This is a genomic window from Paenibacillus bouchesdurhonensis (genome assembly GCF_900155685.1).
Taxonomy (GTDB): Bacteria; Bacillota; Bacilli; order Paenibacillales; family Paenibacillaceae; genus Fontibacillus; species Fontibacillus bouchesdurhonensis.
On sequence record NZ_LT732548.1, the window covers coordinates 1,743,492 to 1,801,162 of the forward strand.

General features: G+C 45.3%; 37 protein-coding genes and 1 pseudogene (2 of these 38 cut by a window edge). 30 read left to right on the forward strand and 8 right to left on the reverse strand.

Annotated features, from left to right (window positions below):
• Together CZ379_RS12320 and CZ379_RS12325 are read left to right on the forward strand one after the other, a co-directional pair.
• Positions 1-1,013: the 3' portion of a glycoside hydrolase family 43 protein gene (locus CZ379_RS12320; protein WP_110931889.1), read on the forward strand. 481 nt of this gene lie to the left of the window's left edge; the window shows 1,013 of its 1,494 coding nt (coding positions 482-1,494); the start codon falls outside the window, past its left edge; the stop codon is at positions 1,011-1,013.
• Positions 1,014-1,054: 41 nt separating this feature from the next.
• Positions 1,055-2,785 (forward strand): MGH1-like glycoside hydrolase domain-containing protein, encoded by a 1,731-nt coding sequence (locus CZ379_RS12325; RefSeq protein ID WP_110931890.1) that lies wholly within the window; start codon positions 1,055-1,057, stop codon positions 2,783-2,785.
• A 169-nt stretch (positions 2,786-2,954) separates the two neighbouring features.
• On the opposite strand, the gene CZ379_RS12330 is transcribed toward CZ379_RS12325, so the two are convergent.
• Together CZ379_RS12330 and CZ379_RS12335 are read right to left on the reverse strand one after the other, a co-directional pair.
• The gene (locus CZ379_RS12330) at positions 2,955-3,926 is read right to left on the reverse strand and encodes an NAD-dependent epimerase/dehydratase family protein (protein ID WP_110931891.1); all 972 of its coding nucleotides are present in this window, start codon (positions 3,924-3,926) and stop codon (positions 2,955-2,957) included.
• A gap of 291 nt (positions 3,927-4,217) precedes the next feature.
• Positions 4,218-5,186 (reverse strand): bile acid:sodium symporter family protein, encoded by a 969-nt coding sequence (locus CZ379_RS12335; RefSeq protein WP_110931892.1) that lies wholly within the window; start codon positions 5,184-5,186, stop codon positions 4,218-4,220.
• A gap of 259 nt (positions 5,187-5,445) precedes the next feature.
• On the opposite strand from CZ379_RS12335, the gene CZ379_RS12340 reads away from it, so the two are divergent.
• Positions 5,446-7,221: an acid phosphatase gene (locus tag CZ379_RS12340; RefSeq protein WP_110934348.1), complete on the forward strand. Its 1,776-nt coding sequence runs from the start codon at positions 5,446-5,448 to the stop codon at positions 7,219-7,221.
• A gap of 107 nt (positions 7,222-7,328) precedes the next feature.
• Here the strand turns inward: CZ379_RS12340 and CZ379_RS12345 are convergent, their stop codons facing one another.
• A complete protein-coding gene (locus CZ379_RS12345) occupies positions 7,329-8,489 on the reverse strand; it encodes a serine hydrolase domain-containing protein (protein WP_110931893.1) in 1,161 nt (386 codons plus the stop codon).
• Between the two features lie 270 nt (positions 8,490-8,759).
• Between CZ379_RS12345 and CZ379_RS12350 the strand changes: the two genes are divergently transcribed.
• Together CZ379_RS12350 and CZ379_RS12355 are read left to right on the forward strand one after the other, a co-directional pair.
• Positions 8,760-9,830 (forward strand): Gfo/Idh/MocA family protein, encoded by a 1,071-nt coding sequence (locus tag CZ379_RS12350; RefSeq protein WP_110931894.1) that lies wholly within the window; start codon positions 8,760-8,762, stop codon positions 9,828-9,830.
• A 294-nt stretch (positions 9,831-10,124) separates the two neighbouring features.
• The gene (locus tag CZ379_RS12355; RefSeq protein WP_110934349.1) at positions 10,125-11,312 is read left to right on the forward strand and encodes an MFS transporter; all 1,188 of its coding nucleotides are present in this window, start codon (positions 10,125-10,127) and stop codon (positions 11,310-11,312) included.
• Between the two features lie 86 nt (positions 11,313-11,398).
• Here CZ379_RS12355 and CZ379_RS12360 read toward each other — a convergent pair whose 3' ends face one another.
• The gene (locus tag CZ379_RS12360; protein WP_110931895.1) at positions 11,399-12,022 is read right to left on the reverse strand and encodes an acetate uptake transporter; all 624 of its coding nucleotides are present in this window, start codon (positions 12,020-12,022) and stop codon (positions 11,399-11,401) included.
• A gap of 220 nt (positions 12,023-12,242) precedes the next feature.
• On the opposite strand from CZ379_RS12360, the gene CZ379_RS12365 reads away from it, so the two are divergent.
• From CZ379_RS12365 to sigK (CZ379_RS12380), 4 genes are all read left to right on the forward strand, one after another.
• Positions 12,243-14,162: an AAA family ATPase gene (locus tag CZ379_RS12365; RefSeq protein WP_110931896.1), complete on the forward strand. Its 1,920-nt coding sequence runs from the start codon at positions 12,243-12,245 to the stop codon at positions 14,160-14,162.
• A 10-nt stretch (positions 14,163-14,172) separates the two neighbouring features.
• Positions 14,173-15,516, forward strand: coding sequence for an McrC family protein (locus CZ379_RS12370; protein WP_199925587.1), 1,344 nt, complete (start codon positions 14,173-14,175; stop codon positions 15,514-15,516).
• A 43-nt stretch (positions 15,517-15,559) separates the two neighbouring features.
• Positions 15,560-16,603: a C45 family autoproteolytic acyltransferase/hydrolase gene (locus tag CZ379_RS12375; RefSeq protein WP_110931898.1), complete on the forward strand. Its 1,044-nt coding sequence runs from the start codon at positions 15,560-15,562 to the stop codon at positions 16,601-16,603.
• A gap of 166 nt (positions 16,604-16,769) precedes the next feature.
• Positions 16,770-17,465: an RNA polymerase sporulation sigma factor SigK gene (sigK, locus tag CZ379_RS12380; protein ID WP_110931899.1), complete on the forward strand. Its 696-nt coding sequence runs from the start codon at positions 16,770-16,772 to the stop codon at positions 17,463-17,465.
• Positions 17,466-18,131: 666 nt separating this feature from the next.
• Here sigK (CZ379_RS12380) and CZ379_RS12385 read toward each other — a convergent pair.
• Complete coding sequence (locus CZ379_RS12385) at positions 18,132-18,992, reverse strand: hypothetical protein (RefSeq protein WP_110931900.1); 861 nt, start codon at positions 18,990-18,992, stop codon at positions 18,132-18,134.
• A gap of 1,308 nt (positions 18,993-20,300) precedes the next feature.
• On the opposite strand from CZ379_RS12385, the gene CZ379_RS12395 reads away from it, so the two are divergent.
• The 8 genes from CZ379_RS12395 (at position 20,301) to CZ379_RS26655 (ending at position 36,283) form a co-directional block, all read left to right on the forward strand.
• Positions 20,301-20,729 carry a hypothetical protein gene (locus CZ379_RS12395; protein ID WP_110931902.1) on the forward strand — a complete coding sequence of 143 codons (429 nt, stop codon included), beginning with the start codon at positions 20,301-20,303 and terminating at the stop codon, positions 20,727-20,729.
• 226 nt (positions 20,730-20,955) lie between these two features.
• Positions 20,956-21,924, forward strand: a complete 969-nt coding sequence (locus tag CZ379_RS12400; RefSeq protein ID WP_110931903.1) for a LacI family DNA-binding transcriptional regulator — start codon at positions 20,956-20,958, stop codon at positions 21,922-21,924.
• 241 nt (positions 21,925-22,165) lie between these two features.
• Positions 22,166-23,116 carry an ABC transporter permease gene (locus CZ379_RS12405; protein WP_110931904.1) on the forward strand — a complete coding sequence of 317 codons (951 nt, stop codon included), beginning with the start codon at positions 22,166-22,168 and terminating at the stop codon, positions 23,114-23,116.
• Positions 23,117-23,128: 12 nt separating this feature from the next.
• Positions 23,129-24,025 (forward strand): carbohydrate ABC transporter permease, encoded by an 897-nt coding sequence (locus CZ379_RS12410; RefSeq protein ID WP_110931905.1) that lies wholly within the window; start codon positions 23,129-23,131, stop codon positions 24,023-24,025.
• 87 nt (positions 24,026-24,112) lie between these two features.
• On the forward strand, positions 24,113-25,765 hold the full coding sequence (locus CZ379_RS12415; RefSeq protein ID WP_110934350.1) for an ABC transporter substrate-binding protein: 1,653 nt from the start codon (positions 24,113-24,115) through the stop codon (positions 25,763-25,765).
• Positions 25,766-25,789: 24 nt separating this feature from the next.
• Positions 25,790-28,258 (forward strand): PfkB family carbohydrate kinase, encoded by a 2,469-nt coding sequence (locus tag CZ379_RS12420; RefSeq protein ID WP_110931906.1) that lies wholly within the window; start codon positions 25,790-25,792, stop codon positions 28,256-28,258.
• Positions 28,255-30,528, forward strand: a complete 2,274-nt coding sequence (locus CZ379_RS12425) for a GH32 C-terminal domain-containing protein (protein ID WP_110931907.1) — start codon at positions 28,255-28,257, stop codon at positions 30,526-30,528. The genes CZ379_RS12420 and CZ379_RS12425 overlap by 4 nt, the downstream gene beginning before the upstream one ends.
• 103 nt (positions 30,529-30,631) lie before the next feature.
• The gene (locus CZ379_RS26655) at positions 30,632-36,283 is read left to right on the forward strand and encodes an S-layer homology domain-containing protein (protein WP_110931908.1); all 5,652 of its coding nucleotides are present in this window, start codon (positions 30,632-30,634) and stop codon (positions 36,281-36,283) included.
• A 522-nt stretch (positions 36,284-36,805) separates the two neighbouring features.
• Here CZ379_RS26655 and CZ379_RS12435 read toward each other — a convergent pair.
• Both CZ379_RS12435 and CZ379_RS12440 read right to left on the reverse strand, forming a co-directional pair.
• Positions 36,806-37,067: pseudogene (locus CZ379_RS12435) on the reverse strand (IS66 family transposase); the annotation flags it as partial.
• Positions 37,068-37,149: 82 nt separating this feature from the next.
• Positions 37,150-38,037 carry a helix-turn-helix domain-containing protein gene (locus CZ379_RS12440; RefSeq protein ID WP_110931909.1) on the reverse strand — a complete coding sequence of 296 codons (888 nt, stop codon included), beginning with the start codon at positions 38,035-38,037 and terminating at the stop codon, positions 37,150-37,152.
• A 410-nt stretch (positions 38,038-38,447) separates the two neighbouring features.
• On the opposite strand from CZ379_RS12440, the gene CZ379_RS12445 reads away from it, so the two are divergent.
• The 12 genes from CZ379_RS12445 to CZ379_RS12505 all read left to right on the forward strand — a co-directional run bounded on the left by CZ379_RS12445 (position 38,448) and on the right by CZ379_RS12505 (position 55,827).
• A complete protein-coding gene (locus tag CZ379_RS12445; RefSeq protein WP_234404899.1) occupies positions 38,448-39,728 on the forward strand; it encodes an ABC transporter substrate-binding protein in 1,281 nt (426 codons plus the stop codon).
• Between the two features lie 49 nt (positions 39,729-39,777).
• Positions 39,778-40,704, forward strand: coding sequence for a carbohydrate ABC transporter permease (locus tag CZ379_RS12450; RefSeq protein WP_110931910.1), 927 nt, complete (start codon positions 39,778-39,780; stop codon positions 40,702-40,704).
• Between the two features lie 13 nt (positions 40,705-40,717).
• Positions 40,718-41,572 (forward strand): carbohydrate ABC transporter permease, encoded by an 855-nt coding sequence (locus CZ379_RS12455; RefSeq protein WP_110931911.1) that lies wholly within the window; start codon positions 40,718-40,720, stop codon positions 41,570-41,572.
• 24 nt (positions 41,573-41,596) lie between these two features.
• The gene (locus CZ379_RS12460) at positions 41,597-43,036 is read left to right on the forward strand and encodes a glycoside hydrolase family 32 protein (protein ID WP_110931912.1); all 1,440 of its coding nucleotides are present in this window, start codon (positions 41,597-41,599) and stop codon (positions 43,034-43,036) included.
• A 494-nt stretch (positions 43,037-43,530) separates the two neighbouring features.
• Complete coding sequence (gene scrK, locus CZ379_RS12470; protein ID WP_110931913.1) at positions 43,531-44,403, forward strand: fructokinase ScrK; 873 nt, start codon at positions 43,531-43,533, stop codon at positions 44,401-44,403.
• A 414-nt stretch (positions 44,404-44,817) separates the two neighbouring features.
• Entirely contained in the window at positions 44,818-46,161 is a 1,344-nt protein-coding gene (locus tag CZ379_RS12475; protein WP_110931914.1) for a NosD domain-containing protein, read from the forward strand.
• Between the two features lie 323 nt (positions 46,162-46,484).
• On the forward strand, positions 46,485-47,012 hold the full coding sequence (gene sigK, locus CZ379_RS12480) for an RNA polymerase sporulation sigma factor SigK (protein ID WP_110931915.1): 528 nt from the start codon (positions 46,485-46,487) through the stop codon (positions 47,010-47,012).
• A 216-nt stretch (positions 47,013-47,228) separates the two neighbouring features.
• Positions 47,229-50,387: a non-ribosomal peptide synthetase gene (locus CZ379_RS12485; RefSeq protein ID WP_110931916.1), complete on the forward strand. Its 3,159-nt coding sequence runs from the start codon at positions 47,229-47,231 to the stop codon at positions 50,385-50,387.
• A complete protein-coding gene (locus CZ379_RS12490) occupies positions 50,380-51,435 on the forward strand; it encodes a cysteine peptidase family C39 domain-containing protein (protein WP_110931917.1) in 1,056 nt (351 codons plus the stop codon). The genes CZ379_RS12485 and CZ379_RS12490 overlap by 8 nt, the downstream gene beginning before the upstream one ends.
• 160 nt (positions 51,436-51,595) lie before the next feature.
• Positions 51,596-53,701 (forward strand): MMPL family transporter, encoded by a 2,106-nt coding sequence (locus tag CZ379_RS12495; RefSeq protein ID WP_110931918.1) that lies wholly within the window; start codon positions 51,596-51,598, stop codon positions 53,699-53,701.
• Positions 53,702-53,761: 60 nt separating this feature from the next.
• Entirely contained in the window at positions 53,762-54,436 is a 675-nt protein-coding gene (locus CZ379_RS12500) for a response regulator transcription factor (protein ID WP_110931919.1), read from the forward strand.
• The gene (locus tag CZ379_RS12505; RefSeq protein ID WP_110931920.1) at positions 54,433-55,827 is read left to right on the forward strand and encodes a sensor histidine kinase; all 1,395 of its coding nucleotides are present in this window, start codon (positions 54,433-54,435) and stop codon (positions 55,825-55,827) included. Before CZ379_RS12500 ends, CZ379_RS12505 begins: the two co-directional genes overlap by 4 nt.
• 150 nt (positions 55,828-55,977) lie before the next feature.
• Here CZ379_RS12505 and CZ379_RS12510 read toward each other — a convergent pair whose 3' ends face one another.
• Positions 55,978-57,075 (reverse strand): glycoside hydrolase family 88/105 protein, encoded by a 1,098-nt coding sequence (locus tag CZ379_RS12510; protein ID WP_110931921.1) that lies wholly within the window; start codon positions 57,073-57,075, stop codon positions 55,978-55,980.
• A 144-nt stretch (positions 57,076-57,219) separates the two neighbouring features.
• On the opposite strand from CZ379_RS12510, the gene CZ379_RS12515 reads away from it, so the two are divergent.
• Positions 57,220-57,671, forward strand: partial view of an AraC family transcriptional regulator gene (locus CZ379_RS12515; protein WP_110931922.1) — the 5' portion only. The gene runs 382 nt beyond the window's last position; only the first 452 of its 834 coding nucleotides appear in the window; the start codon lies at positions 57,220-57,222; its stop codon lies beyond the right edge, outside the window.

Below are 57,671 nucleotides of genomic sequence, written 5' to 3' on the forward strand. Positions count from 1 at the left end.
TTATTCATCGCATGAGCGCGGACGGCAAGACGCTGCTGGATGACGGCGTCATTGTCTACGTAGGAAAAATTGCCGAAGGAACGAAAATAAATAAGAGAAACGGGTATTATTATTTGGTTATTCCAGAGGGCGGCGTAGAGACAGGCTGGCAAACCGTGCTTCGCGCGAGGGATATATACGGCCCATATGAACGGCGGGTTGTCCTCCAGAAGGGAGCTACCGATATCAATGGCCCTCACCAGGGGGCAGTGGTGGAGCTGGACAGCGGGGAGTCGTGGTTCATGCATTTTCAAAGCGCGGGGGCAATCGGAAGGGTATGCCACCTTCAGCCGGTGGAATGGGTGGACGACTGGCCTGTCATCGGGGCGGCTGGAGAACCTGTGACTGTATACGCTAAGCCATCTGTCGCAGGTCGTCATCCGGTAGAGCTGCCGCAAACCTCCGATACGTTTGAGGGGCCGAGGCTCGGCCTTCAATGGCAGTGGAACCACAATCCGGTCGATGACGGCTGGTCTTTACGCGAAAGGCCGGGATATTTGCGGCTTAAGGCGATGCAAGCGCCGGAGCTGCTGCAGGCTAGGAATACCTTGACACAGAAGCTGATCGGCAGCAAAGGAACTGTGAGCACTGAGCTCAACATCGTGCATATGAATCCGGGACAGAGGGCGGGACTAGCCTTCCTCTGCGCTCGGGAAGAGAACTGGATCGGCGTCGTGACGGAGGAGGGCGGAAATTTCCTGCAAGCCGTTACGGGCGGAACGGTATTTCATGGCCCGAGGCTTACGGGTGAAGCGGTTTGGTTGAAGGGTCATATCGATTTAGCGGGAGAGACTTGTCTTTCCTTCAGTCTGGATGGAACAGCGTATATGCCGTTAGGCGGCGAGTGCCGCATGAGCGCAGGCTTCTGGAAGGGGGCGAGAGTTGGATTGTTTAGTTATACGACCGGGGAGAAGGGCGGCAGAGCCGACTTTCGAGGCTTCCGCTATGAGCATGACGGCCCTTGGACGAAGTAAATTGATTGATTCTATGATTACATTGCAAGGGGCTGGTTAGATTGAACGAGAGCTTATTGAGCAGGCTGCGCGGCATAGACGCTTTGGCGCTGATCGGAGAGGGAAAGCAAGCCTCCCATGAGCCGGTGCTGGCTGAGTGGCGCCACTCGGGCGTCAAGTTCGCGTCCTCCTCGGAACGATTCGAAGGCGTCTATTATTCCGCTGCCCGCAAACTAATGGACTGCATCGTCGCTACTGGCGGAGGGGCTCCCGTCCTGCGTGAAGGCGGGGCATACCCGGGCACTTGGCTGGAGAGCACGGGGACGATTAACGCCGAGCTGCTGTCGCGGTTCCTGCCTGGCGTGGCGGAAGATACCTTCCGTTTGTTTGCGGATTGCCAAAGGGCTGATGGTCAGATGCCTTATAAAGTGACGGAGCAAGGGCCGGCCTATAGGCAAATTCAGATGGTGTCTCCGCTTGCCAGAAGCGTGTGGAATCATTACATCCTGGATAGGCATGCCGGCAGGAATGGATTAGACGGACGTCAGGCACAGGATGGACGTAATGGAAGCGGTAAGGGGGATAAAAGCGACGATAAAGCCTTCCTTAGGGAAATGTACGGGGCTATGGCCCGGTTTGATGACTGGCTCGTTCGGTATCGGGACACCCGGGGCACTGGCTGCGTGGAAGCATTTTGCACATTCGATACCGGCCATGACTTGTCGCCGCGCTTCTGGCATGTTCCCGATTCCGCCCATGTGGACGATGCCAGGCAATATAATCCGGACTCGCCCATATTGCCGTTCCTGGCGCCTGATCTGACGGCCAACGTATATTGCCAGCGCAAATATTTAGCCAAGATGGCTGAAGAATTAGGAGTGGAAGCGGATGGGCATGTATGGAAGGAGAAGGCCAAGCTGAGCGAGCAGAGTTTGTTCAGGCACTGCTTTGATGAAACGGACGAATTTTTCTATGACGTCGACCGGAACGGAGAGTTCGTCCGGGTTCAGTCTGATGTCTTGCTAAGGGTACTAGCCTGCGAGGCAGGGGATCTTGAGCTGTTTGACAAGGCGCTCAGACGCTATCTGCTGAATACGAGCAAATTTTTTGCTAAATATCCTTTGACATCGGTGGCGATGGATGACCCTCGGTTCGACCCTTCATCCACCTATAACAGCTGGGCGGGTACGACGAACTTCCTGACGTTGATTCGTACACCGCATGCGTTTGAGTATCACGGCAGATATGTGGAACTAACGTGGCTTATACAACCGATCATGTCGGCTATGGCGAGAATGACGCGTTTCCCGCAGACATTAAGTCCATGGACGGGCGCAGAGGGCTACACGGATACTTACTCCCCGTCGATTCTATGCGTGCTTGACTTCGTAGAGCGCATGTGCGGCATTCTGCCGACGCCTGAAGGCGGGCTATGGTTCACAGGACTTGTTCCATATCCGATGGATCATGGGGAAGAAGTTTCAAACGAGACGGCTTATGCACGGGACGTGGATGGCACGAGATTTGAGCTGGTCAATACGCGCCAGGGCTCGGCCATTTACCGGGACGGGGAGCCTTACATTCAGTTTCCTTATGGCATAAGAGTGGTGACGGATCGTCAAGGGAAGCTGAAGAAGATTATTGGAATGCGTGCGGGTTCAGTGAAGGGATCGGTGCAGATCGCAGGAAAGACTTACTCCTTTACGGTTAAAGGGAATGAACAGCAGATATTCTCGGCTGGCGGCTTCGAAACGTTGAGCGACATCGGGCTAGTTATGCCGGCGTATCGATAGCAGGCTTGAGTGTTGTAATTTCCATTAACAAATGAACGTTTAGAACAGTAAACGCAGTTATTGGAGGCAAGCAGGAATACAGCAAGAACCCGTGTATTTACACGGGTTCTTCTTGTACATTTATATGAATATCTGCATTGAAGCACACATTTACTTTATACTTACGGCATTACCCCTCTACGCACTTGTGAAGCGTCTCCACGATCGAGGCAAGTACATCGTCCTCGTTGTACTTAAGGATCGGCATCGTGTCCGCCGGATCAAGGTAACAGTCGCGATCCTGCACCTCGGCGGCTACACTCATATGGATACCGTGCTCTTTGCCTGCTGCTGCAGTTTCGGCATCCATCTGTTCCATCGCTGGTTTGATTTGCTCCAATGGCAAGACGGCGATTTTGGTCTCGGACTGTCCAAGCGCATCCGCCACCAATTGGTGAAAATCGCTGTGCTTCATGTTGATGCCGCAAATCGCGTATTTGCCACGATGCTCTCCGTGCTCCATGGCGCCAATCGTGGCTTCAGCCACTTGCTGAGCTGTCACCATAGCTGTTCCGCCGCCGAGCACTGGAACGAAATCCTTACCCTTGACTCGGTCGACAAACATCGTCCACAGCGGCATCCGTCCAGGCATAACTCCGAAAATGTATGGCAAACGTATGGTAGTTACATCCATGCCGCCCTCGCCTTCCATACAAGCGACCTCCTCCTGCAAAAGTCGTGTGCGCGGGTATGGATTTTGCATGATCGGCAGATCCGTCCATTTCTCTGCAAAGTGCGCAAAATACGAGCCGTACAGTACGAACTTCTCAACCCCGGCCTGCTTTGCAAGCCGTGCCAGCCGCTGCGTTGGCCGCACGTTTGCTTCATAGAAGAATTTCATAGCGGGTGCATCCGGCACCACTCTCTCATCCGCTCCTGCGGCATAGACCACTCCGTAAACGTCTTTTAGCATCTCCAAAATCTCTTCGTCCGTCATTGCATTAATATCGCCTAACGTGCACTCGACCTCTTTAGGTAACAGATCCTCAGCAGGCATCGGAGGCAATGAAACAGTCGAAACCTGATAACCTCTTTTTAAAAGTTCCTTAGTAGTGAAATAACCCAAAAAACCGGTACCGCCCAAGATGAATACTTTTTTCATGAAGCTCATCTCCTGTCTAGGTTGATTAAATGTTTCATCTTCTACTAATCTTCCACTAATCTTTTCTATATCTTCATCATATCCAAACTTTCCGCAGAGTGGGGACATATATTAAGACTTATTTGTGAAAAATTTAACAAGGTTAATTTGAGGTATTATTAGCAAGTCATTTAGCTAGCAGCTCATTTATTGGTTTTGATCATATTTTTATAATATAAAGGCTAATACGGTCAGTTCATCCTGACCGTATTTTGCTGGAGAATAGCGTATGAATTGGATAGAGTGACGCGATTAAGAGCCGAAAGCCGTATCGGATTGTTGATGCGACTTAGCGTGCCGGCCCAGCAAATAGCCCGCCAGAGAAGCCAATGTTTGCTGAAAAACCATGCCTAGTACGACGGGAACGGCAACCGGGGCGGGGAAGTAGGTTACAGCCAGTACGGCTCCTGCACTAATATTACGCATCCCGCCATTGAAAATGAGCGCGACCTTGTCGGCATAGTTCCAACCCATCAGTCTAGAGAAGGCAAGACCTAACAAGTAACCCATAGTAGCAATGACGATAATTATTACTGCAAGCATCGCCAGTTGCAGACTGAAATTCATCAGGTAAGGAGCAACGACCGAGCCGTTAATAGCTACAATAGCGGCCATAGCCAGTTTGGAGAACGGGTTCAGCCTTGCTCCCCATGCAGGGACGATTGCGCCTTTGCTCCATTCATTGAGAACCATGCCGATTAGCGAAGGTACAACAATCATCCAGAACAGGCTGCTCATCATAGACGCCACATCAAGCTGTACATCAGCTCCGACTAGAAGTGATAGAATGCCAGGAACAATAAAAGGAGCCAGCATGGTGTCGATAAGAATAATCGACAGTGTCAAAGCGATATTGCCTTTATATATGCTGACCCAAACAAAGCTGCTGACCCCCGTCGGAATACTGGCAGCGAGTATAAGACCGGTGATCATGTAGATGTCCCCAGAATAGAAAAGATAGCCAAAAGCCATCGCAATCAAAGGCATCGCCAGATGCAGGATAAACAGGCATACGATTAATGGAAAGGGCTTCTTGAGCACATTCATAAAATCCTTGAACCCCAGGCTGATGCTTCCGGCAAATGTCATGAAGGCAAACAGCCATGGGGACAGGTAGGTCAATGAAGACAGGCTGCTGCCGCAAATTACACCAATAATGATGCTCACCGGAGTGATTAAAGGCATCATGCGGTTCAGCCAGTGGTTGATGGAGTGCAGCATAGTGTATAACGTCCTTTTTTAATCAGCTTCATTACGTTTTGACATACCCCTATATTAATAGAAAGCGCAGGAGGTTCAAGCATCAATACCTTCTAAAGGTAAAAACGTTGACGTTGGCCTATCTATTAAATTTAATAATGCAATAACATTGTGGGCACTTTACCATAATAAACCTAGGTTACAGTTTATATATACATATCTTTGTATAAATTCCGATAATGTCAACAGCACGAGGAGGATTATGTTTAAAATGAGCAAAATGAAGTGGTCAAAAAAGAATCTTATTACTGCAACCTTATCATTATCCGTATTATTAAGCGGCCTTAGCGGAGGCTATGCGAGCGCTGCTGCCCTTCCAGAATCGGTAGTTCCGCCTAAATCGTCATGGGGATATTTTGTCGATCACTATAAAAATAATAGTAAAGATAATTTGTCGACGACAACCAACCCGGCAATCGGGATTCTCTCGGAATATGAGAAGCTGTGGACACCTGGAGCTAATTGGGATGCAGGAACTAAATTAAGCGATACACTGCTGGACGCCAACATTCAAAAGGTTGTTGAAATTACCGCCAACCGCACGCCTAGCGAGGCAGAAGCGGCATATTACGATGATCGAAGAAAGCAAAGCTACAGTGTCATTGAGGGCCTGGGCGCGCTTACTGATATATATCGAGTTAAAGCCGGAGCTACAACGACGATTAAACATATTCCGGCAGATGCCACTACGAAAAAATATGATGACGAAGGGACGAATTCAGGCAGCCCTGAATCCTCCCTGGGCAACATGGTCAGCTTGGTGAATACATTGCGCGGCACGCATTCCTCGACGAATCCGTCCAAGAGCTTCTACAATTATGCTCGGCCCTTCCGCTGGAGCGATGAGGTAGCCGTCCTGCCAACCCTTGTGCCTGCCCAAAATCCTGATCCCAGCAATGATGGCGGGTATCCTAGCGGACATACCAATGCTGCATATTTAACGGCATATGCGATGGCGTATGCTGTCCCGGAGCGTTATCAGGAGCTGCTCACTCGTGCTTCGGAGCTTGGCCATCATCGTATCGTGGCAGGTATGCATTCGCCGTTCGATGTGATGGGTGGACGAGTCATGGCAACTGCGCTGGCCGCTGCGATTCTGAATGATCCGGCTAACAGCGACTTGAAGAAGGCGGCCTATGATGAGGCGCATAATATATTGCTTACCCACACGGGAACTGCAGTTGACCGATTCAGCGATTATGAATCGAATAAGCAAATTTTCACGGAGCGATTGACCTATGATTTCCCGCAATCGGGCTCAACGGCTAAGGCGGCTGTCGTGCCAAAAGGAGCTGAGGTGCTGCTCGAGACGCGTCTGCCTTACCTTGACGATACGCAGCGCCGCTGGGTGCTCGCCACGACGGCTCTTCCTTCCGGGTATCCCGTGCTGGATGATGAAGAAGGCTGGGGGCGTCTGAACCTATTCGCAGCAGCAGATGGATACGGTGCATTGGTGGGGGACGTTACAGTGACTATGGATGGCGATAAGGGTGGTTTTCATGCCGAGGATCGCTGGCGCAATGACATTTCAGGAGAAGGCAAGCTGATCAAGAAAGGAACCGGAGCTCTGAAGCTGGAAGGCAGCAATACCTATTCCGGAGGGACGCAAATCGATGAAGGCACACTTAAAGCTAAATCCGAAACGTCCTTTGGAATCGGCGAAGTAGTTAATAATGGAGGTACGATTGCTAGCGAGGTTTCGGGAAAGCTGACGATCGAAGGGAATTTCAAGCAGTCGGATAAAGGGACGTTGGAGCTTAATCTCAGCAGCCAAAATGATGCGCTGCGGATTAAGGGGGCAGCAGCGTACGGAGGCAAGCTGCGCGTAAATTTTGTGGATGGTTATGTGCCTATCGGTGTAATCTCAGTCATTACAGACGGAAGTCCGGATAAAGATGGGGTGTTCTCTTCGGTAGAAACCGCTGGATTGCCGAGTGGATATAAGGCCCAAGTCATCTATAACGGACATAGCGTTCAATTGCAAATTTCAAAATAAATAACTACAGCTTAATCTATAAAATATTCGTCAAAAAAGCCAATCTATCGCATATGATGCCGATGGATTGGCTTATGTATTTCTTTGTGCCTACAGGAATGAGCGAACTACAGGCAGCCGTAGGCTGCTGCTCGGACACGGAGATGATGATACTCCTCCATGTTAGGCAACAATTGATGCATATACACAACCGAGAAGCCTTCGCTTGGATCGATCGAGGCCCAAGTACCTGCGGCCCCGGTCCAGCCGAATTCGCCAATGGAGCTGTTGGAATGGCCTGCTGCGGGATCCATCATCGTTCTTACGCCAAGCCCGTAGCCGTATCCGGCATTATATGAGTTTTTGAAATCAGCCAACTGCCTATCGTTCAAATGATTGCTTCGCATAAGGTCAATCGTCTTCCGGCCGATAATTTGTTCCCCCTTCCAAATGCCGCCATTCGCCAGCATTTGCGTGAAGGTTAAATAGTCCCTTAAGGTCGAGTAAAGTCCGACCCCCCCGCCCTCATATAAAGAATCTGGCTGGTGATACTCATCCAACGAGCCGGGGATCTCTTCGAGATTTCCGTCAGCCGTCCGAGTATAACAGGCCGCCATTCGCTCAGCAATGTCCCCATCATAGCGATATCCGGTGCTGGTCATTCCTAGCGGCTCGAACAGCTCCTCCTGCAAAAACTGGCCCAGGGGTTTGCCGGAAACAACCTCGATCAATGCGCCGACAAGGTCGTGACCATATCCATACAGCCACTGCGTCCCCGGTTCAAAGGCCAATGGAACCTGGGCCACAGCTTTAACCTCGGTAAGGAGGCTGTATTTCCCGTGTTTGTCTTTTAACCGTTGGTGAAGGTCTCTCATCTGCCGAGCAGATTCTGACTCCCCGAAGGGATAGGGAATGCCCGCCGTCATGCAAAATGCATCCTGGATCAGAATAGGATTTTGCGCGGCCTCAATGTAGATTTCGCCGTTAGGTTTGGTTTTGACGACCTGCGAATTTCTAAATTCGGGAATATATTCATGCAGCGGCTCATTCAGCAGAAAGCGACCTCTTTCGAATAGCATCAGAGCAGCGGTGCATACCACCACTTTTGTCATGGAAAACAACCGAAATACGGTATCCAAAGCAACCGGAATTTCTTTATTCAGGTTGGCGTAACCATGATAACCCTCGTACAAAATTTCCCCGTGTCTTGCTATGGCACAAGCACAACCGGCCAGATTCGTCTTCGTGAAATCGGTTAGCAATGCATCCAAATGCTGAAACTTTCCCATGTGAAATCCTCCGTTCTGTTGAATTCTTTTAAATGATTATATCCTTAAAAGCGTTCATAGATCTATGAATGATTTCATCATACTGCAAGCATTGCAGTTGGATCAAATATCCGGATAAAGATAAAAATTTAATCTTTTGCAGTAGATCGTCCCTGGGAGGATTGTCATGGAGACTACACTAGCAATTATGTTAGAATTCAATTGATACTGAATTCGCTGGAGGTCGCCAAATTGCAGCCTCAGTGACGCAGAAGGCGGAGGAGAACAATCATGAAGCATTATGACAAACATGCTGTAGTTATTGTAGGCTATGGAGGTATGGGCAGCTATCATGCCAAATTGATCAAGGACAATGGTAAGTTTGAAGTTATCGGTACGTTTGATACGGATCCGGTACGCGGATCGATTTCCGAACAGGACGGCTATCGAGCGTATGAAAGCTATGAGGAAGTGCTTGGCGATGAGGCGGTCGAGATCGTTCTTATTGCAACTCCAAATGACGTACATAAGGATATAGCTGTACGTGCATTTGCGGCGGGCAAGCATGTGATTTGCGAAAAACCGGTAACGATGTCGGTCGAGGAGTTCAAGGAAATGACGGCTGCGGCCGACCAGGCGCAAAGGGTGCTGATGGTGCATCAGAATCGTCGCTGGGATGAGGATTTCTTGATTATCAAACAAATGTACGAGCAAAAAACGATCGGTGAGTTGTTCCGGATCGAATCGAGGGTTCACGGCGCGAACGGAATACCTGGAGACTGGCGCCATTTGGAAGCACATGGCGGTGGAATGCTGCTGGATTGGGGCGTTCACTTGCTGGATCAGCTGATCTTTATGATTGACAGCAAGATTACTAGCCTGAGCAGCCGTTTGAGCTTTATTTTGGGCAATGAGGTCGATGACGGCTTCGAAGCTTTGCTGCAATTCGAGAACGGCGTATCTGCGCTAGTCGAGGTAGGGACTACCAATTTCATTACGCTGCCGCGCTGGTATGTCAAGGGAACAGAGGGGACAGGAGTTATTGAGGATTGGTCGATGACCGGCCGCATCGTTACTCGGAACCACGAGGCTGAACGGGTCGAGCCTACACCGATTCAAGCAGGGGCTGGACTGACCAAGACAATGGCGCCGCCATCGGAAACGGCGACCATTACGGGAGTATTGCCAGAGCCTTATCGGCAGCCTAGCAGCTTTTATGACAATTTCGCCGCGGTCTTGGCAGGTACGGCCGAGCCGATTGTCAAGAATGACGAAGTTCTTCGGGTTATGAACTTGATCGAGGCGATTTTTCAGGCCGGCCGCACCGGAGAAACGATGAAAGATTTTGATCTCTACGCGTAAGCGAGCAAAGAATGTTTAAGTTAAAAGAGACTGCCGATGCGCAGTTTCTTTTATTTTGTTATGCAGCTCATAAATGAGATTGAGCATAGCAATAAATTTATTCCGTGGTATGATGGAAGCAAAAAGACGTGGATGAGCCAGGCGTATCCTATACAAGTTGGAGCAAAGAATGGAATACGAGCGGGGCATGGGTTGAGTTTTGGATAGAGAGGGTACTGGAACACAAAGGGTTAAGAGCATTAAAGTAAGCTGACCTATGTATAGCATCATGAAGCGGAGAGAATAATTTTGACTATGAAAAAAAGAGTTGCAGCACAGAAAGACAGACAGATGTTGATCCTGCGTGGCATGAACTTCTGGCAGTACGCCATTCTAGCTGTGTTGGCGCCATTTTTGCCATTGTATTTTGCGAATTTAGGATATTCTTCTTCACAAATCGGGTTTCTCATGATGATTGGTCCGTTTGTCGCTAGTATGATCCAACCGTTCTGGGGGTACTTGAGCGATCGACTGCAGACGGTGAAGAAAATTATGTTTTGGCTATGGATATTGGCAATTATTAGCAGTATAGCTTTATTTAATTCTGGCGGCAGCTATGTATTGACGCTATGTTTCGTATTAGCGGTATACTTTTTCTATCAGCCTTCAATGCCGCTCTTGGACAGTATTTCTGTTCAATCTGCAGAGCGTAGAGGAAGCTCTTACGGTTCGCTGCGCCTATTCGGCTCCATGGGCTATACCGTGGTTTCTCTCTCGGGCGGTCTGCTGCTGGCTGCCTTGGGCGGGATTACCAAGCTGCCTTATCTGTTCTGGGCCGCATGGGTTGTGCCCCTCATTCTGCTCCTATTTCTGCGGGATGAGCCGACCGAAGGGGAGGGAATGACCCTTAAAGCTTTAAAGGAACTGTTCACCAACAAATCATTCTTATGGTTCCTGTTTCTCGTGTTCGTTATTTCGGTTCCCCATCGCATGAATGATGTCATGCTCGGTTTGTATATGAAGGAATTAGGAGCCTCCGACGCTATGGTTGGATGGGCCTGGGCACTGGCCGCCGGCGTCGAAATCCCGGTCTTTGCTTTGCTAGGTAGATATCTAAACCGGATTCATGAATATGTGCTGATTGGCATTGTCGGCCTACTGTATACGCTGCGTTGGTTGATGTATTATGTGTCGGACGATCCGTGGATGCTTTTGGCGCTGCAAGCAGGTGCCGCGATTACATTTGCCGTATTTTGGATTGTTTCCATGCATTATGTCGCGAGAATTCTTCCTCCGCAGCTAGGGGCTACCGGCTTCTCCTTGCTCAGCATGGTGTACCTTGGCCTAGCAGGCATGACTGGCGGTGTGATCGGCGGAAGACTGACCGACTTGTTCGGAGGAGCGAGCATGTACTTGTTTGCAACCATCGTTTCTTTTATAGGCGGCATCCTGTTTCTTGCAACTGAAGCGGTGTCCCGCCGACGCGGATTGAAAGTCCGTTAATAAACTGCATAACAGGAGGAAAGCCGCCTATTCTGCGTATCGGAGCGCAGGTAGGCGGCTTGATTTGCTTCTTTGATATGCACCGGCTACGCCCGGGGTTTGAAGATGCCGAACGGGCGGCCGACCGGCAGGAATGTCCGGCCAAAGTGAACATTAAGCACGGCTGCCCCAGCGCCATAAAGCGAGAGCAGGGCAATACCCATTTCTGCGTAAGCAGCCAAAGCATGGAACACTGCCGGCGCGACTCCAAACGCATCCAAGGCAAGACCGAGAAAAAGAAGATCTATTAGAACGAAAATAAAAAACAGTACTTTATGTGTCTCCATAGCACCGATGGTCATAAATAGGGTAAAAATTAGGTATCCAACAAATGCGAAGCCAAGCTGCTTGCCGTCAATGCCGGCAGCCAGTTCCGAACCGAATACGCCCAGCTTGATCAACCAGCTGGCACCCATGCCGAACCAGAAGAAGGCATAGGCGCCAAAGGCGGTCATTCCAAAGGTGTTGTTATGCTTCGCATCCTGGATGCAGGCGAACAACTGAGCAAACGCGCCCAGAAATATTGCCCAAGGAAGGACGTAGCTTAAGCCGTCCGTCAGTCCCAGCTTTTGCGAGGAAGCGACCAAGGTGACGATCGCCAGTCCGAATAAGCCGATTCCGCTGGGATCAGCCGTCATGATTTTGACATGAGTAGAATTTGCAGTTTGCATAGTTTCGTAAAAGCCTCCACAAGATGATATATTGCTCCATTCCTCCGATAGCGGAATGAAGACTGAAGCATTCATTATACCGGATTTGGACGGGCTCTGCAGTGATGTTTCTTTGGAGGGATTCGGAGGAGCAATGAGGCGCTGCGTCGAACTTCCTATTAATTCAAAGATTTTGATTATTTATTCTTATAGAATTTACGTTTTTGGAAGGAGTATTTCAATGGAACAAGCCAAATGGCGTAAAAAAGAATATACCAACTGGTTAAGGCGCCAGAAAAAGTCGAATGGACTGCCTTATTCAGAAAATACGATAAGTTCTTATGTCTCTGCCCTGACGACGGCCCCATCCCGGTTGGACGGAATTAAGCTAGAGACTACCAATGTATTTGAAATTACCGATGCTAGCCTATATCGAAGCATGAGAAAAGTGATGGAGCAGGCCCAGAACTTTGATGAGGTAAATGTAAAGGCCGGCAACAAGGCATTCCAGTACAGTCTTGCGTACTACGAGGATTTTCTGAAGGAGCTGGAAAGTGGGTCAATTTCAAAGTCTTCGTCAGATCATTTGAGTTTGAACATAGATTCGGGAGATAACGGGATGCTGGATAAAAATATTATTTTGCACGGCCCTCCTGGAACGGGGAAAACATACCATACGGTTCTTTATGCAGTTTCTATCATTGAAAATAAACCTATAGACACTATCCTCGTAGAGGCAGAGGCAGAGGCAGAGGGATATCATCACATTAAGGAGCGGTTCGAAGCATATAAGGCGAATGGCCAAATTGCCTTTACGACTTTCCACCAATCCTACGGTTATGAGGAGTTTATTGAAGGCATCAAGCCGAAGATGCTATTCGGGGAAGAAAACGGAACAGAAATAGGAGAAGTAGGGTACGAAATTTCCCCTGGAATTTTTAAACGATTCTGCGATGTCGCTCTAAAACCGATTGTACAAGGCAGTAATCATTTCGGGATCCGTAAAGAACCAACTATTTGGAAGGTGTCGTTGGGAGGTTCTAAAGAAAACCCGATTAAGCGGGATTGCTTCAACCACAGTAGAATCCGCATCGGATGGGATTCCTATGGTGAAATTGTAAATGAAGAAACGGATTACAGCCAGCATGGAGGCAAAATGATCCTCTCCCGATTTATAAATGAGATGCGTAAAGGCGATATCGTCCTTATTTTATATGATGAAGAAACGATTGATGGGATTGGCGTAGTTACTGGAGACTATGAATGGCTGAAACAGATGGAGAGTTACAAGCGTTCTCGAAGGGTGAATTGGCTTGTCAAAGATATCCGGGAGAATATTTTGGATTTAAACGGAAATACCGTTATGACGCTAGGGTCTGTTTACCGGCTGAATCGAATTACGTTGTCGGATGTACTTTCTATTTTACAGAGGCATGAGAATGCGCAGCTTAACTCCATCCTTCAGCAAAACACTAACAATTATGTCTTCATCATAGATGAAATTAACAGAGGCAATATTTCTAAAATATTCGGAGAGCTGATTACGCTGATCGAACCTGCTAAGCGACTTGGGATGCCGGAAGAATTGATGCTTAAGCTTCCATATTCTCAGGAGCCTTTCGGCGTTCCAAATAACGTCTATCTGCTGGCCACGATGAATACGGCAGATCGTTCCATCGCACGGTTGGACACAGCGCTTCGCCGACGTTTTTCTTTTGTCGAGATGATGCCGGATCCAGGCTGTCTTGCTTCACTGATGGTGAATGGGGAGCTGTTGAACCTATCTAGGATGCTGGAGATGATGAATCGTAGAATCGAGGCATTATATGATCGGGAGCATACTATTGGACATGCCTATTTTGTAGATCTGAACAGGGAACCTACGCTGGACAAGCTAGGACATCTGTTCGAGCATACGATTATTCCGCTGCTTCAGGAGTATTTCTATGATAACTATGAGAAAATTCGTCTCGTTCTAGGCGACAATAATAAGCCGGAGAGGGAGCAGTTTATCGTCGTCCATAAAATAAATGTGAACGAACTGTTCGGCAATCTAGGCGAAGTGGATCTGGAGGACAGCATCACCTATAAAATCAACCATGCTGCATTTAGCCAAGTAGCCTCCTACCGCAAAATTTACAACTATGACGGACATGAGTAGGGCTACGAATATGGATCTAAATATTGACGCGTTCAACAAAGGTCTTGTAGGCACTTGTATTACGTTAAAAGAGTACGGCACCTTATGCAAAAATCCAGATGGAATATCACTTGGCTACCACTGTATGCCTGAGCTTGCCTTCGATCGGCTGGAGCGACTTGTATTGGAAAGTAGGGGAACTGGCGGTCTGACAGATGCCCTTGAGCTGATGACATTAGCAAGCCGAAAAGGGGTCGGCAAAATCATTAGCGCCAAAAACTATGTTGGCGTGATCTCGATGGGCGATGGCATTCAAATTGAAATCCTGCCGAAAGTGTACGCACGCGATAAGGAGAGCTCCATTGCACAAACCAAAGATATCTTCCTCCATATGCTGAAATCGATCCGGGACATTCCCAATAAACCATTCAATATGACGGGGCTTGGTACAGCGAACAATCATGTGCTGGACATTTTCATCCGCATGTTCATCGAAGAGGCTGTTGCCTTGGTCAAACACGGATTAAAATCGGATTACCGGGAGCATCAGGATAATGAATCCTTCTTTAAAGGGAAGCTCCAGTTTGCCCAGCATGTGAAGCACAATGCGGCACATAAAGAACGTTTTTTTGTTGAATATGACGAATTTAGTATGAATCGAGCGGAGAATCGTCTGATCAAGGCAACGATCGAGTTATTGTTGAAGGTGTCCCGTAATATAAGTAATCAGAAAGATCTATACGTGCTGCTTGCAGCATTCGACAATATCGATGCATCCGTTCATTTGGAGAAGGATTGGGTCAGCGTAACAATGGATCGGACAATGAAAGAGTATCAGACCATTCTAGCATGGTGCCGCTTGTTCTTGTCAGGCCAAAGCTTTACTCCGTTTAGGGGACAATCTGCCGCGTACGCTCTGTTATTTCCCATGGACAAAATATTTGAACGATACGTCGCGGGCTTGTTGAAGAAAAGGCTTGGGAATTCACCTATTCAAGTTAAGACACAGGATCGTACTCACCGTTTATTCCAAAATCCGGCTAGGTTCCAGTTAAAACCGGATATCGTTGTAAAAGGGCCAGGCGGAGTAATCGTGCTGGATACTAAGTGGAAGCTGCTCTCACCTAACCCAGACTACGGCATATCGCAAGCAGACATGTATCAAGCGTACGCTTATGGCAAAAAATATAATGCCAGGGAGGTTTATCTTCTTTATCCTTGGAACCCGCGCCTTTCGGAGATGAAGCAGCCGATAGTTTACGATAGCGGGGATGGCGTTGAGGTTCGAATCGAATTCTTGGATTTGACCTTGGGAAAAGCATGTGTGGATACATTGTTAGTGAAATTGAGCGATGCGGTTTGGACGAAAAAATAACGTGAAAACAGCTCTTCATCGAAAAATAAATGAGGTAACCATAATGAAGAACGTATATAGCGATGTCATTCAGTTTCGAGGAAATCATTATGATTTTGGATATATGCAGGGTGAACTTTTGAGGGATTCTCCCATTCTTCCAAATCGCAAAAAAATATGGGAAACTAAACTCAAATTAGGTCATTTTATGACGGATGAAATAGAAGTAAAAAGGTTAATTCTTCATTTCTCCCCCGGGATTTGGGATGAGCTGAACGGGTTGGCGGATGCTTTAAAAATGAATATGACAGATGCAATAACTGAATTTGGAGGATATTACCTTGAATACGGGTACAGTGGGTGCTCCATATTTACGGGTTCCGATTACATGATACGGAATTATGATAATGATCCGCTTTCTTATGAAGGACGTTATGTGCTCTATCAACCGACAGATCAGGGTTATGCGACGATCGGCCCCTCCATGCAAATTACAGGGCGTACGGATGGGATTAATGAAAAAGGCTTATCCATGGGATATAACTTCATTAATCGTCTGAGGGGAAATGACGGATTTGTTTGCAATATGATTGGACGTATAATTTTAGAGAATTGCGCAAATGTGGCAGAAGCTATTTCACTTCTTCAAGAAATTCCCCACCGTCACTCGTTTAGTTATGCTGTGCTTGATCAAAGCGGTAAATCATTCGTCGTTGAGGCCTCTCCAAGAGAAGTATTAGTTCATGAATCAAATATCTGTACCAATCATTTTAAAAAGCTAACACATGAGAATCGTTACCAGATGGTGGATTCCCTCCAAAGATATGAAGCCATTGAAAGACAGGGAAGCAATATTATTGATCCATATCAGGCTTTTCGAATGATGAACGATATAGACAAAGGCGTTTTCTCAAAAAAATATGAAGCATCGTCAGGGACTCTCCATACCGCGGCGTATTTTCCAAACAGAAAAGAAGCATGGCTGGCACTAGGAGGAGACAGGCTGCCATTAATCTTTGACTTTGATCATTGGCTTAAAGGAAGAAACGAAAACGTCAAGCGAATAAAAGGTGAGTTGGACACAAGCTTGCCGTTTGTTAACATGTAGAAAGCACGGAGACTACGCAATGCCTTATTGGTTTATTCCTATCAAAGTTCTCACGTACATGCACATCTAGGCCCCAGCCCACATACAATGTAGAACTGAACTTCATTGTGTGCTGAAGCGGGGCCGGTGATCCCCTTCGGCTAATCGACGTGGGGGTGCTTTGTTCATGGAATTGTTTTCTGCGATTGCCTTGTTCGTGAAACAGCTGACCTTGCTTGTGTCTTATGTGAAAAACAATGCGTTTCCCCAGCCATTGACGGAGGAGGAGGAGGCTAAGCATCTTCAGCGCATGGCGGAGGGAGATGCCGTATCCCGCAATATGCTGATTGAGCATAATCTGCGGCTGGTGGCTCATATCGTCAAGAAATTCGACAATACGGGCGAAGACTTGGAGGATTTGATCTCGATTGGAACGATCGGTTTGATTAAAGCGATCGAGAGCTTCCGGCCGAACAAAGGGACGAAGTTGGCGACGTTCGCGGCCCGCTGCATCGAGAACGAGATCCTGATGCATTTAAGGTCACTGAAGAAGACACGTAAAGACGTGTCGCTGCACGATCCAATTGGAACGGACAAAGAGGGCAATGAGATTACGCTCATAGATATTTTGGGAACCGAGGCCGATGATGTGGTAGACCGGGTTCAACTGAAGATGGAGAAGAGCAAAATCTATCAAAACCTGGATATTCTCGAAGCCAGGGAGCAAGAGGTTATAAAGGGGCGGTTCGGTCTTGAGCACGGAGGCGAGGAGCGGACGCAGCGGGAAATCGCCAAGGAGCTAGGGATCTCGCGGAGTTATGTGTCGCGGATTGAGAAGCGGGCGCTGATGAAGCTGTATCATGAGTTTTATAAGAAGAAGTGAGTGTAAGAAGAGAGCTTCTTTTTGAGAATCCCTTAAACTGGTGCAAAATTTGAATGAATTTTGTCCTTAAAACTTAAAGCAGCGTGTCCGCTTATGAGGCATGCTGCTTTAAGTTTTAAACGGTTGAATAGGTAAATGTATTATATAAAATTTAATTATGATTTTTATATGGAAGTTTTACCGCCGATCTTCTGTTGCATTTAGAAGATTCGTTTCCTAATTCTATCGGCAACCGTAATTAGAAGTCTATTCTTCAAAAAGCAGCTTTTCTTCATAGTGAATTATTCATAGATAGTATCTATCGTATGTTGTTGGTGCACTAATAGCTGATTCGATAAAATTGGGTATGCAGATTCATTAGATGTCGAACTGGTAATTAGTGAGTTTGAGGGTATCCTAAAATGACGAAAAAAGAAGCCGTATGGAATGGATGACTGATCATTTCAGGAATTACCTTGGATATTAACACAACAATATTGGGGGAAACTCTATCTGCTATTCAAAGGTGGTGGTGAAAACGCGAATTGTGAATTAGAACCATATATTACTGTGATAAATACGTCAAAATAAGGATGAAGGAACGGAGGAACATAATCTTATAAGCAAGTCGTTACAATTGTTCTCTTAGAAGCTCAGCCCTGAATAGATGGGATGAACTGCTTGTACTCATTCAGTAAAACCCTTGAAGGTGAGGTAAGCGTTTCGATTGACCTTCGGCGTTCCATAAAATTGATAAGTTTGATCCTCGAAAGTTATTTGATATTCAAAAATAAGAGCTTTGTTTATTTCCTTAAGAAATTCCATACATAATTTGAAATTAACTTCTGCAATACTTCCATACGTACCTTGTTTAGTATACCCTCCTTCTTCACTTGGCTCACTCCATTTTTTAATACGCAAAGGAAGCTTAGAATTTTTGGACGGAAGCGAAAACAAAGCGGTTTTTAAGTGTTTTTGATCGGCAAAGTTTAGTATATCGTCAGTAAAGGTGAAGGCATTGGTACTCACATCTTTTGCAAAGGGATCATGTTGATCAAGTCGATTATCACTAAATGAACCGTTGTCAACATGCATAGGTTTAATTTTAATATCTGCTTTTTTCCGGAACATGTACTCTTCAGTATCTGATTCATAGAAATTTTCAAAAAATACATGTGGATTTTTTAGTTCAGTAATGAAACCTTTGATATTTTTGTCATCTATTAATGCACTTTTTATAATAATACTTTGGCAACTTTGGTCAAATGATGAGTGATAGTTCAGATAGGTAGAGACATAATCTTCATTCACTATTATAGGTTGAATTAATTCTTTCGGAATCTCATACTCTTGTTCATTATCAGATCTTTTGTATTTTTTGAACTCCCATAAGAATGGAATAAAAGGTATATGATTGCGATATTCACTTGTCCAGTATCCTTGATATCCTTGAAGATAGGAGTCAAGCCACTGATGGTAATCATGATACGAGTCCTCCGAATAAGGCAGTGTACACCTATACTGGTCAGCAACATAAAACATTGCCATTCAGCATATTTCCCCAGGGTTTCAATTTCAGGTAAGCTACCATGACTGTTAAGTGTATTGCGGTTTCTGTATCTATTGTACCGAATGAAGTCATCTCTCCACTTTCGAGCGCTGTTATTGTTAATATTGAATTGATGAATATAACTATCACAGTCTTTGGCTACTTCCTCTTGAGCTTTTCCGATACCAGCAGTAGCATGTATAAATATAGATTTGTTATTTTCTTGCATTATAGTTTTTATTAGCGTATGAGTACATTCTCTTTTAATATATTTCTTTTCCGGGATGTTTGTGGGAGCAGGAAAAAAACGAGCATAATTTCCACCAAAAAGAGAACATACAAAATCTTTTGTCATAGGTACCTGTGCATTTCGCCCTGGCATCATTCTTTTTACCTAATTGTTGAATGATCCTTGCTTTCTGAATACTTCTTGTTTCTACTCCGCAATCCTCAAAATCAACAGCTTCAATAAAGCCCAAAAAAACTAATGATTTGAGTTTTGATTCTTCATAGATTTTTTTCTGTTTTGGATGCTTAAGTGAGGTTATATAGTAGGCTATTTGTATTTCTTAATTCTCTAGTAGATAATAACTCTTTTGCTTCATTGATCCCTTTTTCAAGACTTTCTGAAATTGGCCGATTACTGACCAACTTTAAAGTTATCTTATCTTTTAAATGAGATATTTTATGGTGTATTCATCATATGTATCGGCGAGTCGACGAATAATAGAGTTATCCTTTTTTTTATTATCTGAGTGACATAAAGTCGAAGCAGTCCATGGATTATTACCCATATAGGTACTATATTTTAATTGTGAGAAGATGATGTGAGTTGCGCTATGTATCGTTTCACCCCCGTAATACCAGCTAAATCTATTGAAAATAATTTACTCTCGTCTAGATCGTTCATAATAGAGTCCTGCCATGCTGGTCCCTCTACAGTCACAGAAGCAAGGTTAGAATTATGGTTAAGCATATTTAACAACTTTTGTGCAGCCCAGAGTAGGTGGAAGTCATCACCTGCATTCGAAGGTAGTGCTCCAGCGTTCGTGTTAATAATATCCACGTATATCACATCCCTTTTATTAATGTAAAAGTCAAAAAGGAAAATAATCCAGATTATTCTATATACTCAACTATATAATAGCAGGTTCTAGAGTTACTTGTGCGGTTGTATTCATGAATATATTATTTCTAGTAGCCAATAGCACTAAACCACGGAAAAAGAATATTAATTTAAGTTCGAGAAAAAAAGGATGAATTTTGACCCGTAATACTGGTGTTTATATCAGATTGGAATAATAAAGATGAGATATTTAGAATTGTTGGGAATTGAAACAATTACTTCATTGGGTATATATGGGGGTAGAAGATGGATAAGAAAAAGGAAGGGTACCCCTTTATTAAATAAAAGCTCTTTTTGTGCTAGCCCAAATTTCTCCATAGTCATTAATCAATTTGGGACATTGATTTTAACTGGTCAAGATGCTTTGAAATATTTTGGATGCATAAGAAGGATGTTGATTAATTTAATCGAAGCTCGTGAAGTTGATGGGATGATTGTTGAACGTGATAGAAAAACAAGGATGCTCGTTACAAATATTGCTGACCATTATCTCGAGAAGAAAATAACGATGTATTTAACCAAACAAGAAGCTCAGGATTATCTTAATGTCATATATTTACGCCCGGTATCAAGTTATCAATCTAACCTCAAGATGCTGCTAAACAATTAGTAGTCTATCTCTAATAAGGAGAGAAATAACATTAAAATTTATTTCGGGTGGATCGGTATGCATCCCGTTTGGAAAGGTTCGATCATTTTATAAATCGAATCACCTACCTCCAAATGGAAAGTGAGTGTTAAACCAGAAAAATTGAAACGTTTCAAAAAAAGATATTGAAACGTTTCCAATTAGGTGTTATTATATGGTTCATAAGAGAGATTTGGGGGGAGGTTATATGGCAAGTATTAAAGATGTAGCTAACTTGGCTGGTGTAGCTGTGGGAACCGTGTCCAGAGTCATCAATAATTCTGGTGCTGTGAAACCCATTACACGCAGAAAAGTGGAAGAAGCTATACAAGAATTAAATTATATTCCAAATGAAGTGGCTCGAAATTTCAAGATGCAGAAATCCAAAATGGTAGCTTTATTGCTCCCAAGTATCTGGAATCCTTTCTTCTCAGAATTAGCATACTACATCGAGGATGAACTAGACCTTGAAGGTTATAAGCTTATGCTATGTAACAGTGGCGGTAAGCCCGAAAAGGAACTGTATTATCTGGATATGCTCAGGCAAAATAAAGTAGCTGGGATTGTCGGCATAACTTACAATGATATCGAGAATAATGTCAGCAATGACATTCCCATTGTAAGTATCGACAGACACTTTAACAAGAAAATTACCTGTGTAACTTCGGATAATTATGAGGGAGGGCGCATAGCTTTAAGGGAGCTTGTTAAAGCGGGTGCCCGGAAGCCGGCTTTTATGGGTAGTGTTACTTCCGTCTTCAGTGAAACCATGAATCGGAAAAAAGGGTTCATTCATGAAGCGGAAACTTTGGGAGTCGATATTGTGCTCTACGAAAAGCCGGATCCCATTATCGATGAAAATGCTTATTTTGACGAATTTTTTAATGAGTATGGCGATGTAGATGGCATTTTTGCTATTACGGACATGTTGGCCGCCAGCTATATAGAAAGAGCACGTAAGCAGGGCTTTCGTGTTCCAGAGGATGTAAAGGTCATTGGTTATGACGGAATTCAGGATCATCCATATTTCCATCCTATCCTATCAACGATCAGGCAGCCCGTGGAAGAGATGGCACGTACGACGATCCGACTACTTTACGACAAGATCGAAGGTAAACCTCTAGACAAGCAGGTGTATCATATTCCCGTCATTTTTAAGCAAGGCGAAACTACATGATCCCTTTTAAGGAGAAAAACATCAGACTATCCGGTATGGTTTAATGAACTGAAGTTTTTCTTTCCCTTAATTGGAAACGTTTCAAGTGAATAACCGGGATTATTTTCCTAGATATTTGAAGAAGACATCAGCTTATACGGTTGATTCAATTATATAAATGTCCAAACGACTTGTTCTACTCAAATCAAATTGGAAACGTTTCAAAAATGAAAATTAATTTACATTGAAAGGGAGAATAAGAGTGAACTCAAGAACCAGCGGATTGGATCCTTCCATGATTAAACCAAATCGCAAAAGATGGAGACGGGTAAAACGCGACTATGAACTGTATCTGTTTTTGCTGCCAATCATAATTCTATATCTCGTTTTCAAATATTATCCGATGTATGGCGTGCAGATCGCTTTTAAGGATTTCACCCCAAGTAAGGGGATTTGGGGAAGTGAATGGGTAGGGTTTCAACACTTTATAGATTTTTTTAATTCCTATAACTTCTGGACAATCATCACAAATACGCTCTCCCTCAGTTTTCTTTCATTGTTATTTAGCTTTCCAGCTCCCATCATTATCGCAATCATGCTGAATCAGATGCTCGGTAAGAGATACAAAAAATTTGTTCAGACGGTGATCTATGCACCTCATTTTATTTCTACCGTCGTGCTTGTCGGCATGCTGAATGTTTTTTTATCTCCAAACAGCGGTATCGTGAATCACATTATCACCTGGTTCGGAGGAGAGCCTATTCTCTTTATGGCGAACGAGGGCTGGTTCCGGCCACTGTATATACTATCAGGTCTATGGCAAGAAACCGGATTCTCAACCATCATTTACCTTGCTGCTCTTGCAGGAGTCAATCCTGAGCTCCATGAAGCTGCAATTATGGACGGGGCAAGCAAATGGAAACGAGTGTGGAATGTGGATATTCCAAGCATTTTGCCAACGATCGTCATACTGTTAATTCTAGCACTTGGCAACATTATGAGCATCGGCTTTGAAAAGGCATTTCTGATGCAGAGCGATTTGAATTACGCTGCCTCTAATATTATCCCGACCTATGTATATGAAATGGGGATTCAGAAGGCTCAATACAGCTTTTCTACGGCAGTTGGCCTGTTTAATTCTTTCGTCAATATTATTCTGATTGTTACCGTAAACTGGATCGCTAAAAAGATGACAGAAACTAGTCTGTGGTAGGAGGAGTTCATCTTGTATCAGCTATTGAAAAGAAAGAGTAAAGGCGACGTATGGTTCGATATTATCAACAATTTTTTATTAACCATCGTTATGTTGCTCGTATTATTCCCGTTGTATTTTGTGCTGATCGCTTCATTTAGTGATCCCAATTTCATCTACTCCGGTGAAGTTTGGTTATATCCTAAAGGCTTCACGTTGGATGGCTACGAGCGGATTTTTAGTGATTCCTCCATATGGATCGGGTACTTCAATTCGATATTATACGCAACCCTAGGAACAATAATTGGTGTCGCTGTGACTGTATTCGCGGCCTACCCGTTGGCTCGTAAAAATCTTGTAGGTAAATCGGTGATTATGTGGTTTTTAATGATTACGATGTTTTTTAGCGGAGGGCTTATCCCTACCTATTTGCTGATCAAGGATCTTCACATGCTGAATACGATCTGGGCACTTGTTATTCCTGGAGCGGGCGGTGTATTCAATGTGATTATCGTGAGGACATTTTTTCAATCTTCCATACCTGATGAAATGTGGGAAGCGGCTTCTATTGACGGGTGTTCCAACACCAGATTCTTCTGGAGCATCGTCCTGCCATTGTCCAAATCCATCCTGGCTGTTATGGTCTTGTATCATGTCGTCGGCTTTTGGAATGGTTTCTTCGATGCTTTGATCTACCTGAACGATGAAAACAAATATCCTTTGCAATTGGTGCTTCGCAACATACTTGTTCAGAATCAAGTCAACTCTGGGATGATGATCGATGTGGAATCTTACGCAGCCAAAATGCGCGTTACGGAATTAATAAAATACGGTGTCATCATCGTATCCAGTCTGCCGTTGTTGATATTGTACCCATTCTTGCAGAAGTACTTTGTTAAAGGCGTGATGATCGGGTCGATCAAGGGTTGAGCTTAATTTGACGGAGCTTGAAAGGGGGGATGTGCAGAAATTGAAACGAACACAAGTGAAGAGTTAAGTATGATTTTATCTTGTTGGATGAATAAAAGGGAGGTTATCTATGTGAAGTCTTTATTCAAAAAAGCAGGAATTCTTGTATTAGCCGGAGCATTTGTGCTTAGCGGATGTTCGGGAAACAACAATGAGTCAAATACACAGGAAAGCAACCCGGTTCAAGATACAAATTTCAACAGAACCGGCCTTCCAATTGTAAACAATACAGTGACATTAAGAATGGTATCTCCGAAAGCTGCATTGGCGCCGGAGTTCTCGGAAATGGAAATTTTCAAGCGGCTGGAAAAGGAAACGAACATCAAGATCAAATGGGAAAATATTCCTGACACGGATTATGCAGAGAAGAAAAACTTGCTACTCGCAAGCGGAGATTTGCCGGATGCATTTTATGCAGCTGGATTTACCGACTACGAGCTAATCAATTACGGTAAAGACGGAACCATTATTCCGTTGGAAGATTTAATCGATCAATATGCACCTAACTTGAAGGCGCTTTTCGAAAGCAGGCCAGATATCAAATCATCGATTACGGCGCCGGATGGGCATATATATGGACTGCCGTCTTGGGAAGATAATAATCTTGGAACTAACCCCTTCTTTCACGTCATCAATAAAAGCTGGCTTGATAAGCTTGGTCTGAAAGTGCCGCAAACACTGGATGAATACACGGAGGCACTGCTTGCCTTTAAAACTCAGGATCCGAATGGCAATGGAAAGCAGGATGAAATCCCACTCAGCTTTATGCATATGCAGTGGTGTATGGATATTGCAGGAATTTTCGGGGCCTTTGGACTTCCGGATAACCTGGAGCATAGAGTCGTACGCGATGGAAAAGTCATTTTCACCGCAAATCAGCCTGAATATAAGGAAGCTCTTAAATATTTCAATGAAAAATGGTATAAACAAGGCCTGATTGATCCCGAATCCTTTACCCAGGACGCAGCACAATATCTGGCCAAAGGTAAAACGACAGATGAGACACTCGGATCTTATATTTGGTGGGAAATCGAGGAGGTTGTCGGGTCTGAGCGCAGTAAAGACTATGTTCTGCTGTCTCCGCTAAAAGGACCAAATGGAGATCAGATTATCGGTCGTGCTAATGGCGGTGGTCCAGGCCGTGGGGCTTTTGTGATTACAAAAGAAAACAAGAATCCTGAAATCACCATGCGTTGGATCGATCAGCAGTATGAACCTTATATGGCCGCTCAAATCCACTGGGGTCCGCTAGACGTCGTATTTGAGAAAGATGCAAATGGTAAGCTGGTAAACTTACCGATCCCGGATGGCACTTCCGCAGGTGAGTTTCGCCAAAAGGTAGCTCCGGGTTCAGGCGGACCAGGGGTCATTACGTTCGAAGATTTCGGAAAAATTGTAGACATGGAGCCGCGGGCCCAACAGCGTGCTAAAGATTTGGAGCAATATTACAATCCGTACATGGAAAAGGAAAACTATCCAAGCATTTTCTTTGAACCAGAAGAACTGGATAAGATCAACAAAATTGAGCCTGAATTGATCAAGTACGTAAATACGCAAAGAGCCAAATTTATTGTTGATGGCGGAGTGGATGAGCAGTGGGATAGCTATGTGAAGACACTGGAGAAGATGGGCCTCAATGACTTGATGGAAATTTATCAAACCGGGCTTGATCGTTATAACGAAAATCTAAAAAATAAATAACTAGATGACAGGTGGGGAGAAACTGTGCTTGATGTCATAGCGATCGGGGAAGTATTGGTCGACTTTACTCCGGCAGGACGCACAGCCGGAGGTAACGAGCAGTTTGAATGCAATCCTGGGGGGGCTCCGGCTAACGTAGCCGCTGCACTATCCCGGTTAGGTGCCAAATCGGCATTGATTAGCAAGGTTGGGGAAGATCAATTCGGCTCGCTGCTGTACAATACCTTGCTTCGTGCTGGGGTTGATGTGTCCGGAGTTTCTTATACCAAGGAAGCGAGTACAACGCTGGCATTTGTCCATCTGGATGACAGGGGAGACCGGTCCTTCAGCTTTTTCCGGAAGCCGGGAGCGGACACCATCTTAAACTCATCGGATGTTCCGCTGGGTAGGATAGAAACGTGTAAGGCTCTGCATTTCGGCTCGTTGTCGATGACACATGAACCGGCTCGTATGGCAACGAAGACGGCGGTTCTTAGGGCAAAGGAAGCGGGAACTCTGCTCTCTTTCGATCCGAATATCCGGTTTTCCTTATGGGAGAGCAAGGAGGAAGCAAAGCAGAATATTCTTTGGGGTTTTCAGTATGCCGATATCTTAAAAATATCGGAAGAAGAGCTTGCTTTTATTACGGGCACAAATGATGTGGAAAAAGGCTCACTCGAGCTTCAGCAACAGTTTGATATCACGTTAATCGTCGTTACTTTAGCGGAAAAAGGCTGCTATTACCGATTGACTGGGCAGGATGGATATGTTCCAGGATTTCAAGTAAAGGTCATCGACACGACAGGGGCCGGGGATGCTTTTCTGGGCTGCTTGTTGTATAAGATCCTGGAAACCGGGAGTTCTTTGAATAATTTAACCAACCAGCAAATCACTAGCATGCTGACTTTTGCTAATGCCGGCGGAGCGTTGGTAACAACACGAAAGGGGGCTCTTGGAGCAATGCCGACGATAGAAGAGATCAACCGGATGATCGAGTCCGAAAAAAAGTATAATGATGAATATTTCAGACCGGGTTTTCATTTTTCACCTCCATCCCATTGGTTGAATGATCCCAATGGATTAGTTTTTTACGAGGGAACTTATCATCTATTCTACCAGCACCACCCTTACGGAAATAAATGGGGGCCGATGCACTGGGGCCATGCGGTAAGCAAAGACCTGGTACATTGGGAGCATATGCCGATCGCTCTGTTCCCGGATGAGCACGGTGCTATTTTCTCGGGCTGCTGTGTGGTGGACTGGAAAAATAGCAGCGGATTGTTCGAAAATTCTCATGGACTGGTTTCGCTCTTTACCCATGCGGATACACATCCGGAGACTGGACAGCCGCGCCAGCGTCAAAGCTTGGCATACAGCAGTGATCAAGGCCAAACCTGGCACAAATATGAGGGGAACCCCGTACTTACAGAGGATGAGCTTGTTGACTTTCGGGATCCGAAGGTGTTCTGGCATTCACAAAGTGAGCGCTGGATTATGGTTATTGTTGCGGGCGATCATGTCCGGTTTTATCAGTCCGAAAATCTGCGTGAATGGTCGCTTACCGGTGAATTTGGTAAAGGTGAAGGGTCGCATGACGGAGTTTGGGAATGCCCTGATCTGTTTGAATTGCCGATTGATGACACTGGTCGTTCCAAATGGGTACTTATCATAAGCATCGGCGATAATCCGGACTGTCCCGAAGGATCGCGTACGCAATATTTTATCGGGGAGTTCGACGGAAAAACTTTTATTAATGACAATACGGCCGATCATATCAAGTGGCTGGATTATGGTCGAGACAACTATGCGGGAGTGACCTGGTCGGACATACCTGAAGAAGACGGACGCCGCGTAATCATCGGGTGGATGAGTAACTGGAAGTATGCCAACGAGACGCCTACTGGTTCGTGGAGAGGGGCTATGACTTTACCTCGCGCCTTGTCACTAACCGAACGGGACGGAAGTTTGACTTTGACCCAAATGCCAGTCCGGGAAATGGAGCAACTACGGAAAGGTTCCATTCACTGGAACGATGTTACTGTTACGCCGGAGACTCCATTTCTGCAGAAGGTTAATGAAGATTTGCTGGAGATTAAAGCGGATATCGATATCCGATCCGGTGAGGAAGTTCATATTTGTTTAAAATCCTCTGGTGGGAGCGAGATTGTAGTCGGGTTTGACCCTAAGCGCCAATGGTTGTTCATCGATCGTTCAAAATCGGGGGTTACGGATTTCCACTCGTCGTTCGCTTGCAAGCACGGTGCCAAAATGGTTGCGCTAAGTGATAAGATCAATTTTCACATCTGGTTGGACCGCAATTCCATTGAAGTATACGCGAATAATGGCCTGGTTGTACTGACGGATCAAATATTTCCCGACGCTCCAATTGAGGAGGTTGAAGTAAGCACGAAATCAGGGCAGGTTGTACTGGATTCACTTCAAATCTATACCCTTAAATCCATTACTATTCCCTATTATACTGCTGAGGCTTCTGTAGGGAGGGATGATGCATGAACTGCCCAATCGATGATCGGGGATTAATCATGTATTGGCCTTTTGATGAAGGAGCAGGAGCAAGCGCTCTGGAGAAGGTAACGCAAGTCCGTGATGAGATCCAGTACGTATTTAATCAAGCCGAGTTTACGGAACCGACCGATCCGCAGTGGAGAAAGGGGGTAACTGGAAGCGGGCTCCTGTTCGACGGTTACTCGACTTTTATCTCCCATCAGGCTAGTAAGGGGAAAAGCAGGCAGGAACCTATGTCAGCACTAAGCATAGGAGTGTGGGTTGCACCACGCTCCTATGATTGGGGCTTTGAAGGCAAGTTGGCTGCCATTGTGAACAGCCACAATATGGAGCGCGAGCAAGGGTATCTACTTGGCATGTTCCGACACGGCTGTTGGTCTTTCCAGGTTGGACTCGAGAAAGGGGGCTGGAAAGAAATTTGGTCACCGGACGGCTGTGAACTGCCGAAGAATGATTGGTCATATATAAACGCTGTCTTCGATGGAAATCAGGGCGAAATCAAGCTGTATTTGAACGGTAGTGAAATTGCTACGTCTGCCGTGCCTCGCGGTTCCCGCATTGCCCAGGCAACGGGCACGGATCTGCTCATCGGAAAGAATAATCATAGCAGCATGTGGGCGGGAAATTTCAATCTCCAGATGTTTAGCGGTATCCTCGATGAATTGAAAATATACAACCGGGTCTTAAGTGCTGAGGAAGTGGCCGTTTCTTATCGGCATATACTGGATTCTGCGCATGGAGGCGTTAAGCCGCAGGTGCAATATGATGAGATTAAGCTGGATCGGACACCTCTGTTACAGGACCGGCACAGACCCCAATATCATGTCAGCCCACCCGCCCATTGGATGAATGAACCGCATGCGCCGATCTATTTTGACGGACAATATCATTTGTTCTATCAGCATAACCCGTTAGGGCCGTTCTTTTATCACATCCATTGGGGGCATTGGGTCAGTAAGGATCTGGTGCATTGGCGTGATCTTCCCGTGGCTCTGGCACCTGAAAAGGATCAACTAGCTCCGGACGGGATTTGGTCAGGAAGCGCCACTTACGATGCGGACGGTCTGCCTGTCTTGTTCTTTACGGCAGGCAATGATAGTGCTTCGCCGAATCAGAGCGTGGCGCTTGCCCGGAGCACTTATTCCCGGGATGGCGACCCGGATTTGGTTCAATGGATCAAACATCCGGAGCCGCTCATCGTACAGGAGAAGGGAAGGGGTGCTTTCGGGGATTTTCGCGATCCGTTTGTGTGGAAGGACGATGAAGGCTGGTATGCTCTAGTTGGATCAGGAATCGAAGGCCAAGGCGGGGCCGCCCTGGCATTTGCTTCAAAAGATATGTTGAACTGGACGTACAAGGGTCCGTTTTATCAAGCGGATATTCAGAAGTTCCCCTATCTTGGATCGATTTGGGAGCTCCCGGTCCTTCTTCCTCTTGGCACCGACAAGCAGGGTGAGAACAAGCATCTTCTACTGGTCAGTCCAGTAGGAAAAGGCGCCGATGTCGAGGTATTCTATTGGATCGGACAGCTTGACAAAGAAAGTCTCTCGTTCATTCCCGATCAGGAGGAGCCGGAATTGATTGATGTCGGTGATTTTCATTTTACCGGCCCGAGCGGAATGGTGGATCCGAAAACTGGCAGAAATATCGTCTTTACGATCGCCCAAGGCGACCGGACGTCCGAGTTGGAATATCAATCGGGCTGGGCTCATAACGCCGGCTTGCCCTTGAGCGTGTATTTGCGGGAAGATGGACGACTGGGAATCGAGCCGATTCAAGAGCTTCAGTCCCTGCGTGGTGCTAAGCGGATATCGTTCAGTGATAAGTCATTGGCCGAGGCTAATATTTTGTTGCGGGAAGTTCAAGGTGACATGCTGGAAATTCAAGTGGAACTGAAGCCGGTTAGTGCCGCACAACTCGGAATCAAGATCCGGTGCACGCCGGATGGAGAAGAGGAAACCCTGCTATACTACGATATCAATGTAGCTGAACTTTTGGTTGATCGGACAAAAACGACGCTTCATCCTGGAGAAAAGTGCAGAGGAGTTCAGGGCGGTAAGCTGGAACTTCTAGGTGAGAATTTGAAGCTTCACATCTATTTGGATCGCTCTATGGTAGAAGCCTATGCCAACGGATTGAAAAGCCTGACGACCCGGGTCTATCCGAGTCGTAGAGATGCTTTGGGGCTAGAGATCTGGGGAGATGGAGAGCTTGTCGTAAAATCTATGGAAATATGGGATATGCAGTCTATTTGGTAGAGAAGCGCTTCGGCGCTTCTTGCCGGTAGGCATAGGGTATGCATTAAGGAAGTTTTCACCCGCACATTGAAAACGCTTTATTAATAATGAAGGGAGCTCTTGAATGAGAAAAGTTAAGGGTAGAAAGTCTTGGATCTCCAAAATGGTGATTTGGGTTATCGTACTCCAGCTTGTTTCTCCCGGAATTTCGGCCGTAGCCGAGCAGGGGCCAAGCTTTGGAAAAGCGCTTGATTCAAAGTCGGACTTGGTATTGTCGGTTACGGATGCGGTCTATCAAGTTCAAAATCCAAGTTTCGAAACGGGGGATCTGACAGGTTGGACGGTTGTGAGAGGCGAAGCGTTTGGATCAGACAGCGTATCGAATGAAACTACGTGGTGGGCGGAGCAAATTCCCTATAATCAGGAAGGGATTTATCATTTAAACGGTTGGAAGTATAGCGAATCCGCGACCGGCATTCTTCGTTCCAGCACCTTCGAACTGGGCGGCAGCGGCTGGATCAGCTTTAAGTTGGGCGGCGCAAAAAATCCTAACAAAATATATATAAATATTGTAGAAGCCGACACGGGGCATGTTATTGCCAGGTATGGCAACAGCGCATTCGCCGACGTTAGCTTCCCTAATCCCGATCAGGGCATGCGGCTTGCTAACATGGAGCAATATAAGGCGGATCTTTCCGAACATTTGGGTAAAAAGTTGTTTATCGAAATCGTCGATAATGCAACCTCGGATTGGGGGCTGATTTTTGCGGACGCCTTCTTCATGTACCATCTAACCGAACCAGCTGAAGGAATTATCGCAACGGATATCAAACCGGATTTCAAACGGTATCAAATCGCAAACCCCGGCTTTGAAACCGGAGATTTATCGGGATGGACGGTCGTGGAAGGTGAAGCTTTCGGTCCGAACAGCGTTTCGGATGAAACAACATGGTGGGCGGAACAAATCTCGTATAACCAGGAAGGCACTTATCATTTAAACGGCTGGAAGTATGACGAATCTGCGACCGGTGTTCTTCGTTCCAGCACCTTCGAGCTGGGGGGAACCGGCTGGATTACCTTTAGACTGGGCGGAGGCAAGCATACGGATCAAGTGTACGTGGGCATCATCGATGCGGATACGGGAGACCTGATAGCCAGGTATGGAAACATCGAATTTAACGAGTCGGGTTTTCCGGATCCTGCGCAGGGCATGAGACTGGCGAATATGGAGTTATATAAAGCCGATCTTTCCAAGTATATCGGAAAGAGGCTATATCTAGAGATCGTCGATAATGGAACCTCGGATTGGGGAGTCATATTTGCGGACGCCTTCAACACCTTCAATGAGCTCGTACCGGAAGAAGGAGTCATGGCCGATAACATTATGCCGACCGAAATGCAGAATCCGAGTTTTGAAACCGGAAACTTTGACGGTTGGATCGTTGAAGGCGATTCTTTTCAAGTGACCGATGAAGCTGGGGCCGGTAAAGAAGGCAACTTTTATGCCAAGTCCTCCTTGGAAGGACAGGGCTCGATTACATCGAGTATTTTTACGCTTCAGGGAACGGGGACGATTAACTTCACTATTTTAGGTGTCGATCAACCTGAGGATGCCTACGTTGCACTATATGATGCCAGCACTAACACGCTGCTCAAGAAGACCGGGGACATCCGTGCAAATGAAAGAATCTCGTGGAAAATGCAAGAATACTATAATAAGAAGCTTTACATCAAGATCATCGATCAATCGAACCGAGCAAGTATTTCTGTTGATGCTTTTGAGACTCACGCTCCGGGCAACATATTATACATGAATTTTGACGAAGGAAAAGGAAAGAAGGCCCTTGAGGGAGTAAGCAATCTTGAGCACGATGTGAATTATGTATTTAACGATGCCAGGTATATGGCCGCTAAAGACCCTAGGTGGACTCCACGCGGAGTAAAGGGCGGGGCGTTGCTGTTCGATGGATATTCGAATTACATCGAGATCAATGCAGAGAAAGTGGTTCCGGTACGTGACGCATTAACGTTTGAAGCCTGGGTCGCGCCTCGCAGCTACGAGTGGGGCGACGGAAACAGGCTGTCCACAATCGTGAGCCAGTCCGATCAGGATAAAGCGGAAGGCTTCGAACTTGGCATGTACCGGCACGGAACATGGGCCATGCAGGTTGGAATTGGCGGCCAATGGATTCAGGTATGGGTTAAAGATCATCCACTAGAAAAATACAAATGGAATTATGTAGCGGCTACCTTCGACAAGAAGGATGGAATGATCAAATTGTACCTGAACGGTGAGGAAGTGGCTTCCCAAGCCACCGCCGTCGACATTCCGATTACCCCTGCTACCGAAAACCTCATGATTGGTAAAAATAATAAACCGGTAGAGTTGGCAGGTTTGTTCTCCTACAATATGTTCAGCGGACTTATCGATGAAGTGAAGCTGCAGAACAGAGCCCTTACTTCTCAGGAAATCCTTGCTGAATATGAGAATGTGAAAACGCTTCATGGCGGCTTGGTTCCGGTAATTCCGAATGGCGATATTGACGAGGATCCGAGTGTGTTTGATGGCGATCAGCACCGTCCCCAGTACCACGCCATGCCGCCGCAAAACTGGATGAACGAAGCGCATGCACCGATTTATTATAACGGTAAATACCATTTATTTTATCAGCATAACCCGCAAGGTCCATTTTGGCATCAAATTCACTGGGGACATTGGGTGAGTGACGATATGGTTCACTGGGAAAATGTGCGGCCTGCTCTTGCCCCCGAAGCGGGTACCCTGGATCCGGACGGAGTATGGTCAGGGAGCGCAGCGGTTGATCGCAACGGCAATCCGGTACTTTTCTATACTGCCGGGAATGACGGCCTGTCGCCAAACCAAAGAACAGGCCTGGCAACTCCGGCCGATTTATCGGATCCCCACCTAGAGCAATGGGTAAAATACCCCGTTCCGGTTACCGAACAGAATGGAAACGGCATTCATAACGAGTTTCGGGATCCATTTGTTTGGTATGACGAAGAGGTAGACAAGTGGTACCAGTTAGTCACATCCGGTCTTAAGGATTTCAGCAGCGGCACGGCTTTGGTTTATGTGTCTGACGATATGTACAACTGGGAGTATAAAGGGCCCTTATTCGTTAGTGACAGAAATTTATATCCGGAACTTGGTACGGTATGGGAACTGCCGGTTTTACTGCCGTTAGGCAAAGATAGTGCGGGTAAGCAAAAGCATATATTTATAATCAATCCCCATGAGAAGCCGGAGCATGTTCCTCCAGCTAATGATGTGCAAAGGGACGTTGAGGTTTTCTACTGGATTGGAACATGGGACCGGGATAACTTTAAATTTATAGCCGATCAGGAGGCACCTTCCAAAATGGATGTAGGCGATGGCTATTTAACTGCAGAGAGTGGTTTAGTCACACCTGATGGAAGAACGGTCGTATTTTCCATGGTGCAGAACGTAAGAACACCGCAGGCGGAATATCAAGCTGGATGGGCTCATAATCTGGCGCTGCCAGTTTCCCTAAGCCTGGATGGTCAGGACCAATTGCGTATCGAGCCTATTCAAGAATTACAGAGCCTCCGGGGCGCTAGATTGGTTGATATCGCAAATAAAAACATGGAGGCCGCCAATCAATTGATCCAAAATATCAAAGGCGACATGCTGGAGATTGTGATGGAAATTGATCCGGGCGAAGCACAGAAATTCGGTCTCAAGGTGAGACGCTCCGAAAACGGCCAGGAAGAAACGCTGATTTACTACGACAAGACCAACGGAACCTTCAATGTGGATCGGACCAAGAGCAGTATTGATCCGGATGTGCGCGTGGATGGCATACAAGGCGGGTACGTCGATCTGGACGGAGAAAATCTGAAGCTCCATATTTTCCTCGATCGTTCGGCAGTAGAAGCCTTTGCTAATTATAAGAAAAAGCTGACTACCCGCGTTTACGTAGGCCGATACGATTCTCTCGGCTTAAAGGTCTGGGCGGACAAAGATATTACGGTCAAGTCGATGGAAGTATGGGATATGAATGCCTTGACGGGCGAACCGGCTGCTCCGGTCTATGTTCCGGATGACTGGGACAACTCGGTGTATATCGATATTACGGATCTGCCTAACCACGATTTTGCTACAGGCGATTTAACAGGTTGGATCACGGAAGGAGATGCCTTCCAGGATGTACATGTGACTAATGCCGAGAAGTTTTGGGATACGATTTATTTCAATCCATCGCAAAAAATACCAGGCGGCTATCATTTGTGGGGTTTCAATGAGGCAGCCGGTGGTGACAGCTTAACAGGAACGCTGAAATCACAAAATTTTGTTCTTGGCGGGAATGGTAAGATTAATTTCCTTGTCAGCGGTGGGCGTGATCTGGATAAGTTATATGTTGCATTAGTCCGAGCATCGGACGAAAAAGTGTTATTTAAAGAGACAGCAACCAATTATGAGGAATATCAACGGAAAGTTTGGGATGCGTCGCAATATATCGGCGAAGAGCTCTACATTAAGGTAGTTGACCAATCCACGTCCGGTTTTGGGCATATTAATGTTGATGATTTCAATGTGCCGGTTAGAGTAAAAAATCCGACCAATCCAACAGTACCGACAAAACCGATCGATCCTGCTCCATCTATTCCTGTTGAATCGGGCAGCACTGTAAGCAATGGAGTTAACCCAAGTAAACCAGCCAGTCCAAATAGCCTGTCCTTCGAAATGGCTAAGGGTGAACGGCAGGTGCTGTTCCCGGTTAAAACGGCGGCAAATGATGGTAAGAATGCTTTGAAGATTAAACATAGCGGAGCAGAGATCGAAGTTCCCACTGAGGTACTGAAGGAATTACAAGGGCTGGTTACAAGTGGAGAACTTGAACGTGCCCAAATCTCCTTTGAAATAGACACATTATCGGCAGATCGGATGAAAGCACTGATAGAAAGTGTCAAGAGCAAGAATAAAGCGGACATATCAGCTTTAGGAGAGGTCTATGACTTCAAATTATCTATCGTGAAGGCTGATGGAACGGAGCTTAAGCTTGAAAAATTCGCCAAACCCGTCACCATCAGGCTGAGTTTAAGTAGGGACTCCCGCCTGGCTCTGGCTGGAATCTATTCTATCGCCGATAACGGCAGCTTGGAGTATGCGGGCGGAACGTATGCGGACGATAGTATGACTGCGGTAGTGAGCCATTTCAGTATGTATGCTGTGCTTGCCTATGACAAATCTTTTAATGATGTTCATGAATCTTATTGGGCTCATGACGTGATCAAGAAGATGGCTGCGAAGCAGATTGTTTTCGGTGTAAGCGATACGGCATTTGCACCAAAGCAAAACGAGACCCGGGCCGAGTTTGTCTCGTTGATTAGTCGGGCACTGAGAATAAAGGCCTCGAACACAGCTGCATTCAAGGATGTTGATCCGACGAAATGGTACGCTACTTCCATTGCAGCAGCATTCGAAGCGGGAATCATCACCGGAAGAAGCCTAGATACATTTGCGCCGGAGGACACCATAAGTCGTGAAGAAATGGCATCTATGATTTATAAAGCATATCTGTTTCATACTGGACAGGAGGCTGCTGTTAATCGTCAAAGCAATTTCAAGGATGCCGGTACGATAAGCGGATGGTCTTCAGATGCAGTGGCTGCCTTACAGGAGCTTGGATTAGTTAACGGACGCCGCAATCAGTTATTCATGCCACATGAAACGGTGAATCGTGCGGAGGGCGCGCAAATCATCTCACTTCTGCTGGATAAAGTTAATAAATAACTGTTAAGGGAAAGCCGGGGAAGCAAGGTGCTGTCCGCCTTCGCCATGCCTCCGGCTTTCTCTGATTTATACCGAGAATCATCTTACCAAAGTAGGAGTTCACACAGCATGACTGAAATGGAGTTGACCGCTGGCCTGATTGGTTGCTGCTGCTGACAAGAGGCCTGGGAAGATTCTGCGGCGTTCATCTTCATATATATAACACGATTTGATAATTATCTAATAAAAGGTGTTGTTCTAACCTTGGACCGCAGTCGTTAGGAAATAGTACCAGGATATGTTCGACTAATAAAAGATATTGATCTCAAAACACTTGAGCCACAGGGTTTTTTTTCCATGCATAAACTTGTTATTGTCGGAATTAAGCATACCCCTTAATGTATGTAATACAACAGACACACAAACGATTTGAGGGTTATTTAGACAGTCGTAGAGAAGTCAGTTGACTAAGTTAATGCTTAAATATCATTGGAACGGGATACACTGCAGATAATCCTATGGTGAACAGCAAGGAATCATTCTTCGACCCGTGCGATACAGCCAAAGATACGACTGGGATTTCGCAGAATTACCCGGCTCGCATGCAGTGTTGTTTCGTCGGTATGTAGGATGTCTTGCTTCGATAAATGCGTCTTCATCCGCTGGGTCAGTAGTGAAAGCCAGTGCTCCGCACCATAAATCATCTAATGCCAGGTGTCTGGAGTGATAGCGTCAGCCCCATGCGTGCGAATTGCTGCTCCTGCAGGTACAGTAGCTGACTATCTGCATACTTCTGGCTCATCACCATCCCCCAAAAAAGAACCCTTAATTCGTGAAATTAAGACCATCCTCCTATTAGGCTCTCCAGGTGAATATAGTGAATAATTCTAATCTTCATGTTTATAGACTTTTTTCTTACGATAAAAGGAAGGATTAACTCCATCTATTTTTTTAAAGGCTTTACTAAAGGAATGAATATCCGGAAAGCCGACACTTTCGGCAATGAGCGTTAACGGATCATTAGTGAACTGAATCATTTCCTTCGCCTTTTCTATTCTTAGTAAAAGATGATATTGGATTGGGCTCTTCCCGAATGATTGTTTGAATAATGAAATCATATAGTATTTGCTAATTCCCGAAATTTTGGAAAGTTCATCTAAGGTTACCTTTCGGTCGATATTGTGGTTCAAGTACATCCGCAACTGCTCCATTTCTCCCATATTGGTTACTAGATGTGGATTACAGTTCCAGTAGTTTTCACGTAAAAGTACATTCAATAACTGCAAAAACAGTCCTTTTATATTTATTTCATAAAAGGGTAACGTCATTTGAAATTCTTTTATGATTTCAAAGATGATTCTTTCTATAACCAAGGTATTCCTTAACCGAATGTGACTGGGAATCTGAGGGATAATTTGCTCAAGATCGTCGTTTCGAAACCATTTCATTTCATCCGCAGTAATATCTTCAAGTTTTTTAAAGGAAACCTTCACATCCGGACTATCCTCCTTATAGAACAAATCAAAATGTAAATGAGGTTGTCGTACTAATTCTGTTCCTAACTTTCTAATAGAGTGCCGTTGCTTTGGACGAAAAAGAAAGAGGTCCCCCGATTCCCCGATAAAAACATCATTCTCGACGGTTACTTGTATTCTGCCTTCCTTAACGTAAAGTAACTCATAGTCAAATAATACTCTCTCCTCTAAATACCAAGGAAATGGGATATGACTATCCATTGCTAACCGGATGTACGGCGATAATTGTTGAAAGTTCATATTAGTCTCTCCCTTCAGAGTGTTTTCCAAAGCAATATATGACAAATAAATAATAATTCTACCTAAATACAAATCCATAAACGTATTATAACATGTATATGTGATGGGTGAAGCGGTTCCATTGATTTGAAATTATTGATAAGGAAAGCCAACCTCGTCATAAAATTACATCAGGAACAGGACATGAATGTTTGGGCAAAAAAACAGCCATTAAGCGGATTGCCATTTATCAAAGATTCACGCAGTCTACCTGAATCGAGCTGGGATCGAACGAGGGGGAACCGTGTCTTTTATTGAGGGGGTATCACTTCATGAATGTGCAAGAGAAATTATGGTCTGATAATCTTGGTGGTTGTATGGTTTTGTCGACGGTTGTCCGGTAGTTCAAGATAAGTTGAGAGGAGAAAAGTATGAAAACAACACGTGTAATGAAGAGTGCCTTACTGTTTCTTTGTTTCTTGGTTGTGTTAGTCGGATGTGGAAGTAACTCTGCAGGTAGCTCTAATGACAAGACGTTAACGCTATTAGTTGAAGGCGGTGGTCCTGCTTTTGAAGTGGCGAATAGAACCGCAGCGAAGTTTGAGGAACAGACAGGCTATAAAATTAAGATCGATTCTGTTCCTTATAGCGGGGTATACGATAAGTTGAAGGCTGAAATTGATGCGAAAAAATCGACTCACGATGTAGCCATTATTGATGTATTATGGTTTCCTTCGTTAGCGAAGGGACTGGAACCGTTAGGGAATGTGTTGACGGAAGAACAGATGAATGATTTCTTACCTCAATTAAGTGAAAGCGCTACGATAAATGGGGATTTGCTAGGGATTCCGACGTGGAGTAATTCTAAAATTTTGCTCTACCATAAAGGTTTGTTTAAGGACCCAAATAACCAAGCGAACTTCGAGAAGGAATTCGGCTATGCCTTGAAGGTGCCAACGAGTTGGAAAGAGTATGAGGATGTTGCAAAATTCTTCACGAACACTGGAATGTATGGCACTTCCGTCTTCGGTCAGACAGGCGGAGATGCTGTCAGCAGTTGGCTCGACCATGTTACTCAAGCGGGCGTTGATTCCTTGGTGCTGGATCATAATGGTGAAGTGAATATCACTGAAGAGCCGTATGTTCAATCGCTCACCTTCCTGCAGAATCTAGTCAAAGATAAAGTTGTCCCTGAGGATTATCTGTCGATTGCAAGTAGCGAAACTGCAGAGCTGTTTAATAACGGTAAATTGGCGATGCAGCTTGCGTGGGGACATTTTTACCTCTCCTCGGATAAAGTGTTGCCAGGGCAGATCGGTGCTGCACCGATGATTGCGGGAGAGAAGGGTATTGGCGCGGTGCCAGGGCCCTGGTATCAAGTAATCTTGAAGGATTCTCAGAAGAAAGACATTGCGGAGCAATATCTCAAATTCATGTATGATCAAAATGAGCTGTATATGGAATCGTTAGGGGTAGCAGCTCGAAAGTCAGTCTTTGAAAAGTATATTGATATTCCGCAATATGCGCATGTGAAGGCGATTGAAGCGACCCTTGACGGAGCACAGACGCAGAACAGACCTCAGATTGAGCAATGGAGCCAAATTGAAAATGAAGTTCTCTCGCCGATGCTGCAAAAGGTTCTATCCGGCAGCGATCCAACCACGGAATTAACATTGGCTAAAAAGCAAATCGAAGAAATTCTAGGCAGATAGAAAAAAAGGTGGTGCGTTCGAACGTGCCACCTAAGCAAGGAGTCTAACGATGCACATGATCACGATAACAGAAGAGTCTCTTCCAAAAAAAAAATCTCAGAAACGAGTGTCTTCGACCATTGATCGAAAAACATTGATGTTGTTTTTCTTGCCAGCAGCTATTTTTATGTTCCTGTTCTTGTTATATCCGTTATTCATGCTCGTGTTCGACAGTTTCTTTGTTACCAATGATGTTGGGACACGCACTTTTGCGTGGGGCGATAATTACCTCCGTGCCGTAGAATCTGCTTCGTTTTGGAAGTCGTTTAAGAATACGGTCATTTATGTGTTGTTGGCAGTAGGCTTTGAGACAGTCATTGGTTTGACCTTGGCAGTTGTTTTTACGCATAAATATCGTGGGTTCCGCTTCTTGCGCACCTTGATTTTGTCGCCATTAATGATTGCACCGCTCGTGGCCGGTTTGATCTGGAAATTCATGCTGAGCAACCAGTTCGGCATTATTAATACGTTATTGGTGAAGCTGGGGCTGATTGAATCCACCAACAGCATACTCTGGCTGGCCGACCCTAAAATTTCACTCCTGTCATGTATCATTGCGGATGTCTGGCTAACAACACCCTTTATGATGTTGATGTTTCTAGCGGGGATTCAAGGTGTTCCGGACAGTCTATACGAAGCAGCGGAAATCGAAGGTGCAAGTCGTTCGCAAATGATTTTCAAGATTATAATACCGAATATTAAACCGATTCTTATGAGCGCTCTGGTCGTGCGGATTATTGATGCTGCGCGGTCCTTCGATATTATTTGGGTCATGACACAAGGGGGACCTATCAATTCATCTGAGCTCTTGAGCGTGCATATTTACAAGATGCTTCAACGGTACGGTGATGTAGGGTATGCGAGTGCAATGGCCGTGATTTTCATTGTGCTGTTGGTAGGAATTACATTGCTATCCATGCGAAAAGTAAAAGAATAGGGAGACGATTCCATTGTTTGCAGAACAACTCGGGCGAAATAGAAAAGACAATGTTTGGATCTTTATCATGTACTTAGTAGCTGCATTGTTCTTGGTTCTCTTTATATTTCCGTACCTATATATGTTGCTATCCTCACTTAAGCCGTCCAATGAAGTGATTTCCACGTCGCCAACTTTTTTTCCAAAGGCTTTCTCGATCGAGAATTATATTCAATTATCGCAATATGCGGGGATGGGTAAATTCTTTCTCAACAGTATTGTAGCAGCAACAGTGGGTACTCTTATTTGTCTTATCTTAGGATCTATGGCTTCGTATGCTATTTCCAGAACAGCAGCATCGAAATTAAGCGGATTTTTCTTGGTACTTGTCCTGTGCCTCAAGATGATTCCGATGTCTAGTATCGCGGTTCCAATTTACGCATTGATCCAAAAATTCGGTTTATATGATTATTTGCCTGCTCTAGTCGTGGTGTATGCAGCTGTCAATATGCCATTTGTACTGTGGATGATGATCAGCTTTTTTAAAGCCATTCCAATCGATATGGATGAGGCGGCTTCGATTGACGGGGCTTCCCCGATTGTGAGCTTTCGAAAAGTCATTCTGCCGATCACCATTCCAGGGATCATTTCGACGGGGATCTTCACCTTTTTGTTGGCGTGGAACGATTTCTTGCTAGCACTTCTACTGACGAGCAGCTCAGCAAAGACCGTGCCCGTTGCGTTGTCGGAGTTTTTGACGGCATACAACTTGGATCTGGGACCGATGACTGCGGCAGCAACTTTATTTAGTTTTCCGGTGATTGTCATCTCGTTCTTCTTACAGAAATATCTGGTATCTGGCATGATGGCCGGGTCCGTGAAGGAATAATACAACGATGTCGGAGGGATCAGCATGGATTTGCATGAGCAAAGAATTGCAGAAGCGAATATCTATTTGAACCAGTATCGAGATAAAATCAGTCAAAGTCAATATCGCCAAAATTATCATTTCTGCACACCTGTTGGTTGGTTGAATGACCCGAATGGATTCATTCAGTATCGAGGCGAGTATCATTTATTCTATCAATTTCATCCGTACAAGCCTTATTGGGGTGCAATGTACTGGGGTCATGCCAAAAGTAAAGATTTGATTCACTGGGAGCACCTCCCTGTGGCATTGGCGCCGAGCGAAGCTTATGACGATCATGAAAAAGGCGGTTGTTTCTCAGGAACAGCGATTGAGAAAGACGGTCGATTATATATCTTCTACACCGGAACGATCCTCCAAGGGGAAAAGGTGATTCAGACCCAATGTCTTGCGATCAGTGAAGATGGAGTGAAGTTTACGAAGTATGCGGGAAATCCGATTATCGAAGCGGATTATCCGGGTGTTACGCCTGAGAATTTTCGTGATCCGAAGGTATGGGAGCATAATGGCCGGTATCATATGATTGTCGGTACGAGTATTTCGGGGAGAGGAAACGCCTTGTATTACACGTCGGATAATCTAGTGGATTGGGAACTCTCGGGCCCATTCGTTGATTATCAAGGCAATTATGGAACCATGTGGGAATGTCCGGATTTCTTTAGGATCGGAGAGAAGGCGGTTCTTCTTTTTTCACCAATGGGCCTCGGCGAGACGACAACGCTATATTTGATTGGAACCATCGATGATGCGACGGGGAAATTTAGGATTGAATCCGAAGAAGTGATTGATTATGGGTTTGATTTTTACGCGCCGCAATCGATTTTAGACCATCAAGGTCGAAGGATTATGATGGCTTGGCAGAATGGATGGGATTGGATGCCATGGTGGAAAGATTTTGGCCCGACGTCAGAGATGGATCAGTGGTGCGGGGCGATGAGCTTGCCAAGAGAAGTGACTTTGAAGGGTTCTCAATTAAGTTTCAGACCTATTCAAGAAATCTCGCAATATATGAAGAATCAGTATCTGTTTCAAGAGATTTTTGTCTGGAAAGAAGAGCGTCTGTTAACCGCAGAAATTTCGGAGAGTTTTATGCTCGAATTAGATCGAACGGATCTTCAGGGTACTTTAACGTTGACCATCAGAAATGAGCAGGGAGTCGCCGATCAGATTGTTTGCTCTCGAACGCGTGTAGAATACTTCAATGTTAACAATCCGTTTGGAAAAACAGGGAAATCGATGGTGGCTGCTGACAATGAACCGCTTCTTTTGTATTCCGATAGTTGCAGCTTGGAGATTTTTGGAGTGGAATCAGGAAAAATGTTCTCTGTAAATAACTTCATGAAAAAGGGCAAGCGAATAATTACGGTGACGAGCGATTCTCCAAATACAATAATTAGATTAAACCTTAGTGAAATACGTAATTAGTTGGTTGCAAGATGAGAAAGGGTGCTCGATCTTGGCGAATATTAGTGATGTGGCAAAGAAAGCGGGGGTTTCCATCAAAATGGTGATCCGGGTATTTGAATAACAAGGATATATTTCCGCAAAGACAGGAGCGACGATCCAACAAGCTATTGCTGAATTGAATTATATACCTAATCAAGTCGCACGTAATTTATTCAAAAATAAGACTTATTGATCGGATCTTCTCGGTAAATCTGGTCATCATTGCGATGCTTAGACAAGCTTTGAAGCGATGCATTCGGGTTCCTCAAGCATTGAGATGAGTCGGATATGATGGGACCTATGTGTCGTTAGATGACCTATCCTTCTTTTCCAAGCGTCATCCAGCCTTATGATGAGCTGGCCAATAAAGCCGTCGCGCTCTTGGTGGAGTTAATGGACAAGAAGGAAATCGATTAAATGATCTATGAATTGGATGTTCATCTGACGGAAGAACAATGATGGGAGGAAGAGAAATGCTACTGGGCTCGATTGAAGCGGGCGGGACGAAATTCGTTTGCAGCGTAGGCACGCCAGAACTGGAGATTATCAAGAGAGTCAGCTTTCCTACAACGACGCCAAGTGAGACGCTAGCGCTGGTGATTGATTTTTTCCAACAATATGCAGAGGAATTGCAGGCGATTGGAATCGGCTCATTCGGTCCAATTGATATTCATCCGGCTTCGCCAACGTATGGCTATATTACCTCGACACCGAAGCTGGCCTGGAAGGACTTTGACTTTGTAGGGACGATAACCGAGGCATTGCATGTGCCAATCGCTTGGACAACCGATGTCAATGCAGCAGCCTATGGGGAATATGTGAAAGGGCACGGCCAAGGCTTGTCCAGTATCGTCTACTATACGATCGGAACGGGCGTCGGCGGCGGGGCCATCCAGCAGGGGCAATTCATCGAAGGATTCAGTCACCCAGAGATGGGACATATCCTCGTTCGTCAGCACCCCGACGATCACTTTGAAGGGGCTTGTCCCTATCATCAGAATTGTCTGGAAGGGTTGGCGGCGGGGCCGGCGATCGAGAAGCGATTCGGTGTGAAGGGCCAAGAACTGCCAGCAGATCACCTGTACTGGGAGATCGAAGCGTATTACATTGCGCAATGTGCGTACACCGCAACGCTCCAGCTTTCCCCGGAGCGGATTATTTTCGGTGGGGGCGTTATGCAGCAAGAGCACATGGTTCAGCGCGTGCGCGTGATATTCAAGGATTTGCTGAACAATTATGTCCGAACGCCCGATCTCGCCCAATATATCGTGACGCCGGCGTTAGCAAATAATGCAGGGACGATCGGCTGCTTTGCCTTAGCGAGGGACCGTGTGTGGGAAGCGTAGAATGCTTGTGATGAGGGGAGCCCGCGGAAGCAGGTAGCTTTGTTAGTCTTTGATTTCAAAGACTTACTCTATGTCTAAATTGGCAGGGGAAGCTCCTGCTGCGGATTAAAGGTTGGTAATCCTCCCCTAAACTCCGACGTGCATTCGGAATATCTAATGTTGTCGGCAAGTAGAAAGCGCTTTTCGTCTTAAATGAAGATAATAAGAATTGAGCGAGTTCATAAAGTCTTATTAAGAATCTGAACGTCTTTCGGAAAAAAAACTGATTTTTCTTGTTAGGTAGTAATCCTTCTGAGCGAAAAATAATCAGAAAAGCTGCAGGAACAGCACGAATTCGTGAGGCTTTACTTCCAGCTATATCAAGGAAAAAGTAGTTTGTGAACAAACACACTAAGTTGATAGGAGAATTTATTTATGGCTAGTAAAAACTATTACGACGTAACAGAGTGGCCTATCGGTAATCCGTATGAGGATATTGGTGAGGTAATCAATAGCATTATAGCAGATATTAAAAGTAGACAAACGGACACTGATGTGAATAAAGGCGGAAAGCCGGGTGCGGTTATCTATATTCCACCGGGAGATTATCATCTTGTCAGTCAAGTAGTTATAGACATCAGTTATCTTAAAATTATGGGTTCTGGACACGGGTTTACATCTTCGAGTATTCGTTTTAATACTCCTGAGAATGAATGGCCGGATTTGCATGAATTATGGCCGGGAGGAAGTCGCATACTCGTAGATATTCCCCTAGAAGTAAATGACGAGGAATATAAAGGAGCTGCATTTTATGTTGAACGAAGTGGAAATCCCCGAATAAGTTCGGTAGAGTTTTCTGATTTTTGTATTGATGGTTTGCATTTTATTGAAGATGGTTCAGGAGAAATATATCCGGAAAACACATATATTAATGGGAAAACGGGTATTTATGTTGCGAGCGCTTGTGACTCATTTCGGATTACAGGCATGGGCTTTGTGTATTTAGAGCATGGAATTACGATCTATCATGCTGATGCACTGACTATACACGATAATTTCATTGCTGAGTGTGGTAACTGTATAGAACTACGAGGTTGGGGACAGGCTTCAAAAATAACCGATAACTTGATCGGAGCTGGTTTTAAAGGATATTCAATTTACGCTCAAAATTTTGGTGGACTTTTGATTACAGCGAATAATGTTTTTCCACGAGGTGCGAGCAGTATCTATTTTGATGGTGTGACACGTTCCAGTATCACAAATAATAGACTTCATTCATTTTATCCAGGAATGGTGGTATTCAGGAAAAATTGTTCGGAAAACTTGGTTTCTTCAAATCACTTTTTACGTGACCATGAACCTTGGACCCCTTTTCTGGGAATAGACAATGGTTTAGATGATTTGTATGGTCTCCTCTATATCAGTGGTAATAATAATTCTATAATAGCTAATCACTTTTCTGAAGGAATAAATACTCAGAACATCAAGCCGGTAGGTGCCACACCTGTAATCATACGTATTGTTTCGGGTAATGGAAATTATATTTCTAATAATCATGTTGTTGCCACTGAGGTTCATGCCAAGGTAAGTGATTCTTGTTTCTCTGCGCAAGTAGACGCTTTGTTGACTACCGAAGCATCAGAGCCGCTTACCGTAACAACAGTATTGGTAGAAAAAGAATCGCTTCAAAATACGATTCTTGATTCGGGAAGCGATGCACAGGTTGTTATGGACAAGACTGTAAATGCATTCAGAGCCACACCAACGCCAGGAGCATAAATAAAATACTCAACTATTTTGTGGTAATTTTTGTTCAAAAGTTTCAATTGCAAGTCGGACATTTGAATTATTTCGCTTGTCATTTAATTTTTTGGGGCGCTTCCAGCGATGGAAGCACCTCTTTTTTCATTTCCCATATTTGGATAAAAAAATAAAGTACACAGAAAAAGGGACTTTTCTTAGGGGTGGTTCCAGAAAATGTTTTATTTTAATTTTAGAGAAAGCATGACAATGGCAGAATGAGGTCATATATACCCTTTGTATAATGGCTAAAGCTCTTTAACTGACAAACAATTTAAAAGTCCGTTACTTTTTTTTAGAAATTGACATCGAATCGTGTCCACAACGTCAAGAAATTCGACAATACGGGCGAAGACTTGGAGGATTTGATCTCCATTGGAACAATCGGTTTGATTAAAGCGATTGAGAGCTTCCGGCCGAACAAAGGGACGAAGCTGGCGACGTTTACGGCCCGCTGCATCGAGAACGAGATACTGATGCATTTAAGGTCACTGAAGAAGACACGTAAAGATGTGTCGCTGCACGATCCAATTGGAACGGACAAAGAGGGCAATGAGATTACGCTCATATATATTTTGGGAACCGAGGCGGATGATGTGGTAGACCGGGTTCAACTGAAGATGGAGAAGAGCAAAATCTATCAAAACCTGGATATTCTCGAAGCCAGGGAGCAAGAGGTTATTAAGGGGCGGTTCGGTCTCGAGCATGGCGGCGAGGAGAGAACGCAGCGGGAGATCGCCAAGGAGCTCGGCATTAGCCGGAGCTATGTGTCGCGGATTGAGAAGCGGGCGCTGATGAAGCTGTATCATGAGTTTTATAAGAAAAAGTAAACTGTCCATTTCAGGGGATAAGAACTTCTTTTGTTTTTCAGTCTGGAAATGCAAGTAACTGTTGTTCGAATCACAAATTTGAATAGTTGCATTTCCAATCAGAAGGATTTAAACATTAAATGTAAAATATTGAAGCATAAAACACCACTCCGACATGCTATAATTTCTCCGCATGGAAATTAGGTGGAAAAATATAGAGAGAACAGGAGTGGAAAGATGGATCCAAATGAACTGGTCGTTACAAACGGGGAGCAAGAATTAACACATCCTCAGCAAAGAATCTGGATGATGGAAGCAACCTATCCGGGTACCTCGATTGGAAATTTGAATGCGGCGTTGAAGTTTGAGCGAAGGCTGGATGTAACCGTACTGGAGAAGGCTGTCCAAGCGTTGATTGCATCTTATGATATTTTTCAGCTGCGCCTGCATGTCAGAGATTTGGGGGAAGTATATCAAACGTTTGTGCAGCAGCCTGAGCTAAAACCCGTTGATATCGTTCAATTCAGCCAGGATACGGATCAATCCGTCATTGACGCGTGGATTCGGGAACAAGGAAAAATTCCGTTTCAGCTTATCGATTCGGAATTGTATTATTTTTGCATCATTTTAAAAGGCGAGGGCGAAACATGGGTATACATGAAATCCCATCATATCATTCAAGATGGATTCTCCCTTAGTAAATGCGGATTGGAAGTTTACAGGCTTTATCAAAAGCTGCTTCATGGGGAATCTCCTCAAATACCTCTGCCATATTCCTATCAAGCTTATATAGAAGAAGAGAAAAAGTATATTCAGTCCGGCAGGTTTGCGAAAGATCGGAAATATTGGCTCGAAAAATTTCAAACTGTTCCGGATTCCTCTACGATCAAGCCTAACCTTGTACCTGCCATAGATACACATGCTGCAAGGTTGTCGTATTCTCTGCCCAAGCCGCTGTCAGAGCAAATCAATCACTACTGCCAAGAGCATCATGTGAGCCCTTCGAGCTTGCTTCTAAGCGCCCTCTCTATACTTCTGTTCAAATTAACATCCAACCAAGATATCGTCGTCGGTACCAATTATTTGAACCGTACAAATTTCAATGATAAACATGCGCTCGGCATGTTTGTCAGCACTACGCCATTAAGAATAACGCTTGATCGGGAGATGACATTCGGGGGACTTGTTTCACAGGCGGGTCAGGAACAATTGTCTGCCCTGCGGTATCATAAGTATCCATATGATCTTCTGCTGTCTGAGATCAGGAAGAGTCATCCCCATGTGAACCGTTTATTTCAGCTAAGCATGGATTATTTGGATATGGGGCAGGCGGAAGAAGCCGACGCGCATTTGGGGAATAGTGAAGATTATGGCTGCGAGGATCTCACTTTGGACGCTGTATTTCATTTGCATAATATATTCGGCAATCTGCTGCTTAAAATAGATTACAGAATCTGCCTATTTATGGAGGAGGAAATACGGCAAATTTGCGATCGGCTGATGTTGGTTATGGAGCAGGGAATGAAATCACCGGAGCAAAGGCTCAAGGATTTTGACATCGTGACTAAGGAAGAGAAGAACAAGCTTCTGATGGATTTCAACAACACCTCGTTTCCCGTCAGAGATGTGACGGTGCATCAGTGGTTCGAGGAGCAGGCAAACCGGTTCCCGGATCGAACTGCGGTGGCATTTCAAGGCGAGTCGATGACTTACCGCCAATTAAATGAACGGGCGAATCAACTGGCGTACACCTTGCGAAACAAAGGGGTCAAGGCAGGGCAGTTTGTAGGCATTCTCGCGGAACGATCCATGGAGATGATTACAGGTCTTATCGCGATCCTCAAAGCCGGAGGCGCCTATGTTCCATTCGACCCGGAATATCCGCAGGAGCGGATGAATTACATGATCGGTGATTCCGGAATAAAGCTGATGCTGCTGCAAAAGCATCTTTCAGCCAAGGCTGTGGGCGTGGAGCATCAAGTTGTGTTGGACGAAGAAATCTCCTATTGCGAAGAGAAAACCAATTTGCCGGATGTGAATCAACCGGGAGATTTGATGTACATGATGTACACTTCGGGGACAACGGGCGCTCCAAAAGGGGTTCTTGTGACGCATCGCAATGTAACCTGTCTGATCCAGGGTGCAAGCGAATTTCAGATCACAGAGCAGGACAGGGTTCTTCAATTGTCCAGCTATGCGTTCGACGGATCCACATTTGATATCTATAACGCTTTGCTGCACGGGGCGGCACTCATCCTCGTTCCGAAGGAAACGATGAGAGAGATTGCCCAAATTACGGCTCTGATCAAAAATGAGCAAATCACGGTTGCTTTTATGACGACAGCATTATTTAACTTGTTTATAGATTGTGACCTATCGAGCTTGAAAAATATGAAGGCCATCTTTTTTGGGGGAGAGCAGGCATCGGTATCCCATGTGAGAAGAGCACTGGATATGTTAGGTGCAGGCCGCTTATATCATATATATGGCCCGACCGAGTGTACGGTATATGCGGCGTACTGGAAAATTAACAGCATTAATCCAGAAGCGGCAACCCTGCCGATTGGCTCACCGATCAGCAATACCAAAATGTATATCGTCAATGGAGATCGTCAGCTTCAGCCGATCGGTGTTCCAGGGGAGCTTTGTATCGGGGGAGCCGGCCTTTCCCGGGGGTATTTAAATCAAGATGATCTGACGAACGAGGTATTTGTAGATCATCCTTTCGCGACAGGAGAACTCATGTACAGAACAGGCGATCTCGCAAAATGGCTGCCTAACGGAACGATTGAGTATGTCGGGCGAATGGATCATCAGGTTAAAATACGCGGTTTCCGTATTGAGCTCGGTGAAATCGATGCTCAACTGGCTAAGGTTCCTTCCATCAAGCAAAGTGTTGTTGTCGTGCGGGAGGACGAAGCCGGAGAGAAGCAGCTTTGCGGATACTACGTGGCAGACAGGAGAATTGGGGCTGGCGAACTGCGGGATATTTTGTCACAGTCCCTGCCTAGGTTTATGATTCCCACGCGGTTCGTTCAACTTCATGAAATGCCGTTAAGCCCCAACGGAAAAATTGACCGCAAAGCCCTGCCAGAGCCAAGCGAGAGATCTCACTATACAGGAACGGAGTACGCTGAACCGCAAACGGAGCTGGAGCAGAAGCTGGCCACCGTATGGTCGGAGGTGCTTGAAAAAGTCAATATCGGTATCGATGACGTTTTTGTGGAGCTTGGCGGTCATTCGTTACTTGCGCTCAAGCTTGAGGTAGAATTGCAGAAACATTTTGACATCGACCATTTCGATCTCCATGAATGCAATACGATCCGTAAGATGGCAGCGTTTATCGAAGAGAAGCTGGCAGTTGTTATTGGCGGAGGGGAATACAATAATGCATAATAAGCTCCCCATTCATATGCAGCCTGCACTGTATAGCTATTTGCACCATGCGTATCCATTATCCGTTATGCCGGAGCATCCGCACTTTTTTCCCTGGCTTCATAGCCATTATATTCAATGGAGCGCGGATCCCGAGTTTTTTAATCATCTGGATGAACATATCTTTGTTAACTACTATCAGCCCATGCATACACATCATTACAATGAGTTACTTCATCTCAAAATAATTACGGCAGATCTGCTCAGCCGGATGGAGACGGGGACGGATTTGATCGCTTTTTTCAAGCGAAGTATCGATCAGGGAGACTATGTCTATTTATTTCTGGATGAATTTTATTTGCCCGGGAAGGCCATGTACAGGCGGCATCACTTTGCGCATGACACTTTATTGTTCGGTTATGATGATGAAGAGCAAGTATTTCATACGCTCGGTTTTAATCACAATTATGAGTACGGACAAACGGATATTGGATATGAGTCGTTTCTAGAAAGCTATCGACAGGCGGATCGCAGGAAAGCGTATTATACGAAGGAGATTATACTGTACAGCTTAAATAAAGATCGAACCTATGCATTTGATCCTCATCTGGTGATCGAAAGTTTGGAGGACTATGTGCTGTCCCGCAACAGTTCAGAGAGATACAGGTCGATCGCCAGTCCCAATAATCACGTGTACGGGCTTAAGGTTTACGAGGAAATCGTCAAATATTTGCGTTTGCTCCAATCCGATTCCACATTATACCGTAACATTATCCCGGTTCACCTGCTTTGGGAGCACAAAAAAATGATGGCCGACCGATTGGAGTATATGAAGCAGCACCGCTATTGGAGCCCGCCCGAAAAATTGACTGCCCAGTATCAAGAGATTGAACGAGAGGCCTTTTTGATCCGGAAACTATTTTACAAGTACGCATTCTTCTTAAAGGAAGATACGAGCTTGCTGGAAGAGGCAATGGCAAAAATCCACATGCTTGCGATTAAAGAATCGCAGGTGCTGGAGCAGGTGCTGAATGAGCTGCACGGAAAATCCAAAGTAACGTGTTCATAACGACAAGCAATGCAAAGGCGCCCAATCGGGTGCCTTTTTACGTGTATCCCGCATTTTCTGGCAATTCTATAAAAGTTTATTTTGAGTTTAGATTCGTAGAATATGATGAAAGCCGTAGAACCGAGATTATGTATTGATATTAGAAACCAAGGAGGAAAAGATGAAGTCACTATTGACATCAATTACAGATTGGGTTACGACAAAGAGAGGTATGTGGATTACGCTTGTGGTGTGGCTTGTTCTCATGATTGGTTTAAGCGCCGGACCCCAATTAAGCAACTATAAGGTGACAAATTTCCAATCGTTGCCAAACGATGCGCCATCCATCATTGCGAATGAAAAGCTGGAGCAGTACTTTCCGAATGATCAAGGGACGCCTGGTATTCTTGTATTTCATAATGATGATGGCGAAGTAAATCTTACGGCAGTAACCGAAATTATGAATGCGATTATATCGACAGATGTGGCAGGCGTTGACCAAATCGTAGATATTGCCAAATTGCCACCTCAAGCGACCGCTGCATTCATGTCTGAGGATAAATCCACGATGATTATTCCTATGACCCTAGACCCGGCTGCCGACAGCCGTCAGATTGGCGAAACTGTCGATGCTGTTGCAAGAATCGGAAACGAAGCCGCGCAAGGATTTACGGACACCACATTTCGAATAACGGGTCCTGCAGGTATTGCTGGGGATACGTTAAAGCTATTTGAACGGGCGGACATCGTGTTGCTGCTGGCGACGATCGGGATTATTTTATTGCTTCTAATCGTGATTTACCGATCCCCATTGTTGGCCCTCATTCCCTTATTGGCGACAGCGATTGTCTACCAGGTTACAAATCAGATCATTGCCTTGATGGGCTCAGGCGGGTTGGAAATTAATAACTCGACAACCTCGATTATGAGTATCCTCCTGTTCGCGGCAGTTATTGATTACTCCTTGTTCGTCTTCTCGCGCTTCCGTGAGGAGTTGAATCATTACGAAAGCAAGTACGATGCCATGAAGCATGCCATGCGTGCTACAGGCATGCCGGTATTCCTTGCAGGCGGTACAATATTTGCGGCAATGCTTGTTTTATTCTTCGCAAACTTCCGGGATTACCAAAATTTCGCGCCTATATTCGGTACCACCATGCTCATCATTATGATAGCATCGATCACGCTGGTACCTGCCATGTTTACATTGTTTGGGCGTAAAGCATTTTGGCCAAGAGTGCCTAAGTTCGGCAAAACCGGAGAAATCAAACATGGTTTCTGGGGTGCAGTAGCTAAATTTGTAGTCAACAAGCCAGGATTATCGGGTGGACTGGTTGCGATGATGATGGTCGTGACCGCACTTAATGTGTTTAACTTAAATTATGAGTTCGATATGGTCAAATCCTTTCCGAAAGATTTACCTTCTCGTGAAGGATATGAGATTGTGGAAACTCGGTTTAATAAGGGGGAGCTAGCACCTACCTCGATCTTGGTTGAAAGCGATCAGGCCCTGTCTGAAGAACAAATCGAAGCGCTTCGTACGAGACTGCTTGACGAAAACAACGTTGCTTCGGTTAGGTTGAACAGTGTATCGGAGGATCATACAGCACTAAAATACAGCATGACGCTTGACCTTAATCCTTATTCGGTAGAAGCCATAGATCTGCTCAAAGATCTGCGCGATCGCAGTGATGAGATGCTAGTCGATGCAGGGGTAACCGGAGAGATTCATTATGGCGGTATCACACCGAAGCTGGTTGATGAGCGTGAGGTAAATAACCGCGATATATGGCTGATTGTTGTTCTTGAGACGGTACTCATTCTTGGCTTGCTGTTCGTTTTGACCAAATCAATCCGAATGTCTACTTACATGATGGCAACAATTCTGATTTCATTCGTATCTGCATTAGGACTTGGTCTCTTCCTTGTCGATGTCTTCTTTGGTTATGATGCGATAAGTACGCGCGTTCCTGTCTACTCCTTTATTTTCCTAGTCGCGCTGGGCATTGATTATAACATTATTCTGGTCTCCCGATTCTTAGAGGAACGTAAATCCCGCAAGGTGAAGGAAGCGTTAGAGATTGCCATTCGCAACACGGGCGGTGTCATCTCTTCGGCCGGTATCATATTAGCAGCCACGTTCGCAGCGCTAATGACCATGCCTATTGCTGATTTGTTTGTTTTCGGGTTCATTGTAGCCATTGGAATTCTGATGGATACATTCTTAGTACGCGGAATACTATTGCCAGCTGTTATCTTATTCTTCGAGAAGGATAAGGGTAAGTAATGTGAAAAATGCAGAGACTATTTCTACGGTCTCCGCATTTTTTGGCTGAGGAGGTCTCCGATGAAGATCATTGTAATTGATGACGATAAGAACATTTTACAGCTTGTCAGCATTCATCTCACACGTGAAGGATATCAAGTGTTAAACGCGAATAACGCATCAGAAGCTTTGGATATGCTGGAGAATGAAGTACCTGACCTCGCTGTGGTTGACGTGATGATGCCTGGAATGGACGGAATTGAATTAACGAAAATCTTAAGCAAAGACTACGGCATTCCGGTTCTGCTTCTAACCGCGAAAGGCGAACTGGAAGACAAGACTAAAGGTTTCTTGGCGGGATCAGAAGATTATGTCGTGAAGCCATTCGAGCCGAAGGAGCTGCTATTCCGTATCGCTGTTATCCTAAGGAGATATGAAAAGGAATATCAGTCGGTTATTCAGGTAGGCAATGTGACCATTAGTCGTCAAACCTATGAAGTATCCACGGGTGAGCGTACTCTTGTGATGCCGTTAAAAGAATTTGAACTATTAGCCTTACTGGCTAGCCGTCCGAATCACATCATGGAACGCAGCATGATCATGGAGAAGATTTGGGGACATGATTATGAGGGGGATGATTATACCTTGAATACCCATATCAAGCGACTTCGCGAGCGTTTAACGCAATTGGGTGCAAACGTCGAAATTAGCACGACTCGCGGCGTGGGCTATCGATTAGAGGTTCAGCATTCGTGAAAACTCTGTATCGGCAATTTACCCTGATTACTGTTCTTATTATGTTATTTAGTACAGTTGTCTCTTTCTTTTTGATGAATACGTACTATCTCTTGGCCACTAAAGAATTGAGTGATAGGGAAAATATCCAGATAGCGCAGCAAATTACAAAGTACATTGAATCTACTCCAAATTTAGATATAGATCTTTATTTAAACACGCTTGGTCAGGTGGGATATCAGTTATATGTGACTAGCGAATCGGGTTATTCTCAATTTATTGGCAGCGAGTTTAAAGTAAAAACGTTACCGGAAGCTGTGAAATCATCTGTATTTAGCGGACAGATTTATAACGGAATGGAAAGCTTTCCGAATCAGACCTTCATGAGCGGAAGGTTTGCCAATGAACTCGAAAATACAGTGGGCGTGCCATTTCGCTATCAAGGTGAACTTTATGGATTATTTTTACGGCCGCATATTGATGTTCTTGTTGATGAACTTCACATTATTTTCGCGATCATGATTATAACCATGGCATTGATTAGCCTTCTGGCTATGCTTGTTACTGCTAAACAGATTATTCGGCCTATCGCGCAGCTTACGGAAGCAACCAAACAGATTTCGCTGGAGAAGTATGATCATTTGCTAAAGGTTAATCGGAAAGACGAGATCGGACAGCTTGCCGAGAGCTTCAATCAGATGACAAAGCAACTGCAGGTGAACGATCAGTCCAGGAAAGAGTTCATTAGCAATGTGTCGCATGATTTTCAATCGCCGCTTCTTAATATTCAAGGTTATGCGGATTTGTTGAAATCCCAATCGACAACGGAGGAAGAAAGAGTAACGTTCTCATCCATTATCGAGGCGGAAGCGAAACGTCTCTCGATTTTGACGAAACAGCTATTGCTTCTTACTTCATTAGATCAGTCGAATTATAGATTGGAGCGTTCATTCTTCTCGTTAGATCAACAGCTCAAAAGCTTGTCGCAAAAATATTTATGGCGCATCGAGGAAATGGGCATCGAGCTTTATTATAAAACGACTCCTGTCCATTTCTACGGAGATAAGAGCCTATTGGAGACGGTATGGGATAACTTATTAACCAATGCTTTGAAGTACAATAAACCTCATGGTTCCATCCAAATCGAGATGAAGGACTTCAATCATTGCATTACCATTCAGTTCAAAGACACCGGGATAGGCATACAGGATAGTGAGCTCCACCATTTGTTTGAGCGTTTCTACCGGGAGGATACTTCCAGAAGCAAAGAAGGTACAGGACTTGGATTGACCATCGTCAAACAAATCGTCGAATTACATGGTGGAAGTGTTCAAGTTTCAAGTAAGCTCGGGGAAGGAACCTGTTTTACGATTACATTGCCTAAAAGGAATTCTCACCTAAGCAACCCATGATCTTGGCCAAGCCTCGGGTTATGTCTCGCGGATCGAGAAGCTAGCGTTGATGAAACATAGGCATTAGTTTTATAAGACTAAAAGTGAAAATACTTATTTATGGTGAGCCGGCGGATGCCGGCTCTATTTTAGCTGCTTATAGATCCCGTATTATCCTGCCGCCAGGCTCATCTCTACGCACATAAGAATGAAGGCGCCGGCGCCGTGCAGATCGTTTTCGCTGGTGGGGCGGGCAATGTAGTGGTCATAGTCGCCGATGCCGGTCCCGATACAAATGTTGCCAATGACGACGTTGCCGTTCTCGTCGAACTTCAGTGTATCGATTACGCCTTGGTAGCCTTTCCAGGCATAGTCCATGTACTTGGCGTCCAGATACCCGAACCGGACGGCTTTAGCAATGGCATGCACAAACAGCGCCGTACAGGAGTTTTCTAGCCAATTATCCGAGCGATCTCCTTTGTCGACGACTTGATACCATAGTCCGGTGGCGGGATCCTGATAGTTTGTCAGAGCGATAAGCAGATCCTGCAGAATGGTCACGAGCTTGGCTTTATCCAGGTGATCCTCCGGCAGGTATTCGAACATCTCCAACAAAGCGACGGGATACCAGCCAATAGCGCGGCCCCAGAACTCCGGAGCACGACCCGTGACGGGATCAGCCCAATTGGCCTCTTTGGTCTCGTCCCAGCCGTGGTACAGCAGGCCGTTGTCCGGACTCTTCGTATGCTTCTCCATGAGGAGAGCCTGGAAGGTCATCATGGAGAAATATTCGCTGTCGCCGAAAGTTTTAGCGAATTGCACGGCAATCGGGCCGGCCATGTACAAGCCGTCCAGCCACATTTGATTCGGGTAATGTCCCTTGTGCCAGAATCCTCCCGACGGATTCGTCGGCCACGATTTCAACAGGGGCACTAGGGTATGCAGCGCTTTTTTGTATCGCTCGTCTCCTGTCTGTTCATAGAGGGTGAAGAGAAGTACACCGGGCTGAATGTCGTCGAGCTCGTCGGACTTAAACTTTTTGATGCTGCCGTCCTCGAGAATCTGGCTATCTACCCAACGTTTCATATAGTCATACAGCTTTTGTTCTCCGTTCTGCCGCCAGCATTTTTCCATGCCGGAGAGAAAGACGCCTTGATGATAGTGGAAGCGATCCGGCGGAAGATCCTCCGGCTCGAATTTGGCCATTAGCGCTTCGCAGGCCTTTTGCGCCCATTGTATTGGGGTCATAAGGGATGTGGATGATGGCATCGATATCCTTCCTCCTTCTTGTTTATATCTCTATTCTAGCATCGTAAAATGTACATGTTTTGCAGATTTGACCTATTTCTTCTTACTTCTTGCGGTATAATGAACAGCAGAAGGAACAATGGGTAGGAAGGAGAGCGGAGCAGTTTGGGAGATCTTTATTTCGAGAATCGCACAGGAAATTTTCTGGTGTCCCATCGGGAAGCGTTAAGTCACCATATGCCGGTCAGCCATTTTCACAGTACGTATGAAATCTACTATTTGATGTCCGGCCAGCGGAATATTTTTATTCAAGATCGAACAATAGCGATGAACGAGGGCGATGTTGTCATTATTGCGCCGAATATTCTGCATCGTACGATCAATGCAGCCCAGCCGAAGCATGAGCGGCTCATCATTAATATACACGAGCAGTATTTTTCGCCGGATAGTTCCCATAAGGAAGCGCTTCGGCCTTTGCTGGAACAGGATTATCTGATCGTGAACGGTTCTTTGCGTGACCAACTGTCGATCGGATCGCTTTCTAGGGCTATTATTCAGGAAATGAAGGAACAGGCGAGTGGTTTCGAATTGTTTGCGCAGACGCTCGCCGTGCAGTT

Bases quoted from the DNA above. Each gene is read 5' to 3' on its own strand.
- CZ379_RS12370 (WP_199925587.1), top strand. From the start codon at position 14,173: ATGGATCTAAATATTGACGCGTTCAACAAAGGTCTTGTAGGCACTTGT.
- CZ379_RS12360 (WP_110931895.1), bottom strand. From the start codon at position 12,022: ATGCAAACTGCAAATTCTACTCATGTCAAAATCATGACGGCTGATCCC.
- CZ379_RS12365 (WP_110931896.1), top strand. From the start codon at position 12,243: ATGGAACAAGCCAAATGGCGTAAAAAAGAATATACCAACTGGTTAAGG.
- CZ379_RS12475 (WP_110931914.1), top strand. From the start codon at position 44,818: ATGGCTAGTAAAAACTATTACGACGTAACAGAGTGGCCTATCGGTAAT.
- CZ379_RS12510 (WP_110931921.1), bottom strand. From the start codon at position 57,075: ATGCCATCATCCACATCCCTTATGACCCCAATACAATGGGCGCAAAAG.
- CZ379_RS12440 (WP_110931909.1), bottom strand. From the start codon at position 38,037: ATGAACTTTCAACAATTATCGCCGTACATCCGGTTAGCAATGGATAGT.
- CZ379_RS12340 (WP_110934348.1), top strand. From the start codon at position 5,446: ATGAAGTGGTCAAAAAAGAATCTTATTACTGCAACCTTATCATTATCC.
- CZ379_RS12375 (WP_110931898.1), top strand. From the start codon at position 15,560: ATGAAGAACGTATATAGCGATGTCATTCAGTTTCGAGGAAATCATTAT.
- CZ379_RS12490 (WP_110931917.1), top strand. From the start codon at position 50,380: ATGCATAATAAGCTCCCCATTCATATGCAGCCTGCACTGTATAGCTAT.
- CZ379_RS12400 (WP_110931903.1), top strand. From the start codon at position 20,956: ATGGCAAGTATTAAAGATGTAGCTAACTTGGCTGGTGTAGCTGTGGGA.
- CZ379_RS12335 (WP_110931892.1), bottom strand. From the start codon at position 5,186: ATGCTGCACTCCATCAACCACTGGCTGAACCGCATGATGCCTTTAATC.
- CZ379_RS12500 (WP_110931919.1), top strand. From the start codon at position 53,762: ATGAAGATCATTGTAATTGATGACGATAAGAACATTTTACAGCTTGTC.
- CZ379_RS12485 (WP_110931916.1), top strand. From the start codon at position 47,229: ATGGATCCAAATGAACTGGTCGTTACAAACGGGGAGCAAGAATTAACA.
- scrK (WP_110931913.1), top strand. From the start codon at position 43,531: ATGCTACTGGGCTCGATTGAAGCGGGCGGGACGAAATTCGTTTGCAGC.
- CZ379_RS12445 (WP_234404899.1), top strand. From the start codon at position 38,448: ATGAAAACAACACGTGTAATGAAGAGTGCCTTACTGTTTCTTTGTTTC.
- CZ379_RS12495 (WP_110931918.1), top strand. From the start codon at position 51,596: ATGAAGTCACTATTGACATCAATTACAGATTGGGTTACGACAAAGAGA.
- CZ379_RS12415 (WP_110934350.1), top strand. From the start codon at position 24,113: ATGAATAAAAGGGAGGTTATCTATGTGAAGTCTTTATTCAAAAAAGCA.
- sigK (WP_110931899.1), top strand. From the start codon at position 16,770: ATGGAATTGTTTTCTGCGATTGCCTTGTTCGTGAAACAGCTGACCTTG.
- CZ379_RS12330 (WP_110931891.1), bottom strand. From the start codon at position 3,926: ATGAAAAAAGTATTCATCTTGGGCGGTACCGGTTTTTTGGGTTATTTC.
- CZ379_RS12425 (WP_110931907.1), top strand. From the start codon at position 28,255: ATGAACTGCCCAATCGATGATCGGGGATTAATCATGTATTGGCCTTTT.
- CZ379_RS12355 (WP_110934349.1), top strand. From the start codon at position 10,125: ATGAAAAAAAGAGTTGCAGCACAGAAAGACAGACAGATGTTGATCCTG.
- CZ379_RS12395 (WP_110931902.1), top strand. From the start codon at position 20,301: ATGAGATATTTAGAATTGTTGGGAATTGAAACAATTACTTCATTGGGT.
- CZ379_RS12350 (WP_110931894.1), top strand. From the start codon at position 8,760: ATGAAGCATTATGACAAACATGCTGTAGTTATTGTAGGCTATGGAGGT.
- CZ379_RS12345 (WP_110931893.1), bottom strand. From the start codon at position 8,489: ATGGGAAAGTTTCAGCATTTGGATGCATTGCTAACCGATTTCACGAAG.
- CZ379_RS12460 (WP_110931912.1), top strand. From the start codon at position 41,597: ATGGATTTGCATGAGCAAAGAATTGCAGAAGCGAATATCTATTTGAAC.
- CZ379_RS26655 (WP_110931908.1), top strand. From the start codon at position 30,632: ATGAGAAAAGTTAAGGGTAGAAAGTCTTGGATCTCCAAAATGGTGATT.
- CZ379_RS12450 (WP_110931910.1), top strand. From the start codon at position 39,778: ATGCACATGATCACGATAACAGAAGAGTCTCTTCCAAAAAAAAAATCT.
- CZ379_RS12385 (WP_110931900.1), bottom strand. From the start codon at position 18,992: ATGGCAATGTTTTATGTTGCTGACCAGTATAGGTGTACACTGCCTTAT.